This window comes from Abiotrophia sp., assembly GCF_057275535.1.
Window position 1 is genome coordinate 115,343 of sequence record NZ_DBHIRJ010000005.1, and the last position, 57,671, is coordinate 173,013.

Annotated in this window: 52 protein-coding genes, 1 tRNA gene, 1 riboswitch and 1 other annotated feature (1 of these 55 cut by a window edge); of the genes, 50 read left to right on the forward strand and 3 right to left on the reverse strand. The window is 47.0% G+C overall.

From position 1 onward, the window contains the following. Positions 1-296: 296 nt before the first annotated feature. On the reverse strand, positions 297-1,097 hold the full coding sequence (locus tag ACO53F_RS05305) for a hypothetical protein (RefSeq protein WP_485137596.1): 801 nt from the start codon (positions 1,095-1,097) through the stop codon (positions 297-299). Positions 1,098-1,159: 62 nt separating this feature from the next. Next, positions 1,160-1,248: riboswitch (SMK box riboswitch) on the forward strand. On the opposite strand from ACO53F_RS05305, the gene metK reads away from it, so the two are divergent. Beyond that, a complete protein-coding gene (gene metK, locus ACO53F_RS05310) occupies positions 1,246-2,427 on the forward strand; it encodes a methionine adenosyltransferase (RefSeq protein ID WP_485137597.1) in 1,182 nt (393 codons plus the stop codon). It overlaps the preceding riboswitch by 3 nt. Before the next feature lie 41 nt (positions 2,428-2,468). Here metK and mnmM read toward each other — a convergent pair whose 3' ends face one another. Beyond that, a complete protein-coding gene (gene mnmM, locus ACO53F_RS05315) occupies positions 2,469-3,038 on the reverse strand; it encodes a tRNA 5-(aminomethyl)-2-thiouridylate-methyltransferase MnmM (protein ID WP_485137598.1) in 570 nt (189 codons plus the stop codon). A gap of 137 nt (positions 3,039-3,175) precedes the next feature. On the opposite strand from mnmM, the gene ACO53F_RS05320 reads away from it, so the two are divergent. The 15 genes from ACO53F_RS05320 (at position 3,176) to ACO53F_RS05390 (ending at position 24,193) form a co-directional block, all read left to right on the forward strand. Then, complete coding sequence (locus ACO53F_RS05320; protein WP_485137599.1) at positions 3,176-5,170, forward strand: LysM peptidoglycan-binding domain-containing protein; 1,995 nt, start codon at positions 3,176-3,178, stop codon at positions 5,168-5,170. Between the two features lie 29 nt (positions 5,171-5,199). After that, positions 5,200-5,401: a binding site (T-box leader), on the forward strand. A 62-nt stretch (positions 5,402-5,463) separates the two neighbouring features. Beyond that, complete coding sequence (gene leuS / locus ACO53F_RS05325) at positions 5,464-7,872, forward strand: leucine--tRNA ligase (protein WP_485137600.1); 2,409 nt, start codon at positions 5,464-5,466, stop codon at positions 7,870-7,872. Positions 7,873-7,885: 13 nt separating this feature from the next. Continuing rightward, positions 7,886-11,242, forward strand: coding sequence for a putative polysaccharide biosynthesis protein (locus ACO53F_RS05330; RefSeq protein WP_485137601.1), 3,357 nt, complete (start codon positions 7,886-7,888; stop codon positions 11,240-11,242). Then, positions 11,239-11,970, forward strand: coding sequence for a pseudouridine synthase (locus ACO53F_RS05335; protein WP_485137602.1), 732 nt, complete (start codon positions 11,239-11,241; stop codon positions 11,968-11,970). Before ACO53F_RS05330 ends, ACO53F_RS05335 begins: the two co-directional genes overlap by 4 nt. Before the next feature lie 18 nt (positions 11,971-11,988). Then, positions 11,989-13,398, forward strand: coding sequence for a dipeptidase PepV (pepV, locus tag ACO53F_RS05340; RefSeq protein WP_485137603.1), 1,410 nt, complete (start codon positions 11,989-11,991; stop codon positions 13,396-13,398). Between the two features lie 8 nt (positions 13,399-13,406). Further along, a complete protein-coding gene (locus ACO53F_RS05345) occupies positions 13,407-14,174 on the forward strand; it encodes a TrmH family RNA methyltransferase (RefSeq protein WP_485137604.1) in 768 nt (255 codons plus the stop codon). Between the two features lie 183 nt (positions 14,175-14,357). Further along, on the forward strand, positions 14,358-15,095 hold the full coding sequence (locus ACO53F_RS05350) for a thermonuclease family protein (RefSeq protein WP_485137605.1): 738 nt from the start codon (positions 14,358-14,360) through the stop codon (positions 15,093-15,095). A 65-nt stretch (positions 15,096-15,160) separates the two neighbouring features. Then, on the forward strand, positions 15,161-15,637 hold the full coding sequence (locus ACO53F_RS05355; protein ID WP_298077772.1) for a thermonuclease family protein: 477 nt from the start codon (positions 15,161-15,163) through the stop codon (positions 15,635-15,637). 191 nt (positions 15,638-15,828) lie between these two features. After that, on the forward strand, positions 15,829-16,839 hold the full coding sequence (locus ACO53F_RS05360) for a LacI family DNA-binding transcriptional regulator (protein WP_485137606.1): 1,011 nt from the start codon (positions 15,829-15,831) through the stop codon (positions 16,837-16,839). A 156-nt stretch (positions 16,840-16,995) separates the two neighbouring features. Further along, positions 16,996-18,306: an ABC transporter substrate-binding protein gene (locus ACO53F_RS05365; RefSeq protein WP_314760132.1), complete on the forward strand. Its 1,311-nt coding sequence runs from the start codon at positions 16,996-16,998 to the stop codon at positions 18,304-18,306. Between the two features lie 62 nt (positions 18,307-18,368). Further along, entirely contained in the window at positions 18,369-19,247 is an 879-nt protein-coding gene (locus ACO53F_RS05370; protein WP_485137607.1) for a carbohydrate ABC transporter permease, read from the forward strand. A 1-nt stretch (position 19,248) separates the two neighbouring features. Beyond that, positions 19,249-20,094 (forward strand): carbohydrate ABC transporter permease, encoded by an 846-nt coding sequence (locus ACO53F_RS05375; protein WP_485137608.1) that lies wholly within the window; start codon positions 19,249-19,251, stop codon positions 20,092-20,094. Positions 20,095-20,109: 15 nt separating this feature from the next. After that, positions 20,110-21,591, forward strand: coding sequence for a glycoside hydrolase family 32 protein (locus ACO53F_RS05380; protein ID WP_485137609.1), 1,482 nt, complete (start codon positions 20,110-20,112; stop codon positions 21,589-21,591). A gap of 231 nt (positions 21,592-21,822) precedes the next feature. After that, entirely contained in the window at positions 21,823-22,104 is a 282-nt protein-coding gene (locus ACO53F_RS05385) for a DUF6110 family protein (protein WP_023391164.1), read from the forward strand. Between the two features lies 1 nt (position 22,105). Beyond that, positions 22,106-24,193 (forward strand): heavy metal translocating P-type ATPase, encoded by a 2,088-nt coding sequence (locus tag ACO53F_RS05390; protein ID WP_485137610.1) that lies wholly within the window; start codon positions 22,106-22,108, stop codon positions 24,191-24,193. A gap of 141 nt (positions 24,194-24,334) precedes the next feature. On the opposite strand, the gene ACO53F_RS05395 is transcribed toward ACO53F_RS05390, so the two are convergent. Next, positions 24,335-26,188: an amidase family protein gene (locus tag ACO53F_RS05395; RefSeq protein ID WP_485137611.1), complete on the reverse strand. Its 1,854-nt coding sequence runs from the start codon at positions 26,186-26,188 to the stop codon at positions 24,335-24,337. 536 nt (positions 26,189-26,724) lie between these two features. On the opposite strand from ACO53F_RS05395, the gene pheS reads away from it, so the two are divergent. From pheS to ACO53F_RS05565, 34 genes are all read left to right on the forward strand, one after another. Continuing rightward, entirely contained in the window at positions 26,725-27,786 is a 1,062-nt protein-coding gene (pheS, locus tag ACO53F_RS05400) for a phenylalanine--tRNA ligase subunit alpha (RefSeq protein WP_485137612.1), read from the forward strand. After that, on the forward strand, positions 27,786-30,212 hold the full coding sequence (gene pheT, locus ACO53F_RS05405; RefSeq protein WP_485137613.1) for a phenylalanine--tRNA ligase subunit beta: 2,427 nt from the start codon (positions 27,786-27,788) through the stop codon (positions 30,210-30,212). Before pheS ends, pheT begins: the two co-directional genes overlap by 1 nt. Before the next feature lie 117 nt (positions 30,213-30,329). Beyond that, a complete protein-coding gene (locus ACO53F_RS05410) occupies positions 30,330-30,860 on the forward strand; it encodes a hypothetical protein (protein WP_485137614.1) in 531 nt (176 codons plus the stop codon). A gap of 331 nt (positions 30,861-31,191) precedes the next feature. Continuing rightward, positions 31,192-32,526: a magnesium transporter gene (gene mgtE / locus ACO53F_RS05415; RefSeq protein ID WP_070756535.1), complete on the forward strand. Its 1,335-nt coding sequence runs from the start codon at positions 31,192-31,194 to the stop codon at positions 32,524-32,526. A gap of 207 nt (positions 32,527-32,733) precedes the next feature. After that, positions 32,734-33,618, forward strand: coding sequence for a bifunctional 5,10-methylenetetrahydrofolate dehydrogenase/5,10-methenyltetrahydrofolate cyclohydrolase (locus ACO53F_RS05420; RefSeq protein ID WP_485137615.1), 885 nt, complete (start codon positions 32,734-32,736; stop codon positions 33,616-33,618). Positions 33,619-33,621: 3 nt separating this feature from the next. Next, positions 33,622-35,001 carry an exodeoxyribonuclease VII large subunit gene (gene xseA / locus ACO53F_RS05425; protein WP_485137616.1) on the forward strand — a complete coding sequence of 460 codons (1,380 nt, stop codon included), beginning with the start codon at positions 33,622-33,624 and terminating at the stop codon, positions 34,999-35,001. Then, positions 34,976-35,209 carry an exodeoxyribonuclease VII small subunit gene (gene xseB, locus ACO53F_RS05430; protein WP_070756538.1) on the forward strand — a complete coding sequence of 78 codons (234 nt, stop codon included), beginning with the start codon at positions 34,976-34,978 and terminating at the stop codon, positions 35,207-35,209. Before xseA ends, xseB begins: the two co-directional genes overlap by 26 nt. Then, the gene (locus tag ACO53F_RS05435) at positions 35,206-36,099 is read left to right on the forward strand and encodes a polyprenyl synthetase family protein (protein ID WP_485137617.1); all 894 of its coding nucleotides are present in this window, start codon (positions 35,206-35,208) and stop codon (positions 36,097-36,099) included. Before xseB ends, ACO53F_RS05435 begins: the two co-directional genes overlap by 4 nt. 11 nt (positions 36,100-36,110) lie before the next feature. Next, a complete protein-coding gene (locus ACO53F_RS05440) occupies positions 36,111-36,926 on the forward strand; it encodes a TlyA family RNA methyltransferase (RefSeq protein ID WP_485137618.1) in 816 nt (271 codons plus the stop codon). A 30-nt stretch (positions 36,927-36,956) separates the two neighbouring features. Continuing rightward, positions 36,957-38,699 carry a DNA repair protein RecN gene (recN, locus tag ACO53F_RS05445; protein ID WP_485137619.1) on the forward strand — a complete coding sequence of 581 codons (1,743 nt, stop codon included), beginning with the start codon at positions 36,957-36,959 and terminating at the stop codon, positions 38,697-38,699. Positions 38,700-38,702: 3 nt separating this feature from the next. Then, a complete protein-coding gene (locus ACO53F_RS05450; RefSeq protein ID WP_485137620.1) occupies positions 38,703-39,455 on the forward strand; it encodes a glycerophosphodiester phosphodiesterase in 753 nt (250 codons plus the stop codon). Beyond that, positions 39,448-40,419 (forward strand): tRNA (adenosine(37)-N6)-dimethylallyltransferase MiaA, encoded by a 972-nt coding sequence (miaA, locus tag ACO53F_RS05455; protein ID WP_485137621.1) that lies wholly within the window; start codon positions 39,448-39,450, stop codon positions 40,417-40,419. Before ACO53F_RS05450 ends, miaA begins: the two co-directional genes overlap by 8 nt. Continuing rightward, the gene (gene hflX, locus ACO53F_RS05460) at positions 40,416-41,669 is read left to right on the forward strand and encodes a GTPase HflX (protein ID WP_485137622.1); all 1,254 of its coding nucleotides are present in this window, start codon (positions 40,416-40,418) and stop codon (positions 41,667-41,669) included. Before miaA ends, hflX begins: the two co-directional genes overlap by 4 nt. Continuing rightward, a complete protein-coding gene (gene def, locus ACO53F_RS05465) occupies positions 41,666-42,232 on the forward strand; it encodes a peptide deformylase (RefSeq protein WP_485137623.1) in 567 nt (188 codons plus the stop codon). Before hflX ends, def begins: the two co-directional genes overlap by 4 nt. A 173-nt stretch (positions 42,233-42,405) precedes the next feature. Further along, complete coding sequence (locus ACO53F_RS05470; protein ID WP_485137624.1) at positions 42,406-44,079, forward strand: alpha-L-fucosidase; 1,674 nt, start codon at positions 42,406-42,408, stop codon at positions 44,077-44,079. Positions 44,080-44,156: 77 nt separating this feature from the next. Then, the gene (locus tag ACO53F_RS05475; protein WP_485137625.1) at positions 44,157-45,362 is read left to right on the forward strand and encodes a glycosyltransferase family 4 protein; all 1,206 of its coding nucleotides are present in this window, start codon (positions 44,157-44,159) and stop codon (positions 45,360-45,362) included. A 4-nt stretch (positions 45,363-45,366) separates the two neighbouring features. Next, the gene (locus ACO53F_RS05480; RefSeq protein WP_485137626.1) at positions 45,367-46,236 is read left to right on the forward strand and encodes an NAD(P)-dependent oxidoreductase; all 870 of its coding nucleotides are present in this window, start codon (positions 45,367-45,369) and stop codon (positions 46,234-46,236) included. 126 nt (positions 46,237-46,362) lie between these two features. Further along, on the forward strand, positions 46,363-46,590 hold the full coding sequence (locus tag ACO53F_RS05485; protein ID WP_023391144.1) for a YkuJ family protein: 228 nt from the start codon (positions 46,363-46,365) through the stop codon (positions 46,588-46,590). Between the two features lie 162 nt (positions 46,591-46,752). Further along, on the forward strand, positions 46,753-47,277 hold the full coding sequence (locus tag ACO53F_RS05490) for a YqeG family HAD IIIA-type phosphatase (protein WP_485137627.1): 525 nt from the start codon (positions 46,753-46,755) through the stop codon (positions 47,275-47,277). Beyond that, the gene (gene yqeH / locus ACO53F_RS05495; RefSeq protein WP_485137628.1) at positions 47,270-48,382 is read left to right on the forward strand and encodes a ribosome biogenesis GTPase YqeH; all 1,113 of its coding nucleotides are present in this window, start codon (positions 47,270-47,272) and stop codon (positions 48,380-48,382) included. The genes ACO53F_RS05490 and yqeH overlap by 8 nt, the downstream gene beginning before the upstream one ends. 22 nt (positions 48,383-48,404) lie before the next feature. Then, complete coding sequence (yhbY, locus tag ACO53F_RS05500; RefSeq protein WP_485137629.1) at positions 48,405-48,722, forward strand: ribosome assembly RNA-binding protein YhbY; 318 nt, start codon at positions 48,405-48,407, stop codon at positions 48,720-48,722. Between the two features lie 53 nt (positions 48,723-48,775). Beyond that, entirely contained in the window at positions 48,776-49,432 is a 657-nt protein-coding gene (gene nadD / locus ACO53F_RS05505; protein WP_485137630.1) for a nicotinate-nucleotide adenylyltransferase, read from the forward strand. A 12-nt stretch (positions 49,433-49,444) separates the two neighbouring features. After that, entirely contained in the window at positions 49,445-50,023 is a 579-nt protein-coding gene (yqeK, locus tag ACO53F_RS05510) for a bis(5'-nucleosyl)-tetraphosphatase (symmetrical) YqeK (protein ID WP_485137631.1), read from the forward strand. A gap of 9 nt (positions 50,024-50,032) precedes the next feature. After that, complete coding sequence (gene rsfS, locus ACO53F_RS05515) at positions 50,033-50,398, forward strand: ribosome silencing factor (RefSeq protein WP_485137632.1); 366 nt, start codon at positions 50,033-50,035, stop codon at positions 50,396-50,398. Beyond that, complete coding sequence (locus ACO53F_RS05520; RefSeq protein WP_485137633.1) at positions 50,395-51,135, forward strand: class I SAM-dependent DNA methyltransferase; 741 nt, start codon at positions 50,395-50,397, stop codon at positions 51,133-51,135. The genes rsfS and ACO53F_RS05520 overlap by 4 nt, the downstream gene beginning before the upstream one ends. Positions 51,136-51,159: 24 nt before the next feature. After that, positions 51,160-52,323, forward strand: coding sequence for a nucleotidyltransferase family protein (locus tag ACO53F_RS05525; RefSeq protein ID WP_485137634.1), 1,164 nt, complete (start codon positions 51,160-51,162; stop codon positions 52,321-52,323). 99 nt (positions 52,324-52,422) lie between these two features. Continuing rightward, positions 52,423-52,974, forward strand: a complete 552-nt coding sequence (locus ACO53F_RS05530) for a YceD family protein (protein ID WP_070756555.1) — start codon at positions 52,423-52,425, stop codon at positions 52,972-52,974. Between the two features lie 38 nt (positions 52,975-53,012). Next, a complete protein-coding gene (gene rpmF, locus ACO53F_RS05535; RefSeq protein ID WP_083316332.1) occupies positions 53,013-53,192 on the forward strand; it encodes a 50S ribosomal protein L32 in 180 nt (59 codons plus the stop codon). A gap of 167 nt (positions 53,193-53,359) precedes the next feature. After that, positions 53,360-53,956: an ATP-dependent Clp endopeptidase proteolytic subunit ClpP gene (gene clpP, locus ACO53F_RS05540; RefSeq protein ID WP_023391133.1), complete on the forward strand. Its 597-nt coding sequence runs from the start codon at positions 53,360-53,362 to the stop codon at positions 53,954-53,956. A 163-nt stretch (positions 53,957-54,119) separates the two neighbouring features. Next, a tRNA-Lys gene (locus tag ACO53F_RS05545) sits at positions 54,120-54,192 on the forward strand. Between the two features lie 195 nt (positions 54,193-54,387). Then, the gene (locus ACO53F_RS05550) at positions 54,388-55,479 is read left to right on the forward strand and encodes an ABC transporter ATP-binding protein (protein WP_023391132.1); all 1,092 of its coding nucleotides are present in this window, start codon (positions 54,388-54,390) and stop codon (positions 55,477-55,479) included. Positions 55,480-55,489: 10 nt separating this feature from the next. After that, the gene (locus ACO53F_RS05555) at positions 55,490-56,308 is read left to right on the forward strand and encodes an ABC transporter permease (protein WP_023391131.1); all 819 of its coding nucleotides are present in this window, start codon (positions 55,490-55,492) and stop codon (positions 56,306-56,308) included. Next, complete coding sequence (locus ACO53F_RS05560; RefSeq protein WP_485137635.1) at positions 56,301-57,128, forward strand: ABC transporter permease; 828 nt, start codon at positions 56,301-56,303, stop codon at positions 57,126-57,128. The genes ACO53F_RS05555 and ACO53F_RS05560 overlap by 8 nt, the downstream gene beginning before the upstream one ends. Further along, a protein-coding gene (locus ACO53F_RS05565; protein WP_485137636.1) for an ABC transporter substrate-binding protein crosses the window boundary here: on the forward strand, positions 57,121-57,671 show its 5' portion. Its footprint extends 523 nt past the window's final position; only the first 551 of its 1,074 coding nucleotides appear in the window; it begins with the start codon at positions 57,121-57,123; its stop codon lies beyond the right edge, outside the window. Before ACO53F_RS05560 ends, ACO53F_RS05565 begins: the two co-directional genes overlap by 8 nt.

Below are 57,671 nucleotides of genomic sequence, written 5' to 3' on the forward strand. Positions count from 1 at the left end.
CCTCGGATTTATCTCGGCAGTATGCTGATCTTGATAATCCTAGGTATTATATTATCCCTATGGACTCTTCGTGGCCAGAAGGCCACACTGGAGAAATTGGTGGTGGGAGGTACCTTGTTCGGATATATTGCCCTATTAGGACTACCTTTGTCATGGAGCTACATTCCAATCTTGGTGATGTTAATCGTGACAGTTGTCAGCATCATGCGCAACCGTGCGACACCATGATGGCTTGTCGAGACTAACAAACAGCCGTTCCCACCTACGTGTGGGAACGGCTGTTTTTGCCATATATGTTAGAAGCAGAAGGCCAAGCCATACAGGATGCTAATCAGCAAGTAACTAGTGCTGAGATAGTTGAGTTTATTTTGGTTTTGGTTATGTTGTCGAGTTTGGACCAAGAGAGGGGCTAAGGTCAAGACGCTCCCGGCGATAAAGAGGAGTTGGAGCATGAAATAAGATTTGGATGGGAAACTTAAGTAGGTCCCAGCAGCCACAGCTACTAGGCTCAAGATGAGCACTAGACTTGTTTTTAAGCCATGTGTCATGAGGGAAGGGTGTCCTGTTAGCTGACTAACTAGACTATTGCCTTCAGCTTGAAAGGCCAGTTGTAAGGCTGCCAGAGGTAGGAGGCTGATGAGGAAGCCGGTCGTGATGGTCCCTGTCTGGCTGAAGTAGGCTAGGTTGTTGACAATGAAGGCCTGGAAGAAGACATTTAGAATCAACTGGTAGAGGCTGTTAGTCAGATTATAAGGATAGTGCTGAATGTGGGTATAGGCGATATAGAGGAGGAGTAAGAGGTTAGCCCCCCAATGATGCTGCCACATAAAGCCCACGGTTGCTGCCCAGAGCAGAATCTCCATGGCGTATAGGATTACTGGCGAGCTGGCATTGGCCTTGCGGGTATTGAAGCGGACGAAAAAGTAGTGGTCAATCAACTGACTGCTGACTAAAATCAGGTAGAGATAGCCCAAGGCTAACCAGTTGATTTCGGTAGTGTGGTACATCCCTACGATTAAACCGTATATCCCAAAGCCTAGTGGCGCTAGGAAGATTCGAATGAGGGGATGTCTTAGAAAGTGTGCAAAGTGTTTCATAGCTAATCCTCTTTTTTCGACATTTTTTACTATCTATATCTACTATACTAATGTATAATGGAGTCAGTTACAACAATAAATTCCCGATGGGATTCATTTTCTTAATGAAGTTGCCTTGTAACCAATCTACAAAATGGGGGAAATTACTATGGAAAGAAAGTTGTTTACATCTGAATCGGTGACGGAAGGACACCCAGATAAAGTTGCCGATCAAATTAGTGATGCCATCTTAGATGCCATCCTGACACAAGACCCACTAGCCCGGGTGGCCTGCGAGACCGCGGTCAACACCGGTTTGGTATTGGTCTTCGGGGAAGTCAGCACGACTGCCTATGTCGATATCCAACAAATTGTACGCGAAACGATTAAGGGAATTGGCTATGATTCAAGTGATTATGGCTTTGATGGCGATAATGTGGCCGTCTTGGTCGCGCTTGACGAACAATCGCCTGATATTGCCCAGGGGGTAGATGCGGCCATTGAAACCCGGGACGAAGCAACCGATCAATTGATTGGGGCAGGTGACCAAGGGCTCATGTTCGGTTATGCCTGTGATGAAACGGAAGAATTCATGCCATTGCCAATCGCGCTTAGCCATCGCCTAGCTAAACGTCTGAGTGAGGTGCGCAAGTCTGGTCAATTGGCTTACCTGAGACCAGATGGTAAGTCCCAAGTAACCGTTGAGTACGGAGAAGACGGTCAAGCCCTACGGGTGGATACAGTCGTCATTTCGACTCAGCATGCCCCTGAAGCAACCTTGGAAACTGTGCGTCAAGACGTGATTGAACATGTAGTGAAGCCTGTGATTCCGGCACATTTATTAGATGATCAAACCCGCTTCTTAATCAATCCAACCGGTCGTTTTGTCATCGGTGGGCCTAAAGGAGACTCCGGTTTGACAGGCCGTAAGATTATTGTCGACACCTATGGGGGCTATGCTCGCCACGGTGGCGGTGCCTTCTCTGGTAAGGATGCGACTAAAGTGGACCGGTCAGCTAGCTACATGGCTCGCTACATTGCCAAGAATATCGTGGCAGCCGGCTTAGCTAAGCGTTGTGAAGTACAATTAGCATATGCAATTGGGGTCGCGCAACCCGTTTCTATTCGGATTGAAACCTTTGAAACTGGCATCGTTTCTGAGAGTCGCTTAGTTCAAGCAGTGCGTCAACTCTTTGATTTAACACCAGATGGGATTATCCGCACCTTGGCTTTGCGTCGCCCAATCTATAAGCAGACTGCAGCCTATGGTCACTTTGGTCGTCAAGACGTGGTCTTACCATGGGAGCAAGTCAATAAAGTGGATGAACTTAAAGCCGTGATTGCTGAATAAGACAAAATGAAAAGCTGAGATTTAGGTCTCAGCTTTTTTACTTACTTGATACGTTCGATGATGAGGAGTTGTGGTGGATTATTCCGTTGGTTGATGAAGCCATAGTGAAGGACTTGGAATTCTTCTTGGGGCCAGCTGGCTAAGGCTTGGAAGAGGGCATCCTTTTCCTTGGCACCTTCAGGATGACCACTGTAAATCACCAAGATAATTTGCCCACCAACCCGAAGTTTGGCTCGAACCTGGTCTAAAGAGGCCAGGGTTGAAGTCTCTTGGGTTGTAATTTGGTGGTCGCCACCTGGAAGATAACCCAGATTATAAATGGCACCACTGAATTGGGCGACCTCAGCTAAAAGTGTATGGATTTGGTCGTGAGAAGCCAGAAAAAGCTGGGCAGACTCCCGATTTGGAATATCAGCCAGTCGTTCCTGAGTCCAAGCCAAGGCCTGATTTTGGATATCAAAGCCCATGACCTGGCCACAAAAGCCTGGTTGGCTGAGAATGAAGGCCGTGTCGTGTCCTTTGCCTAGAGTGCCATCAATATAAACACCATCTGGAAAACGTTGGATTAAGGCGGCTAAGAGGGTGTGACTGTAGTGTAGAGCGCGTTGCATAGACAAACTCCTTTGTATTACGTGAAAGTTACACAATCGTTAAAAGTAAACGAAAAGGGGGCTAGGCCCCTTTTTTTAGCGAGAGGCTTTCTATATAATGGTATTGTATCATAAAATGGCAGAATGGGGGAATATACGTGAAATTAACGCGTCAAGCGGTGATTAATCGTCGTAAACAAGCACAGCGCCACGAATCAAATAAGAAAATTGCCAAAGTGGTTAATGCAGGCTTAGTCTTATTCGCATCTGCATCTACTTTAAGCACGCTCACTGCACCAAAGGTGACCGTACAAGCTCAAACAGCTACCCAACAAAACTTCTTATCAACTATTGGAGGGTATGCACGGGATATCGCTAAGAATAATGACTTGTATGCCTCTGTAATGATCGCGCAAGCAATCTTAGAATCAGGTTGGGGCCAAAGTGGATTAGCATCAGCACCTAACTATAACTTATTCGGGATCAAGGGTGACTACAACGGTAATTCCGTTCGTATGGACACCTTAGAAGATGACGGTAGTGGTAACTACTATGCTGCTAAGGAACCTTTCCGTAAGTATAATAACTACGGTGAATCTCTGAATGACTATGCTTCGCTCTTAACTGGGGATAACAATCCTAACAGTTGGCGCTACAAATACTATTATGGGGCGCGCGTGAGTGCAACCAACTCTTATCAAGACGCAACACAACACTTAACGGGTCGTTATGCGACAGATACTCGTTATGCGTCTAAGCTCAACCAATTAATTCAAACCTATGGCTTGACTCAATATGATGCGGGTGGTTCTAGCACTGCTAGCCCAGCTCGTCCACAAGCTCAAGCGACTGGTGGCGGTTCTTATACGGTTCAAGCAGGCGATAGCTACTGGCGTATTGCTAACAAGTACGGCATTTCAATTGAAGAATTGCAACGCTTGAACGGTACCTCAAGTTACTTCCTCTATCCGGGTCAAAGCTTGGTAGTACCAGGTTCAGCTTCAACTACAAGTGGTTCTGCCTCTTCTGCTTCAAGCTCTACTAGCTCAGCAAGCACTAGTTCAGCAGGCGGCAACTATACAGTTCAAGCAGGCGATAGCTACTGGCGTATTGCCAACAAGTATGGGATTTCTATTCAAGAACTCCAACGCTTGAACGGTACATCTGACTACACGCTCCATCCAGGCCAAAGTATTAAGGTGCCAGGTTCAGGGACTAATGCGTCAGCTTCATCAAATGGCTCTTCTACTTCAACTAGCACAACAAGTGCAGCACCAGCAGCAGGCGGTTCATACACAGTCCAAGCCGGTGACAGCTACTGGCGTATTGCCAACAAGTACGGGATTTCTATCTCAGAACTCCAACGTTTGAACGGCACATCTGACTACAACCTCTACCCAGGTCAAAGCCTCAAGGTGCCAGGTTCAGGGTCATCTTCAAGCGCAAGTGCTTCATCAAACGGCACTTCTACTTCAACTAGCACAACAAGCGCAGCACCAGCAGCGGGCGGTTCATACACAGTCCAAGCCGGTGACAGCTACTGGCGTATTGCTAACAAGTACGGGATTTCGATTTCAGAACTCCAACGCTTGAATGGGACTTCAAACTACTTCTTGTACCCAGGCCAAAGCATTAAAGTGCCAGGCTCTGGTTCAGCAAATGCGACCCCTGCTCCTGCAGCAACCACTGCAAGCACAACATCAGCACCTGCTGAAACACCAGCCCCAGCGCCAAGCACAGGCGGTGGCAACTATACAGTTCAAGCCGGTGACAGCTACTGGCGTATTGCTAACAAGTATGGAATTTCAATTTCAGAACTCCAACGCTTGAACGGGACCTCAAACTACTTCTTGTACCCAGGTCAAAGTATCAAGGTACCAGGTGGTGGCGCCGCTGCTGAAACACCAGCCCCAACTCCTGCACCAGTTACCCAAACACCAGCTCCTGCAGAGAGCCCAGCACCAGCGGCTACTGAAACACCAGCTTCGGCTGCAAACAACGCTAGCCAAGCAAGTGGCGGTTCATATACAGTCCAAGCCGGTGACACCTTGTACTCAATCGCTCGTCGTAATGGGGTAGATGTTTACAAATTGATCGCTAACAATGGGGGCTCCCATTTCATCCAAGTAGGTCAAGTCATCTCATTGAACTAGTCGTTAGTATTTGATATACTAGACTCAATAGTAATTCAATATTGGAATTAGTAGGCGGTACAACTGCTATAGAGAGCTTATGGGTGGTGGAAATAAGCCGGGAGTGCTACTGAACTCATCCAATTGAAGCTAGTCTGAATTTTCAGTAAGACTAGACGTCCGCCGCGTTAAGGCTAGAGATAAGCTATTCTAGCTTAAATTAGGTGGTACCGCGAAAATTTCGCCCTATGTGAACTGTGTTTAACACGGTTTATGTAGGGCTTTTTTTATCAGAAATGCAAGGAGGTTATGTGATGACCTATAATCACAAAGCAATCGAAGAAAAATGGCAAAACTATTGGCGCCAAAACCAAACCTTTAAAACTCAGGAGCGTCCTGGGCATCCTAAGTTCTATGCGTTAGATATGTTCCCTTATCCATCAGGTCAGGGCTTGCACGTAGGACACCCAGAAGGCTATACAGCAACCGATGCCGTGGCTCGTATGAAACGGGCACAAGGCTATGATGTCTTGCATCCAATGGGTTGGGATGCTTTTGGCTTGCCTGCTGAACAATACGCTTTGGATACGGGGAATGACCCAGCTGATTTTACTGCTGCCAATATCGAAACTTTCCGCCGTCAAATCAATTCACTTGGTTTCAGCTATGACTGGGGGCGGGAAGTCAATACAACCGATCCTAACTATTATAAATGGACTCAATGGATTTTCTCCAAAATGTACGAAAAAGGCTTGGCCTATGAAGCAGAAGTAGCCGTTAACTGGTGTCCCGCCTTAGGGACCGTCTTGGCTAACGAAGAAGTCATTGATGGTAAATCCGAGCGTGGGGGCCATCCTGTTTACCGTAAGCCAATGAAACAATGGATGCTCAAGATTACAGCCTATGCAGAGCGTCTACTAGAAGATTTGGATCTTCTAGACTGGCCTGAAAGTCTTAAGGAGATGCAACGTAATTGGATTGGTAAATCTGAAGGGGCTTTGATTAACTTTGATATTGTGGGGCACCCTGATCAAGTGCAAGTCTTTACCTCACGCGCAGATACCCTTTTCGGGTCTACATATGTGGTCTTGGCGCCTGAACATGAGTTAGTGGCGAAAGTCACCAGCCCTGAACAGGAAGCCGCTGTAAAAGCCTATGTTGACGCAGTGGCAACTAAGAGCGACATGGATCGGACCTCTCTTAATAAAGACAAATCTGGCGTCTTCACCGGGGGCTATGTTAAACATCCTGTAACTGGTGAATCCTTACCAATTTGGATTGCGGACTATGTCTTGGCTTCTTATGGGACCGGGGCGGTCATGGGGGTACCAGCCCACGACGAACGGGACTTCGAATTTGCTAGCAAGTACGATTTGCCGATTGTGTCCGTAATTGAACATAATGAGTCTGGTTGCTATGAAGGCGACGGGCCACACATTCATTCTGACTTCTTAAACGGTCTCCATAATGCGGAGGCTATTACGACCATGATTGATTGGTTAGAAGCAAAGGGTAAAGGCCAACGACAAGTCAACTATCGTCTACGTGACTGGCTCTTCTCACGTCAACGTTATTGGGGCGAGCCTATCCCAGTGATTCATTGGGAAGACGGCAGCATGAGTCTAGTGCCTGAGGATCAATTACCACTTCGTCTGCCAGTAACCGATAAGATTCAACCAAGTGGTACGGGCGAATCACCATTGGCTGCTATTGAAGATTGGGTCAACGTAGTGGATCCAGAGACAGGCCGTAAAGGTCGCCGTGAGACTAACACCATGCCACAATGGGCGGGTAGTTCTTGGTACTATCTCCGTTATATCGACCCACAGAACTCAGAGCGCCTAGCAGATCCAGACAAGTTAGCCAAATGGTTGCCAGTTGACCTCTATATTGGGGGGGCGGAACACGCTGTCTTGCACTTGCTTTACGCCCGTTTCTGGCATAAATTCCTCTACGACTTAGGTGTGGTACCAACTAAGGAACCATTCATGAAGCTCTTCAACCAAGGCATGATTTTGGGGACGGACGGCAACAAAATGTCCAAGTCCAAGGGCAATGTTGTCAATCCAGACCATGTGGTAGAACAATACGGTGCAGATACCCTACGAGTCTACGAAATGTTCATGGGACCATTGGATGCCTCTATTGCTTGGAGTGAGAATGGTTTGGAATCAACTCGTCGCTTCCTTGATCGAATCTGGCGTCTCTATGTGGCAGAGGACGGTAGCCTCAGTGAGCGAATCCAAGATGCTGAAAACCCTGCCCTAGAACGTGTCTACCATCAAACAGTCAAGAAGGTAACGGAAGACTATGAAATCCTCCACTTCAATACCGCAATTTCACAAATGATGATTTTCCTCAATGCTACGAAAGACCAGGCCATCATTCCAAAAGCTTATGCTAAAGGCCTGATTCAATTGTTGGCGCCATTGGCTCCACATATTAGTGAGGAAATCTGGCAAAAGCTAGGTCACCAAGACAGCATTTCGCATGTCGCTTGGCCAAGCTATGAGGAAGCTTTGACCATTGAAGATCAGGTAGAAGTTGTAGTTCAAATTAATGGTAAGATTAAGGCTAAGGTCATGGTAGAAGCCAATATGGCAGCAGATGCTTTAGGTGATTTAGCTCTTAACTTGCCAGAGATTCAAGCACAACTTAAAGGCAAGACCCTACGCAAAGTGGTAGCAATTCCTAACCGATTAGTCAATATCGTAGCAAATTAAGGAGACGATGCAGATGACAGAAAGAGACAAGCGCGATTTAGAGCGCGGCACACCAAGCCCGGATTTACAGGCTTTGTTGGCCGAAGAACAAAACTTGCATGAGACCGTCATCTTTTCCAAAGAAGACATGAAGAAACTACGTCGGCCTAATGTGCAACCAGAAGATGGCGATTACTTTAACCTTAATCTGCCGGCAGACTTGGACCTAGAATTAGACGATGATCAATTTGATGTAGACCCCATCTTCCAAGCAGATGCCGAGCCAACTCCTAGTAAACCAGCAAAGGATAAGGCAGACTGGGTAGTCAATGACTTACTAGCCTGGGAGGAAGAGGCTGAGTCAACGGAGCAAGCTGAAGTTGAGGAAGAACAAGGCCAGCTAGATGCTGATCTTCCAGAGTTAGAGCTAGAGAGAGCTGAAAGCAGCTCAGTAAGCAATCTTGATTTAGAAGGACAAGACGATCCAAACTACAATCCTTTTATCTATCGTCCAAAACATCCGAAACCTCAGCCGACAGAAGCCAAAGCATCAAAATCGCTTAAGCTACCTCGCTTAGATTTAGACGCTGTCTATGAAGCTCACTATAGCTTAGATCACTTAGACGATTTGGACGCTTATGACCAATTTGGGGCACCAGAATTGACCCCAACCAAGATTGAGCGGCTGATGCAAAACTGGTGGCAAGGCATCACGCAAAGAGTCAATAGCCTCAAACCTAAGGAAGAGGCAGCTGCTCCAGAAGATAAATTAGCTGAAGAGTCTGTAGTGGCGGAAGTTAATGACGAGTTTGCTCCGACTGAAAGTCAAGCAGAGCCAGAACTTGAGCTGACTGATGCAAAAGTTGAATTAGCTGAGGCAGAAGTTGAACTTACTGAGCAAGTTGAAGCAAACTTGGATAGTGTTGAGACTTCTGAAGGAACTGAAAGTTCAGCGCCAAGTCAAGAAGACAAAATAGAGCAAGTCCAAGAGGAGCTGGAAGAAGGTGCAGAGCCTGATTTGCTAGCGCCTGTTGAATTGGAAGAAGAAGCTGAGTCAGTTTTACAAGAGGACAAGAGTGACGATGACAATCAATGGACGCCAGTATCTGTCTTAGATATAGAGGAGCAAGATGCTGAGGCAGAAGTTAACTCCGAGCCAGTAGCTGATGAAAGCTTAGTCTCAGATCAAGTGATTGAGCAAGAGCCTCAAGAAGAGGAAGCAGCTGAGCCAAAACTTAACCTTTGGCAACGTCTAGTACGTTGGATTCAAGAAGGCGAACCTAAGGAAGAAGATGAGTCCGAGCCAGAAGCAACTACTCAGGAGGATTCCCAAACAAGTCAAGCTTCTGATGAGTCAGATTCTGACCATGATGAAGATGATAGTCAAGGTGGTGCCAGTCTAACAGCTCGGGAGCAAGAAGTAGAGCCAGAGGCTGAACATGATGCCTCAGAACTTGAAACTGACTCTGATACCTCCCTTAGTTCAGATTTTGATTTGGAGCTAGAAGATGAGGCGGTGGCCGGCCACCCGGAGCCTCAAGCGGCGCGTCCGACGGAAAGACCTCAGACCGCCAGTCCTGAAAGTTCATCTCTAGGCCAACAACTAGCCTTTGACTTAACGGACACCCAGGCGATTACGCCAGAGGCCATTCAGGCCTACAGTGACCAGGTTAGCCAGGCTACTCAGGTCTTTACGGAGCCTATTCTGACGGACCAGGTCCTAGAAGAATACCTGAATGAAGATGACGTCACCATTGAGGCGGAACTTAATGAGAAGCAAACTATCGTTAAAGGGGCGACTTGGCTGACTTTCGGGAATATCTTCTCCCGGATTTTGGGTGCCATCTATGTCATTCCTTGGGCGGCTTGGCTAGGGGCTGACTACCTCAATGCCAATACCCTCTATAGCGCGGGTTATCAGCCTTATGCGCTTTTCCTAGCTATTGGGACGGCAGGTTTCCCAAGTGCCATTGCCAAACAGATGGCCTACTATCACTCCAAAAAGCAATACCGTTTTGCAGACCAACTCTTTAAGGCAAGTATGATTGTCATGAGTTTGATGGGCTTGGTTACGGCTACAGCGCTCTTCTTCGTAGCGCCAGCCTTAGCGGCAGCGACTCCAACCATTGACCATGCTGCAGCCACTTTGGTTATTCGTTCCTTAGTACCACCGCTAGTTATCTTGCCAGTCATGAGTCTCTTGCGGGGCTATTTCCAAGGCTACAATAACATGGTGCCAACGGCAGTATCCCAAATTCTGGAACAAATTGCTCGCGTCTTCTATATGTTGGCAGCGACTTATGCTGTCATGAAGCTCTTCAATGGGGCAGCGACAACAGCGGTTATCCATTCGACTTTTGCAGCCTTTATCGGGGCGGCGGTGTCACTGGTCTACTTGATTTTCGTCTATCTTCGTCGCCTTCCGATGATTAAGGCTTTAATCGCGACGGATCAATCCCGTGATGAATTCGATTTAATGAAGACCCTGCGGATTATGCTTATAGACTCTGTTCCTTTCATCCTGGTGGGATCTGGTATTATTATCGCACAAAACATCGATACCTATACCTTCGGCCAGATTATGGGCTACACTTCTAGTCTCTTGCGTAGCGAAATCGCGGAACTCTATGGGGTGCTAAGTCTAGACGTTAACAAGCTGATTATGATTATCATCTCCTTGGCCATTGGGATTTCCCTGTCTTCTCTGCCGGCTATCACCAAACGTTTTGCCGAGCAGGACAAGGAAGGAACGGGTGACTTAATTCAGCACGTTATCTTGCTCTTCAGCTTTGTGATGTTGCCAGCCGCAGTTGGTATGGCAAGCATTCCTACTGAAGTTTACCAACTCTTCTATGCTAATGGGAGTCATTCAGGGCCAGGCCTCCTGGTGACGGCCTCCTACATGTCGATTATCTTGGGGCTCTACACCATTCTATCGACTATTCTGCAGGCCATGAACTTCCGCCGTCTCTCCATCTGGCATCTCTTGATTGGTTTAGTCGTCAAAGTTGTTCTGCAATTCCCACTTGTGGCTCTCTTCCAAGCACAAGGGACTTTCCTATCGACAGGCCTTGCCTTCTTGGTATCTTCCTTGCTCATGTGGCGGACCATTCACAAGTCGGTACCTTTACGCTATAGCGAGATGACACCAAAACTTGTTAAGATGCTAGTCGGGACAGCGCTGATGGGCGTTAGCACCAGCATCTGGGCCCAAGTCTTGAACGGCCTCATGGGGCCAGTTGGACGAGGCATGACTTTCGTCAAGGTAATCTTGGTTGTCTTGGTAGGTGTCTTCGTCTACATGACAGTAATGGCCTTATTTGGTCTCTTACCAATCCTCTTCGGTTCGCGTAAAAAAGACCTGCAAGATAAGATGAGGTTCTTCTCATGAGAATTGAGAAATATTTGGCGGATACGGGCTGGGGCAGTCGGAAAGACATTAAGCAACTGCTAGCCCAAAAAATCGTCACCATAAATGATCTGGTTTGCAGCAAGGGTGGCACGCAAGTGTCGCCCGGCAGCGACCGCGTTGCTGTAGGGGGCCAAGTGGTCCCCTATCAGCGATATCACTATTATTTACTTAACAAACCGGCGGGTATTTTGTCTGCCACAGAAGATGCGCGCCATCAGACCGTGATTGACTGGCTAGGGGAGGGCTACCAGCATCTGGACCTCTTCCCTGTGGGACGTTTGGATATTGATACAACGGGGCTTTTGTTGCTTACCAATAATGGACAGCTAGCTCACCAACTCCTATCGCCTAAGAAGAAAGTTAATAAAACTTACACCGCCACCATCCGAGGTTTGGTGGGCGAGACGGACATTGCGGCCTTCGCAGAGGGCTTGGACTTGGGCGATTTTATCAGTTTGCCTGCAGACTTGACCGTTTTAAGTCAAGATGTGGATCAATCGACTAGCCAAATTCAAGTCATTATCCAGGAAGGTAAATTCCATCAAGTGAAGCGCATGTTCCAAGCCGTCGGCAAGGAGGTTCTGAGCCTCCACCGTTTGGCTATGGGGCCCTTGCGCTTAGATTCAGATTTAGCCATTGGCCAGTGGCGCTCTTTGACTGAGCAAGAGGCGCAAGCTCTTGAGCCGTATGGCTATGTGGCAGAATAAGTAATTAGGAGGTAGACTATGACAAAGATTAATTGGTTACAAGAAGTCGAAGCGCGTAAAGAGGCGCTCTTCGCAGATTTATTCCGTTTATTGAAGGTGCCATCTGTTCGTGAAGACGATAAGGCAACGCCAGAGGCGCCAGTAGGTCCTGGACCTAAGGCGGCCTTAGAAGAGTTTTTGAACATGGCACAAGAAGATGGCTTTGAGACTAAGCAATTCGGCCCTTGGGCTGGCCGTGTGGAAGTCGGATCTGGTGATCAACTGGTTGGTATTCTGGGCCACGTCGATGTGGTGCCAGTAGGAACTGGCTGGGATACCGATCCTTTTGAACCAGTAGTAAAAGATGGCCGTATCTATGCCCGTGGCTCTAGCGATGACAAGGGGCCAACAGTGGCAGCTTACTTCGCACTCAAACTCTTACGTGAATTAGGGTTAGAACTTAACCAACGTCTCCACTTAATTGTCGGGACCGACGAAGAGAGTGGCTGGCAATGTATGGATTACTACTTCAAGCATGCTGAAATGCCGGACTATGGTTTCTCACCAGATGCCATTTTCCCAATCATTAACGGGGAGAAAGGTAACGTGTCAGCGACTTTTAACTTCCAAGCTGGGGCTAAGGCGGCTGGAGCTAACCACTTAGTTAGCTTTGAAGCAGGCTTGCGTGAAAACATGGTGCCTCAAGATGCGACGGCTGTAGTTGAAAGTGCTAATTTAGCCGAGCTAGTGGTGGACTTTGAGTCCTTCCTTATAGAACATCAATTAGGTGGCCAAGTGCAATTGCAAGGCAATCAAGCGACCTTCTCCTTGATAGGGAAGGCAGCCCACGGTTCGACACCAAGCAAAGGGGTCAATGCGGCAACCTTCTTGGCTAAGTACCTACACCGTTTTGAATTTGATCAAGCAGGTGCAGAGAGCTTCCTTCATCTTTTAGCGGACCATCTGCACCAAGACTTTGAAGGGGTTAACTTAGGTGTGGCTCACCGTGATCCCGTCATGCAAGAATTGACCATGAACGTGGGCTTGATTAACTACCGAGATGACAAAGGTGGTAACATTGTAGCCAACTTCCGTTATCCAAAAGGCACTGATCCAGAAAAAATGGCCGCTCAAACTGCTCAACGTTTGGCTGGCCATGACTTAAGTATTGAGTGGGGCGAGTTCAAGGAGCCACACTATGTGTCAGTTGATGACCCAATGGTTAAGGAATTGCTAGCAGTCTATGAAGAGCAAACCGGCCTTGAAGGACACGAAATGACCATCGGTGGCGGGACCTATGGCCGTCTGATGCCACGTGGGGTAGCCTACGGTGCTTTGTTCCCAGATTCGATTGACACGATGCACCAAGCCAACGAATTTATCGCGATTGATGATTTACTTAAGGCAACAGCGATTTATGCTGAAGCTATCTACCGTATTACACGCTAGGTCTTGCCATGGAAATTATTCAATCCAAGCAAAATCCTAAGATTAAGGCCTGGAAGAAACTAGCTACTGCCAAGGGGCGCCAGAAGGCGGGGCAGTACCTGATTGAGGGGACTCATCTGGTAGAAGAGGCCCTTAAGTCAGGTCAAAATGTCCGTCATTTGGTGGCTACACCGGATTATGATTTGAGCCAGTTACCCAATCAGGCCCTTAGTCTGCCACTTCTTTTGGTTAGTCCTGAGCTCTTGAAGGACCTGAGCGAGACGCCTACGCCTCAAGGAATTATGGCGATTATCGACTTACCGTCATCGCCCCTTGGTTGGCAACCTTCTGGCCAACGTTATCTAATTTTGGATGCGGTACAAGATCCAGGTAACTTGGGAACTCTGATTCGAACAGCAGATGCAGCAGCTTATGATGGGGTCATTCTAGGCAAAGGCACAGTAGATGTCTACAATGACAAAGTCCTAAGAGCGAGCCAAGGTTCACTTTGGCACCTGGAGGTCGTCAGTTTGGACCTCTTACAGGAAGCCCGTCCAGCCTTTGAAGCCGCTGGCATTCCTTGGTTGGTTACGGCCCTGCACCAAGAGGCCAAAGCCTATACTCATGTGCCGACTGATCAGGCGCTAGCCTTAGTGCTGGGCAATGAGGGTCAAGGGGTCTCGGAAGAGGTTATTCAAGTAGCTGACCAGACCATCTACATTCCTATGCCAGGACAGGCTGAGTCACTCAATGTGGCAGTTGCTGGTGGCATTCTAATGTTTTATTTTCAAGCGTAAAAGCAGGCCTAGGCCTGCTTTTTTTGAGTAAAAACTAGGGTAAAACTTATCTGTTTTGTTGTTTTTAATGATGCCTATTGCAGATAAAGTGGAGAGTGTTAGAATAATGTTTGTGGATGATTATACTATTTAATAGTAGAAATTATTCTGTGTTGCGTGAAAAAAAAGAGGGAAGTGTGTGCAATGAAAAAGTCAGTCTATATTAGCGCATCGTTTCTATTGTTATGCGCCGGTAGCACTCTAAGTGCAGATATATCCGCTAAGGTTAGTCAAGATAGTTTGGGCTATAAAGTTTTGGCTCAGCAAACGGGAGACAGAAAAGTCACCAAAGTAAAGTCTATTGAGGCCTTAGAAGGTGACTTAATCAAGGTAACTCTACCAGATGATTCAAGCTATGAAGCACATTTAGCTATGGTCAATGCGCCCGAAATGAAAGGCAATAAACCTTTCGCCAAAGAAGCAAAAGAACGCCTAAACAGTTTGCTTGAGGAGGCTGACACACTCAATGTAGAAGAGTCGGGAGGAGCAGAACAAAAAATTGACGGTAAAGCCACACTCTTTCTATGGGCGGATGATGTTTTGCTTCAGGAAGCTCTAGTTACGGAAGGATTAGCGCGAGTGGACTATATTCAGTCAGCGGATGAACCTTACCTTAAAGTCATGCGGGAATCTGAAGACTATGCCAAGCAATCCAGTAGCAAAATCTGGTCTCAGAGCGGGGTGTTTTCCGATGATCCAGTTCGCAAGGACTTGAGTGCTAGTCAGGCTCAAGCGCCGGCTTCTGCTCCTACTCAGCCTTCAGTTTTCTATAAGAACTGTAAGGAAGTCAAGGCTGCTGGTGCTGCACCTATCCGGCCAGGTGATCCAGGATGGGATCCGAAGTTTGATCGTGATGGAGACGGTATCGGTTGTGAACGATGAGACGGGCACTGTTTATACTTCTATTAGCATTAGTGACTATCTGTTTAGGTGGCCGACCAGTAGGAGTGATAGCTCAAGCTGCACCTAACCTACAGGCTAAGCCAATAAATCCCAAATTACTTGAAGTAGTAAATGCATACCAGGTAGTCGACGGAGATACTGCCTATTTTGACCTAGGCTCCGGTAAGTCGATTAAAGCGCGCTTGTTACTGATAGATACTCCCGAGCTACATCATCCTCGATTGGGGCAACAGCCATATGGACTTGAGGCCAAACAGAGATTTCAGCACTTGCTTCAACAGGCTCACAAAATTGAAGTTGAATATGATATTGGAATGCACAAAGATAAGTATCAACGTGATTTAATTTATGTTTGGATTGATGGGCAACTTGTCCAAGAAATCTTAGTGAGTGAGGGTCTAGCTCAAGTTGCTTATGTTTACCCACCTAATACGCGTTATTTGAATTATTTAGAGGCATCGCAAAAAGAAGCCAAAGAAGCTAAAGTTGGTCTATGGTCATTGTATGGGTCTGAAAGGTGATGGGCGTAGTGCGTGTGAGTTTAAGTTAAAAACTAATTGGTAATTAATTTATAGGAAAAGACTGGAGCTTGTTTCCAGTCTTTTCGTCTTGCATAGGAATTTGGGCAAGTTAACGAAAATTCAAAGACAAATTGAATGATACTTGAAAACGCTACATTTCATGGTAAGATTAAGAAGTAAGAGGTGATACTATGAAAGATGCTAATCAATTCTCAGCCAAAGCGACCATGAAAGATGTGGCGGAGCGGGCTGGCGTTGGTCTAGGGACGGTTTCTCGTGTGGTCAATGGCTTTCGAGTTAAGGATTCAACCTATGAGAAGGTCCAGACGGCAATACGCGAATTAAACTATCAGCCCGATGAATATGCCCGTGGGCTCAAAACCAATCGCAGCAATATTGTGGCACTGATTGTGCCAACCATTTGGCATCCATTTTTCTCGCAGTTCGCCTATCATGTAGAGAAGGAGTTGCAGCAGCATCACTATAAGCTCCTGATTTGTAATGCAGATGGTGATGCGAGTAATGAGATCGAGTACATTGAAATGCTAAAGAAGAACAAGGTGGATGGCATTATTGGCATTACTTACTCTGATATCGATAAGTATATTTTGTCTTCTCTTCCTTTTGTTAGCATCGACCGGCACTTCTCCGAGAATGTCTATTATGTCACCGCAGAAAACTATGAGGGTGGGCAACTGGCGGCCAAGGAGCTTCTAGAACGAGGCGCTAAGCAGCTTGCTTATATTGGCGGTACCAATATCCATGAGAATGAGACAGTATTGCGCAAGGCGGGTTTCTATGATTACGCTGCTAAGCAAGGTTACTGCGTTGCTAAGCTAGATATGCCAGAACCTATTGAAGATGTGGAAAGACTTATCCGGGCTTTTGTCGAAGAAAATACCGAATTAGATGGTTTCTTTACCGTTAATGATTTTATGGCCCTTCATGTGATGAAGGTCATGCAGGCATTTGGTAAGTCTTGTCCAGAGGATTATCAGCTGATTGGTTTTGATGGACTGAAGACGGCAGAAGGTCAAGACTATCTCCTCTCAACCATTGCCCAGCCTATTGATCAGATGGCCATTGCTGCGGTGGAACTCTTGATGACCCTGATTAAAGGTCAAGTTCAACCTAGTAGTCATCGCGTTATCTTGCCAGTACATTTTCGTGAAGGAGGCACCACGCGAAAAAAATTGGATTGAATTTCTAAAAATCTCTTGACAAGCCGTGAAAGCGGTATTATTATTAAGGTATAAATTGAAACGTTTCAAATCCCGAGCCCCAGCTAGACCCATTATCCTACCGTGGGCTTGACTTTAAAAAAAAGAATTGAAACGTTTCAAAAAGGAGGAAACAACATGAAAAAAGGATTCATCTTATCGGCTCTGACCACTTTATCGATGAGCTTCTTAGCAGGAGCAATGGCGCCAACCCCCGTAGCCCATGCTGCCGGCCAAGACATCAAGGTTTGGGTACAATTTTCAGATGAGACCGCAGAAGGGAAGGCTTGGGCAAAAGTCGTAGAAAACTTCAACAAGAAGTACGATGGAAAGTACCAAGTAACAACAGAATACATTCCACGTAGTGGTTCTGGTGGTGGTTATGAAGACAAGGTCAACGCGGGTATTACCACCAACACCTTGCCAGATGTCATTACTTTAGACGGACCAAACACAGCAGCCTATGCTAAAGCTAAGGTAATTGCGCCATTGGATGACTATCTAGCTGACGCTAATATGGATGATGTACTTGATTCCATCAAGCAACAAGGGACCTATGATGGCAAATTCTATGCCTTTGGCTTCTCTGAATCCAACGTTGGGATTTATTACAACAAGAAAATGTTCAAGGAAGCAGGCATTGAAGATTCAGAACTTCCAACCCTTCAAAAACCTTGGACCTGGGACGAATTTAAGGCGATTAGCAAGAAGTTGACAGACCACTTCAAACAACCAGCAATTGACTTCCGCCTCAATTCTATGGACGAAATGCTGCCATATGCATATATGCCATTACTCTGGTCAAATGGTGGGACTGTTGTGAATGAAGACGGGACTAAGGCACAAGGTTACTTCAACAGTAAGGAAAGTGTTGAGGCCGTTCAATTCATTCAAGATTTAGTCAAAGAAGGTTACACCACGATTAGCCCAGTTGAAAAAGGCTTTGAAACAGGCGTTTACCCAATGGTCTTAAGCGGATCTTGGACCATTAATGACTTAAATGAAAACTATAAAGACATTGAATATGGTATCTTGCCTTACCCAGTATCTAATACGACTAAGAAATTAGTTTCCCCATCTGGTAGCTGGCAATTAGCTGTGACGGAAAAGTCAGAACAAAAAGAAGGGGCAGCTGAATTCATTAAGTTTGCAACCAACACCGAGTCTAGTGAAATCATTAGCCTAGGCAACAGCGTTCTACCAATCCGTAAGACCACCATTGCGAATATCAAAGACAAGGTATCTGAGCCAATGCGCTTCTTGATGGAACAAAATGCTGCGACCGCCCACGCTCGTCCAGTAGTGGTCGCTTACCCACAAGTATCTCGTGCTTTCCAACAAGCTATGCAAGATATTAGTTACTATGAAGAAAATCCGGACGTGCAACAAGTCTTGGATCAACGTGCAGAAGAAATGCAAATTGCGATTGACGAAGCGCTCAATCAATAAGACCTTGGGCAGGTAGTTCCGCTAGGGGCTATCTGCCTTCTTTGAAGAAAGAGGAGTCTGACATGAACAAGAAAAAGAAATTCAAAGAAAACCTTCTAGGCTACGGGTTTCTGTCACCGGCCTTAATACTGCTATTTATCTTTCTAATTATCCCAGTGGGAATGGTGATATATTACGCTTTTACGGATTACTATATGTTAGCACCGGATGAACGTAAATTTATTGGGCTAGATAATTTCTTCCGTTTGGCTAAGGATAAAACCTTTATCAAGAGTTTCTGGAATACAGTGCAATTCGTAGTCTGGATTATTCCAGTTCAATTAGGTGCAGCGTTAGGAATGGCCCTCATTGTAAATAAGAAACGCAAGGGGAATATGTTCTTTAAGGTTGCCTTCTTCGCGCCAGTGGTCATGTCACTTGTAGTTATTTCCATCTTATGGCTCTACCTCCTGAATCCCAACAATGGTCTTTTGAATGCTATCTTGGAAAAAGTAGGGATTGCCAAGCAACCTTTCCTTACTAGCCCAAAACAGGCCATGCTAGCTATTGTCTTTGTCTCCGCTTGGCAAGGAGCAGGCTACCAAATGCTCCTATTCTTGGGAGGGTTACAAAATATTCCACAAGATGTCTATGAAGCAGCTGATATCGATGGCATTAGCAAATGGAATCAATTCCGTTACATTACCTTGCCACTTCTCAAGCCTACAGCCTTGTTCGTGCTCTTGACGACCTTAATTTCTGCATTTAAGTTACTCGTTCAACCAATGGTTATGACTCAAGGTGGGCCAGCCAACTCAACGATTACTATGGTTTATTATATTTACCGTAAGGGTTTCACCGATCGTTTGGTAGGCTATTCTAGCTCTATTGCCCTCGTCTTTACAACCTTAATTGGGGTTATTTCTCTGGTGCAACGCCGGGTCTTGAAGGAGGATGAATAGGATGAAACGCTTCAAACCAAGTAGCTTGTTAGAGTATATTCTACTGATTTTGTTGGCCTGTCTTTTCCTCTTCCCGATGATTTGGATGGTCGTGTCTTCGATGAAGCCAGAGGCCGATGTCTACAAGAATCTGAGAGGGTGGGAAGCCTTTTTACCAAGTCTTAATCCAGCCAACTGGTTTAAGACTTATGAAGAAGTTCTTCAACGCTTCAGTATTGTCACTTATATGGCTAACAGTGTTTTCTATGCTGTGACCTTTGCGGCTGGCTCTATCTTAATCAATTCCTTGGCTGGCTTTGCCTTTGCCCGTATTAATTTCACAGGTAAGAAGTGGCTTTTCGGATTTCTTCTGGCCTTACTCATTATTCCTGGCGAAATGATGTTGATTCCGCAGTTCACCATTATTAATGCCCTAGGACTCGTGAATAGCCGTTTGGCGGTCATCATTCCAGGTCTAGCGAGCGTCTTCAATATCTATCTCTTCCGCAACTTTTTCATCGCCATTCCGGAGGAAATTATTGAGTCTGCGCGGATAGACGGGGCAGGGATTGTTCGGATTTTCTTCCGCATCATGTTGCCAATGTCTAAGCCAGCGATCGCAACAGTCGGCGTGCTGTCCTTTATCTCTAGCTGGAACGACTATATCTGGCCTCTGATGGTCTTAACAGATTCTTCCAAGTTTTCAATGCAGGTGGCGATTACGACCATTAATACCACGCAACCTGTTTATATTAACCAAGTGATGGCCGTACTGACCATCTCAACGATTCCTCTGATTCTCGTCTATATTGTAGCTCAAAAATATATTCTTCAAGGCCTGGGTGGTTCCGGGACTGGGATTAAATAGTAAGTAGGTGACCACATGCAAGAACAAATCTCACGGGCAAATTCCTACATTGCCCAGCAAGCACCCCAGGTAAATCCGCGCTTTCGTCACGGCTATCATCTTATGCCTCCTGTAGGCTGGATGAATGACCCCAATGGTTTTATCTATTACGAAGGTTACTATCATCTCTTCTATCAGTTTTATCCCTATGATAGTGTCTGGGGACCTATGCATTGGGGGCACGCACGCAGTAAAGATTTGATTCATTGGGAAGAGCTGCCCGTTGCCTTGGCACCGAGTGAGCTATATGATCAATCAGGATGTTTCTCTGGCAGTGCCTTAGTTATTGAGGATCAGCTAGTCTTAATGTATACCGGCCATGTCGATATAGCTGGCCAGGTGACTCAAACTCAGTGCTTGGCGGTGTCGAATGATGGGATTACTTTCCGCAAATACGAGGCTAATCCAGTCATTGCTCATGCCCATATTAAAGGGATTGCGGATATTGCAGATTGCCGGGACCCTAAAATCTTAAAGCACGATGGCCGATATTATTCAGTCGTCGCTTCGAAGACGGTGGATAATCGTGGCCAGATCCTACTCTTCCAATCTGCAAATGGATTTGATTGGGACTTTAAGTCTGTTTTACTTGAAGGGCAGGCCGGACATGGCGTCATGTGGGAATGTCCAGATCTTTTCCCGCTAGACGGAAAATGGGTACTCATTATGTCACCTATTGAGCGCGAGCGAGAAGGCAATGCCTATTGGAATCTGAATTCCACTGTGGCCTATATCGGTCAAATGGACTGGAATACTGGCCGCTTCCAGGTAGAAAATCAGCATGAAATCGATGGCGGCTTAGACTTCTATGCACCTCAAACTTGTCTGAACTCAGAAAATGAGCGCATCATGGTAGCCTGGATGCAGATGTGGCAACGCAATATTCCTTCTCATGAACTTGGTGATGGTTGGGCTGGAGCGATGAGCTTGCCAAGACAAGTGCGAGTTATGGATAATCGATTGTGTCAGTCAATTCCAAGCTCTGTACTAGCGCAATTTAGCGAGGATAAGACCTGGCAAGGACAATTAGAGCCTGGCCAAGAGTTCTACCTATCCGATTGGGTTAAGTCCCAACAAGTCTTAAAATTGAATTTAGAAGCCGTTCCTGGTGCCGTCTTCCAACTGCATTATGGTGGTAAACCCGATCATCCGGAAGGCCTCAGCTTAACTTGGCAAGCAGATCAAGCTCTCTTGACTGTCAAACGAGATGGGGTAGGCCATCAAATTATCGGTAAAGAAGAGCCTTATCCAGATAGTCGTCTGCTTGATATTTGGAGCGATACCCCTTATCGCCTGGAACTGGAAATTGTTCGCGACACTTCGTCCATTGAGGTTTTTGTTAACAAAAAACAAGTCATGTCTTTCACTTTTTATGCTGAGGGGCTTGGAACAGGCATAGGCTTAGTGTCAAGTCAGCTAGTAAAAGTTGAGAATTTGACCAACTATAGTCTCATATAAAACTATAAGAAAAGGCTGGAAATGTGTAAGTTCCAGCCTTTTGCATGTCTTGAGGGAAGGCCCCCAAAAAAATAGGGAAATCTTCATAGGTAGAGTGAATCAAATTCCGTCTGTTTTTTACGACGCTAGCAGGCAATTTAGGCCCCCCTTATTCTTGTAATCAAAATGTAACCAGACCTAAGAGTAGGTGTGATATAATAATTCCATAGCAAAATTATAGGGGGTTATTTTATGTCATTAAATGCATTAAAAGTCTTAAAAGGCATTTCTAAAGTACCGAGTGTTTTTCTAAGTGGCGTCGCTTTTGGGACGCTTGGACTCAAATTGTTGACAAGCAAAGAAGCTAAAAAAGGTTATGCGACTGTCTTAGCCAAAACCTACAAGGCTAAAGACGGTATCGACAGCATGGTTTCTGCCGTCAAGCAACATGCGGACGACATAGTAGCTGACGCTAAGGATCTCTATCAAGCAGAGAAAACAGCAGATCAACTCGCATCATTAGAGGGTGAATAACGTGCAATTTCAAGTGTTGCATCAGTCAAGTGGCCGGGTTCGACTTCGCGCCACTTTTCCTTTTACTGAAGATGTAAAATACTATCTTGATGGCCTAGCTTCGGGCTTCCCCGATATTCTAAGACTGAACTTTTATGAAGATCCTTATGTGGTAGCTATCCATGTGATGCCTGGTCGTCAAGCCGTTGTAGCTCAATTATGGAACTTAATTCAGAAGGATAAATTAGAAGAACTTTATCGTCATCCCCAGCATCACGCAGCTTCAAGCCCTTATGCCTTAGTATCCTCAGCTGTGGGGCGTCACTACCTCTTCAAGTGGTTCATGCCAGTGCCTGTACGTTTGGCTAGAACCCTGTGGAGAGCTCTGGGCTACTTCCGTGATGCTTGGCGTGTTCTGCGACAAGGTAAGTTAACCATGGAAATTTTGGACTGCTCCGCCATTCTAGTGTCGCTCGCGATGAAACAGACCGATACGGCTAGCGCCATCATGTTTATCTTAGAATTAGGGGAGACACTCAACTATTGGACCCAAAAACGTTCCTTAGAAGATCTTGAAGCCAGCATCGCTGGCCAAGGACGCCAAGTATGGTTACTCAAGGGAGACCACTTGCTACAAATCGATAGCCAAGAAGTCCAAGTAGGTGATGTACTTATCTTCTATGAAGGCAGTGAACTGCTCTTTGATGGGATTGTCTTGAATGGTCGAGCTAGTGTCAATGAGAGCTCCTTGACTGGTGAATCCTTCCCAGTAATCAAGTCTGTGGGGGATGAAGTCTACTCTAACACGGTCTTAACCAGTGGAGAACTACACGTTCGTGTAGAAAATCCAACCGCTAACTACCGTATACAAGAACTAGTTAAGCTCATGCAAGAAGCGGCACAGCAGGACGGAACCTACCAGTATAAGTACACCTCCATTGCTGACCGCATCGTCAAGTATAATTTCTTGGGAGCAGCGCTGACCTATATCCTAACAGGATCCTTTACCAAGGCGATTTCCTTCCTGTTGGTCGATTACTCCTGTGCCCTTAAATTATCGACTCCTATGGTGTACCTCTCCGCTATCAAGCAATTGATGCATCAGCAAGTTGTTGTGAAGAATTCGACAGTTCTGGACCAATTTGATGAAGTTGATATCTTAGTCTTTGATAAGACGGGAACCATTACCACTTCTCGTCCAGTTATTGAAGAAGTCATTCCTTTCCATGGCTATAGTGCAGAAGATGTCATAATGATTGGCGCCTGTTTAGAAGAGCATATTTACCATCCAATCGCTCATGCCTTGGTGGATAAGGCGGCTCGAGAAGGCATCATTCATGAAGAAATGCATACCGAGCTCAACCATATAGCTTCCAAGGGCATTCGCTCTGAAATCGATGGTAATGTCGTAGTGATAGGGAGCTTAGCTTTAATGGAAGAATCAGGGATTGAGATTGAAGCCAATCAGAGTCACTTGATTCGTCAGAAAGAAACACACTATAATTTACTCTACCTAGGTTATCGCCAGAAACTGATTGCCATGTTCTGCGTGGCGATTCCAGTTCGCCATGAGACGCAAAGTGTTCTACACGCTCTAAAAGGCTTGGGCAAGCATTTAGTTCTCTTAACAGGCGATACAGCGGCCAGAACCAATCGCTTAGTAGCAGACTTGCCTTTTGATGAAGTTCATACCAGTATGACGCCAGTGACTAAATTTGATTATGTCCAAAGGATGCAAGCGCAAGGCCACCGCGTCCTGATGATAGGGGATGGTCTCAATGATTCGGCTGCCCTATCTGCCAGTGATGTGGGCGTGGTGATGGGCGAAGGGGCGGAGGTTTCTAAGCAGATTAGTGACATTATGCTGCCATCCAATAATTTAGCCTCGCTCTTAACCTTGCATCAAGTCTCTGTCAATCTCAAGCAAGAAATTCAGGGAAATGTGCGGGATACTATTGCCATTAATTCAGGCCTTATCGGCTTGGGGGTACTGAATTGGCTTAAACCAAGTAGTTTGGCAATCTTGCATAACATGACGACCTTTGGGATTCTTTGCCGTAGCTATCTGAAGGGCAATATAAGGCTAGAGAGTGCGGCAGAGGAGAAGTAATGACTTTGTTTAAGATACTTATCGAGTGTGGAATCATGCGGTGGAAACAACAACGATCAACATAGTAAAAGCAAAATGCCCCCATGACTTAGAATATTAAGTCATGGGGGTCTCTTCTACATTTTCTAAGGGGTGTGGAAGCTAATTCGGATTGGAGCCATCTATTTTTGTTTGGGACAGCGCAATTAGCCCTAGTAAGGTGAAGAGTATGGAGAGGACCTGAGAGCTAACACTTGATAGATCACCAGTCTCAGGGAGTTTAGCTGAAATCTGCTTACTTCCTTCTGCTCCACCAATGAGCTGTTGGTTTTCAGAGGAGCTAAACAATTCGTTCGAGCTGGTCTCTGTTGCCAAAGTACTGAGTTCATTCTGGCTTGATTCTAGTTCTGGACGGTTAAATTGTTGATTTGCCGCCATCAAATCGCCTAATTGGAGGAGGTAACGGTCATTTCCTATGGCAGCATTAAACTGAATGCCTAAAGGAAGGCCAGATTTGGTGACTAAAGCAGGGAGGCTCAGGGCAGGCTCACCTGTCAAATTGGCGAATTGTGTGTAAGGCGTAAGGGCCAGAGATGGTAGCCAATGATCATAAATCAGTTGCATCTTGGCCTCATGGCTCAAATTTTCCGAATTCTTAATCAGTTCAAGGTCTTGGTCAGACACTAGAGCTTGATCAATGCGAGGAGCGGTGTAGGCTGTTGTAGGTGTTAAGAAAAGAGGATAGCGTTGGTGGAAATCAGCCATGGTTTGACGGACTTGCTGGATGCGAGCCCAGGCCTGATTTACTTCTTCCTTGGTCATGGTCTTGCTTGCCTGGTAGAGTAGCCAGCTAGTAGGGTCTACATCATCATAGCGTAGCTCTCGTTTAAGCTTGGTCTTGGCTAGATAACCTACTACACCCATTTGGCTAGCACTGATTGTATAGTAATCCTTCATTAATTGGACACCATCAAAGGGCCAGTTTACTTCTTCTAAACGGAAACCTTTGCCTCGCAAAAAGGCTACGGTTCGCTCAACTGCCAGTTGAGCTTCGGGGCTGACTTGAGTTCCAACGGGAGACAAGCTGGTATAGCCAATCGCTAGTCGTTTTAACTCTGCTTCGGTCAAGGCTTGAGCCAAGGAAGCATCCGGTTTCTTCATCGCTTCAAATAAGCTCTTGGTATCTTCCATGGTTTTGGTCATCATAAAATGGGCCACTGTATTTTTGTCGATGGAGGCATTGCCCACTATGATGCCACGACTAGGCTTAAGGCCAATAAGGCCATTCCAGGAAGCCGGAATACGAATGGAGCCACCCGCATCACTACCGGTTGCAGTTGGGGTCATGCCAGCGGCTGTAGCTGCACCAGAGCCACCGCTGGAACCGCCTGCCTGATAGTCAGGGTTCCAGGGGCTGCCAGTAGGACCATAGAGCTTAGAATCTGTGATGTTCTTTAGTCCCATTTCAGGATAATTAGTCTGCCCAATGAGGATAAAGCCTAAGTCTTGCAAGGACTTAACGAAGGGACTTGTCGAGCCAGCTTTTTGATTGGCTAAGAAGGTCAGGCCATTGGAGTTGGGCATGCCCTTAATGGTGTGACCTAATCCTTTTACCAATAATGGAACGCCTAAGAAGGGTTGGCCTTGATCTTTAATTTGCCTAGCTTCAGTCAAGGCCTCTTCAGCTCTAAGGCTAATAACTGCATGCAGGGCAGGGTCTTTTTCCTTGATAGTGGTTAGAGCAAAATTTACCAATTCTTCACTTGTGACTTTACCAGAGCGGACCCATTCAGCTTGTTGACTGGCATCAGCCGCTTGATAGGCAGCAAGGTCTATCTTAGATTCCGCTTGATCGTTAGCCTGACTGGCTGATTCATCGTCTCTTGAGGATACTTGACTGCTTTCGATGTCTGAACTAGAAACGTCTTGTGCCCAGGCAATCGGATGGCCAGCGCTTGTTAGCAACCATAGGGATAATAGTGCCAGTAAGCGCATCTTAATTTTCTGTTTTAGCATTTTCTACACATCCTTTCATAACTTGCCAGTTTATTATACGCCTCATCTTAAGCGTTTCCTATACCCTTGGTCATTTAAGCCACTAAAAAAACATCATCATTCGCCATTTGACTCCAGGAGGGGAGAGCAAAGGAAAGAAAAGTGAACATTTGCGAATCATATGACTTGAATCCCCATCTAACTATCTATCCTCTGTTGACTATGCATTTGCTTTAAGCTATACTAGTAGCTATCATAGATGAAACATAAAGCAATGAGGAAATCCGTTAAGTTCGCACAAGTCAGGGAGGCACTTCACCGACTGCAAGGGTGCCAAAGGTAAGTCGAACTTAGCCTTCAATTTCTTAGCTTGACCGTTAAGTTTTTAGTCAATAGAAATGAACAGGTCACCGCCCGCCACGGTTAAGGGCGTCAAGTGCTCGAAGGGCCAGTCCCTTCGAGAACGAGGGTGGTACCACGGTAGCTCGTCCCTTATAGGGGCGGGCTATTTTTATTACCTCGTTTCATCTGAAATAATGATAAAGGAGTCTTGCACCATGTCAGATATCAATACGCACATTGAGGCTTTAGAAGCCTTGCGTCAACAAGCGATTCCGCAATTAGAAGCAACTGAATCCATCAAGGATTTAGAGAAAGTTCGTCTAGATTACCTAGGTAAGAAAGGCCGTTTTGCGGCTGTTGCGCAAGCTATGCGCAACCTGTCAGCAGAAGACCGGCCTAAATTAGGTCAGGTAATGAACCAAGTGAAGTCAGCTTTCGAAGAAATGTTGGAAAGTCGTCGCCACAAACTAGAAGAAATGGCCTTGGAAGCTAAATTAGCTCTGGAGACAGTGGATGTGACCTTGCCAGGTCGCAAGCCAGCTGGGGGCGCCCGCCATATCATTACCCAAACCATGGAGGAGATTGAAGACCTCTTTATCGGCATGGGTTATCAGGTCGTGGAAGGTCCAGAAGTGGAGTTGGACCACTATAACTTCGAAATGATGAACCTGCCTAAGACCCACCCAGCGCGTGATATGCAGGATACTTTCTATATCGACAGTGAAGTCTTGTTGCGGACCCACACTTCGCCAGTTCAAGCCCGGACCATGGAAAAACACGATTTCAGTCAAGGGCCATTGAAGATGATTTCACCAGGTAAGGTCTTCCGTCGCGATAGTGATGATGCGACCCACTCCCACCAATTCCACCAAATTGAAGGGTTAGTGGTAGACAAACATGTGACCATGGCCGACCTCAAGGGGACGCTTCAAGCCTTTGCCCGTACACTTTTTGGGGCAGAACGTGAAATTCGCCTACGTCCATCTTACTTCCCATTCACCGAGCCATCGGTAGAAGTAGACGTGAGCTGCTTCAAGTGTGGCGGGGATGGCTGTAATGTCTGCAAACATACTGGCTGGATTGAAATCCTAGGAGCAGGTATGGTTCATCCAAATGTCTTGGAAATGGCCGGCATTGATTCAACCGTTTATTCCGGCTTTGCCTTCGGTTTAGGCCCTGACCGGGTAGCGATGTTGAAGTATAACATTGACGATATTCGTCACTTCTATCAAAATGACTTGCGCTTCTTAAGCCAGTTCAAAGGAGGTCAGAACTAATGTATTTATCATTCGAATGGCTCAATGATTATTTAGACTTAACAGGTTTAACAGGAGAAGCCCTAGCTGATCGTATGTCCCGGACCGGGATTGAAATCGAAGCAGTTGAAAACTATGGGGCTCAATTATCTGGTTTAGTGGTCGGGCAAGTTTTGTCGGTTGAAGACCATACTGATAGTGACCATCTCCATGTCTGCCAAGTGACGGTAGGCGATCAGGAGCCCCTGCAAATTGTCTGTGGGGCACCCAATGTGGTGGCTGGCGCTAAAGTGATTGTAGCCACTATTGGGGCTCGTTTAGCTGGTGGATTGAAGATTAAGAAGGGCAAATTACGTGGGGTCGAATCTCATGGGATGTTGTGTGCCCTCCAGGAACTAGGCTTCCCTGACAGCGTGGTGCCAAAAGTCTATGCAGAGGGTCTCTTCCTCTTGCCAGCAGATGCGCCGATTGGAGCAGATGTGGTGGACTATCTCAAGTTAGATGATCCAATCTTAGAACTCTCGATTACGCCTAATCGGGCAGATGCGCTCTCTATGCGTGGGGCAGCCTATGAAGTAGGAGCTATTATCGATCAGGTACCTAACTTCGATAATATTCATCGCCAAGCGACTCAGGCTGCTGATACAGCCCTCCTATCAGATTTGACAGTGAAGATTGCTGATAGCGATTTGTCTGCTTGCTATCAAGCTCGAGTGATTGACCAAGTGGAGATTAAGGAAAGCCCGCTTTGGTTGCAAATGCGTCTGATGAAAGCAGGGGTTCGGCCACATAACAATATCGTGGACATCACCAACTACTTCCTCATGCTATACGGCCAACCACTTCATGCCTTTGACTATGATACCTTAGAGCACAAGGACTTAGGCGTCCGCCCAGCTCGTGAGGGCGAGGTGCTGGTGACCCTAGACGGTAGCGAGCGCCACTTGTCAGCAAGCGACATAGTCATCACCGACCAAGACCGGGCGGTTGCGCTAGCCGGGGTAATGGGGGGGCTAGATACAGAAGTGACCGACAAGACCCGTCGTGTCCTCTTAGAATCAGCCGTCTTCAATCCGATTGCTATTCGTCAAACTTCTAAGAAATTCAACCTTCGTTCTGAATCTAGCATGCGTTTTGAAAAAGGCATTAACCATGCGACCATTAGCGAAGCGGGCCAGGAAGCCGCTAACTGGATGGCCTACTATAGTGGGGGGCAAGTGGTGCCAGGTCTAGTCGAAGAGAATCATTTAGACCTGAGCCCAATTGAGGTCACTCTACCTTATCGCGCTATTCAAGATAAGATTGGGATTGACTTGAGCCATGAAGAGTTGAGTCATATCTTCCGTCGTCTTGGCTTTGACTTAGCCTTAGGGGAAAATAGCTTCACCGTGACCGTCCCTAAACGTCGTTGGGATATCAGCATTGAAGCCGATATTTTAGAAGAAGTGGCTCGGATTTATGGCTATGATAACCTGCCAACGACCTTGCCGGTAGTACCAAGTACGCCAGGTCGTCTCAATGCCAAACAAAAACTGGTGCGTCAGACTCGCAATATCTTGGAGGGTCTGGGCCTCAACCAAGTCATCAGCTATGTACTGACTTCACCTAAGCAAGCCGACTTGATGAAGTCGAAAGACTACCCAGTAGTCGCTTTGGACTTCCCGATGAGTGAAGACCGTTCTGTCTTGCGTCAGAGCCTCTTCCCAGCTCTCTTAGAAATCGCCAAGTACAATGCTGCGCGTCAAAATCCAAGTTTAGCCTTCTATGAGACAGGTAAAGTCTTCTATGGTCAAGGAAGCAATGTTCAACCACTCGAACAAGAGCGTCTAGCCATTCTCTTATCAGGGGTTAAGGAAAGTAAATCCTGGTATGGGCCAGCTCAATCCTATGATTTCTTTGATCTCAAAGGTGCTCTTGAAGGCTACTTGGCAGCCATTCGCTTGGATAAGCAAGTCAGCTTCCAGGCTGTATCCAGCTATCCTGAGCTCCATCCTGGTCGGACTGCCCAAGTCCTTCTAGGTGATCAAGTGATTGGTGTTATGGGACAAATCCATCCAGTTTTAGCTAAGTCTTACGACTTGGATGAAGCTAGCTTCTTCGCTGAATTAGACTTTGATGCTATTTTAGCGGTTCAACGTCCAGCCTTAGTTCAACGTCCAATTCCTAAGTATCCTTCTACCTCACGAGACTTAGCCCTCTTAGTAGATTTAGAGCAAGACCAAGCAAGCCTAGCTCAGCTCATGAAGGAACATGGTGGTGACAACTTAGTATCTGTTGAGCTCTTCGACTTGTTTATTAACCTTGACCTCTTCCGAGGTAAGAAGTCGCTAGCCTACCGACTGATCTTCCAAAACCCAGACAAGACCTTAACAGACGAGGATGTTCAATCCGCTATGGATCGGATTAGAGCTGCACTCGAAACAGTGTCAGGTTTAGAAATTCGCTAAGCCCATGAGAGACTAGAAGCTGCTTCTAGTCTCTTTATTTTGGCCTAGGCTTTTCATTTAGCAAGTGAGAAGGTATACTGTAGCTATGAACAAATGAGGGTTAGGAGGCCGTGTGGCATGAGACGAGAGCGGGTATTAAGAGCGTTTGGGGTAGGTTTGTTGCCACTGGTAGGACTAGCCGTCTTACTGGAAAAGCCACTTTGGTGGGGCAGTGTGGCCTTGTTTGTCGCGCTTCTAGCCTTGGCCGTCTTTCTCTTCCGTCAAACGGACCAGGTGGCAACTTCAAGTCAAGAAATTATAGCGGCTTCCATCAGCAACTGGTTTCTGATTTTAGCGGCCTTCTATCTGAGCCCAGACAACTGGCTACTAGCGGGGCATAGTATTAGTCGTATTTGGGGTTTGGTCCTCGTGGCCTTAGTCCATCTTGGCGTCTTGGTCCTACACGTGACCAGTCGTCAAGTTAGTCGCCAAACCGCTGGTCAAGTCATGGTAATTAGCTTAGGTTATGTAATCATCATGGGATTACTTGTGGCGGGACTCCTGGCTATGGGGATGGCGCCTGTCATAGGTGTCTGCCTCTTGTTAGCTTCCATGATTTACTTCCTACTTACTTTGTCTTATTTAAGTAAGAGAGCTGAAGGTAAATAAAGGAGAAACCGCTCGTGATTACGGGCGGTTTTGATTTTTCTTTCCCTATTTATCTATTACATAGATAAATAGGGTATGAGTTAGCTAAATTACGTTCTTAAAAGTGAACAAATTTTGATTTCAAGACTAAAAATTCTAATAGAGCTCTCTTTATGTAAATCAGACAGTTGGAAGTCAATTCCAACTGTTTTTTCTTTGGCTTTTGGGCTGACTCGAGGGGCTTCTTATGGTATGATAGAGGGTGGAAAAAACGAAGCAAAGGGGTTGGTCGATGTGAGTCCCGACTTAAGGAGTGACAATATAAACTAAGACTCAAAGGAGGAAATCCCCTATGCTCGTAGAAGAAATTCAAACAGCCCTATTAAACGAACATTCTGAAGCCATTTACCGTATGATTCGGGAACACCACCCGGCTGATATTGCCTTGGCTCTAGAAGAACTTGAAGATGAAGAAGTTTTCAAGTTTGTCAGCTTTATCTCGGACAAGGCCCTAGCCTTGATTCTGGAGACTCAGATTTCTGAAGAACTCCAGGTTAAGATTGTTGAAGCCGTGCCATTTGCCCGCATGCTCAATGTCTTTACCTACATGTCCCAGGATGACATCGTGGATATCTTGGGCAACCTATCCATTTGGCAACGTAAGCAATTCCTGAACATGATGAAGAATCGTGATTCGGATGACCTAGAGAAACTCTTGGCCTACGATCCGGATACCGCTGGTGGGCTCATGACCACAGAGTTCATCGCCTTGAATGAGAACTTAACGGTTTATGAAGCCTTCGAGACCATTCGTAAGATTGCGCCGGAGAAGGAAGTTATCGAGACCCTCTTCGTGGTCGATGCTAAGACCCTGCTCAAGGGGACAGTCGATATCCGCGATATCTTCACCAAATCCGATCAACAAAAACTCAGTGAAATTCTTAACCCTAACGTCATTTCGGTGACGCCGACGACTGACCAGGAAGAAGTTTCCCTGATTGTTACCAAGTATAACTTGTCAGTTGTACCGGTCGTTAATAACAAGAACCGTATTCTGGGGATTATCACCAACGACGATATCATCCACGTCATCAATGAAGAGTACACAGAAGATATGTACTTGATGGGTGGGGTGGACTCGGAAGAAACGCTAGATAGCCCAGTCTTCGAGTCCGTCAAACGCCGTCTGCCTTGGTTGGTTATCAACCTCTTCACAGCCTTTCTGGCCTCATCCGTTATCAACCTTTTCTCCGATACCATCAGCCAAATGGTAGCCCTAGCGGCTGCCATGCCGATTGTAGCCGGAATGGGAGGGAATGCTGGCACCCAGACTGTGACCATTGTGGTCCGTGCCCTAGCCTTGGGCGAGGTGGACTGGGGTGACTGGCGCGGTATGCTTAAGGAAATCGGGGCTGGTTTCGCCAACGGTCTCATTACCGGGGGCGTGGCCGCTATTGCCCTTATGCTGATGTATGGCAATGTCTACCTAGGGGTGGTTATCATCCTAGCCATGATTGTAGATATGGTCATTGCCGGTATATTTGGCTACTTCATCCCCTTGGCGGTTAAGAAATTCCGTGGGGACCCTGCCTTGGTATCTACCGTTTTCCTGACCACGGCCACTGACGTGTGTGGTTTCTTCAGCTTCTTAGGCTTGGCCACTCTCTTCATGCCTTTACTTGTATAATAATTACATTGCCTACTCCCTTGGGGGTAGGCTTTTTGCTTACTTAAGTGCTCTAAAACGCCAATCTCGTAGGCTAATGATCAGATAAGCTGAGTGTCATTTTTTGCTTTTTAAGTCTTCGGACAAAATGGCATTACAGCGCCCTTAAATTATGGTAGAATAAGAAAGAAAAGTCTGTGACCCTAGGGTCCGAAAGGTGTGGTATTCATGCAACGTTTAGATGGGAAAATTCTCTCACAATCAATTTTCGCCCGGCTATCCCAGGCGACAGCGGCCTTCCGTTCCCAAACTGGGACTCAGCCCAAATTGACCGTTATCTCAGTAGGGGAAGATCCTGCCAGCAAGGTTTATGTTGGCCAGAAGCAAAAACGTGCCTTGGAAATTGGCTATACCTTTGAATGGGTACTTTTGCCAGCAGATATTAGCCAAGAAGAATTGGAGTGGACCATTAAGGTTCACAACCAGGATCCTCAAACTCATGGGCTCTTATTGCAATTGCCTCTGCCTGAGCATTTAGATCCATTGTCAGCTATGCACTTAATTAATCCTGAGAAAGATGTAGATGGCTTCCACCCCTTGACCATGGGACGGGTCGTTGAAGACAATACAGACCTCTATCCTTGTACGCCAAAAGGCATTGTGCGGCTCTTAGAAAATGCCCAAATTCCTTTGCAAGGCCAGAATGTGGTTGTCGTAGGTCGTAGCCAAATTGTGGGCTTGCCTATTTCTATCATGTTGATTAACCGTGGCGCAACGGTGACAGTCTGCAATTCAAAGACCCAGGACCTAGGACACTATACCCGTTATGCCGATATCTTGATTGTAGCGACTGGCCAAGCGCATTTAATTGGGCCAGACCATCTCAAAGAAGGTGCAGTAGTAGTCGACGTCGGGATTAACCGGCTCATGTCTGGTAAGCTAGTAGGGGATGTGGATTTTGAGGCAGTAGCCCACAAGGTTAGCTACATCACGCCAGTTCCGGGGGGCGTAGGCCCTATGACGGTAGCTATGTTAATGGAACAGACCTTTACTTGTGCCTGCCAGCAACATGCTTTGGATCCCTTGACCTTCTTGAGCCAGGAGGAGGCCTAGTCAGTGACCGATACACAAAAGGACTATCTCAGTGTCAAGGCCCTGACCCGCTATCTCAAGCGCAAGTTCGACGTGGACCCTTACCTGCAGAAAGTCTATGTAGTAGGAGAGGTTTCTAACTTCCGCTTGCGGACAGGCCATCAGTACTTCAGCCTCAAGGAAGACAATGTTAAAATCAACGTCACCATGTTTAAACAGGCCTTTAGTAAGCTGCCTTTTAAGTTAGAAGAAGGCATGAAGGTCTTAGCAGTGGGTCGGGTTTCCATCTATGAGCCCAGTGGTTCCTACCAATTGACGCTTGAGTCGCTGCAACCGGACGGCGTGGGCTCACTCTATCTGGCCCTAGAACAACTTAAGGCCAAGCTTAAGCAAGCGGGTCTCTTGGATTTGCCTAAGAAGCAACCGCGCCGTTTTCCACGGCGGATTGCAGTCATTACCAGTCCGAGTGGGGCCGTCATCCGGGATATTGTGACCACCCTCAAGCGACGCTATCCTATTGCCCAGGTGGTGGTTTTCCCTACCCGCGTTCAGGGTAAGGAAGCCAGTGGCGAAATTGTGGCAGCCTTTGAACGGCTCAAGGCCAAGCAAGCGGCTTTTGATACCGTGATTCTAGCGCGTGGGGGCGGGGCCATTGAAGACCTCTGGCCCTTCAACGAGGAAATCGTGGCTCAGGCCATTCTAGCCTGCCCCTTGCCGGTCATCACAGCTATCGGCCACGAGACAGATACCACCATTGCTGACTTAGTGGGGGACCTACGTGCTCCGACACCAACCGCAGCAGCTGAAATGGCAGCTGAGGAATTAAGTCAAGTCTATCTCAAGTTGGAAGAAAGTCGAACCCGTTTGGCGCAAGCCATGCTAAGCCGGATTCAACATAAGCAAACTCAACTCCGTCGTTATCAGGAAGTCTATGTTTTCCGGGAACCCGAGCGGCTTTACCAAGCCTATATGCAGCAAGTGGACCTCATCAAGGAGCGTTTGTTACGTGCTCAGTCGTCTTATCTGCAGGGGCAGGCTCAAGGCCTGGCTCTCCTATCCACTCGTCTTAAAGCCCAGGGGCCAAGCGGTCGTTTACATCTGGAAGGGGAGCGGCTAGCCCGCCTACGTCATCAGTTGCAACGGGCTATGGCTCAGACTAGTCAACATTATCAAGGAGAGTTGGCTCGTTATAGCCAGCTCCTAGAGGCCTATAGCCCCCTCAAGATTCTGGCGCGGGGTTATGCCATTATCGAAGATAAGCAAGAAGCGGTGAAGTCAGTCCAGCAACTTCAAGTTGGTCAGGTCATCGATTTAACTTTACAAGATGGCCAAGCCACCGCTCAAGTTCAAACCATTAGCGCTCAGAAAGGAAAAAAACATGGCAACAAAAAAGAAAAAGCCTGAGAGTTTTGAAGCAGCTCTAGCTGAATTAGACACCATTGTACAACAACTTGAACGAGGCGAATTGCCTCTAACTCAAGCTCTGGATGCTTTTAAGCAGGGGGTGGAATTAACCCAATACTGCCAAAAGACTCTCCATGATGCTCAAGAAACGGTCGCCAACATGATGGCAGAAGAGGGCGATTTTGTCCTAGATGAGGATGTCCAATGAACTTCTTAGAACTCGATACCTTGCGTCAGCTCTTCGAGCGGAGCTTGGACCAACAGACGCGTTATCACTTAACACCTCCTCGTCTTATTGAAGCCATGCGCTACTCCCTCAAAAATGGAGGCAAGCGCCTGCGTCCAGTCATGCTCTTGGCGGTTTTGGCTATTCAATCAGAAGACCTAGTCAAATGTGGCCTTAAGACAGCCATCGCCCTGGAGTATATTCACACCTATTCTCTGATTCACGACGATTTACCGGCCATGGATAACGATGACCTACGTCGAGGGCAAGCCACCAACCATAAGCGCTTTGGCGAGGGCCTGGCTATTTTGGCTGGGGATGCCCTCTTAACAGATGCCTTTCAAGTTCTGGTTTCAGATGACCTCTTGGATGACCGGACCAAGCTAGCCCTGCTTGACCAACTCAGTCAAGCAGCGGGTTCTTGGGGCATGGTGGCTGGCCAAGTAGGGGATATTGAAGCTGAACAGACGCCGGTTGACTACCAGGGCTTGAAACAGATTCATGACCAGAAGACGGGTGCCCTATTCCGTTTTGCTTTAGAGGCTGGTGCTATTATTGGTGGGGCGGATGAGAGCACTTGCCAAGCCCTGCGTCAGTTTGGTCGTCACTTTGGCTTAGCCTATCAGATTCACAATGACTTAATGGATGTTTTAGGAAGTCAAGAAGTGACAGGTAAAGTCACTCAGGCGGATCAAGCCCTAACCAAATCTACCTATCCAAGTCTTTTGGGTCTCCAAGGAGCCAAGGATGCCTTGGCAGTAGAGGTTAGCGCAGCTAGCCAAATTTTAGAGGATTTAGCTAAAGAGAGTGGTCGCCCTTATCAGATTCTGGGAGGAATCTTGGATTATTTAACCCTACCCTCTGCTAAGTAAAAGGAGCAGCTATGAAAAAGGAACGCATTGATAAACTGGTTGTTCAGAGTGGCCTGACCGAATCGCGCGAACAAGCACGTCGCTTGATTATGGCAGGGCAAATCTATGACAGCCAGAACCAACGTTATGACAAGCCTGGTGAAAAAGTGGATGTCTCCAAGGTCTTCCACATTAAGGGCAAGACGCTACCTTATGTCAGTCGTGGTGGTCTTAAGTTAGAAAAAGCCATTAAGGTCTTTGACATTGATATGACTGACCAAATCCTCCTAGATATTGGAGCTTCGACAGGTGGCTTCACGGACGCGGCTCTCCAATTTGGTGCAGCCAAGTCCTATGCCTTAGATGTCGGCTACAACCAACTAGCCTATTCCCTACGCCAAGATCCCCGGGTTATTGTCATGGAGCGGGAGAACTTCCGCTATGCTCAACCTGACCAATTCCAAGAAGGTCAACCAAGCGTGGCCTCAATCGACGTCTCCTTTATCTCCCTACGTTTAATTCTGCCACCTCTGGTGCCTATTCTAGCGCCAGGAGGCACTGTCCTCATGCTAATTAAGCCGCAATTTGAGGCCGGTAAGGAGCGCGTGGGTAAGAAGGGAATCGTGAAGGATCCTGCGGTACACTTAGATGTCCTCAAGGAAATCCTGTCTTATGCCTGTGGCTTAGGCTATCGTCTACGTGATTTGACCTTCTCGCCTATTACCGGTGGCGAAGGCAATATCGAATTTTTGGCCTATCTGACTAACGACCAAGACCTAGCCAATGACTCTTGGAAGCAGGTGGATTTAGCCGGTGTGGTGGAAGCCGCACATACAACCTTTGGATAAAAGAGTTTAGACAAGAAAGGAGGCCCGATTATGTTACGGAGTCTCAACATTGAAAATTTTGCCATTATCGACCATGTGACCCTGGATTTAGAGATGGGAATGACCGTTCTAGCAGGGGAGACTGGGGCTGGGAAATCAATTATAATTGATGCCCTTAGCTTGCTTATGGGCAGTCGTGGGACCAACGATTTAATCCGGCAAGGTGCCGATAAACTGGTAGTGGAGGGTCTCTTTTCTATGTCGCCAGCTCCTGAACCACTGTTAGCACAATTAGCAGATTTTGGTTTGGAGCTTGAGGACCAGGAAGACCTGATTATACGTCGTGAGCTTAACCGCCAAGGCAAGAATACCGTTCGGGTTAATGGTCAGTTGGCCAACGTGTCTTTGCTTAAGCAAATTGGCTATTACCTAGTCGATATTCATGGGCAGAATGAGCACCAGGCCTTGCTTAATAAGCAATTCCATCTCAGTCAGTTGGACCAATTTGCGGGCGAGCGCCTAAATCAGCTAAAACAAGCTTATCAAGCTGCCTTCGAGCGCTATGACCAGCTACGTAAGGACTGGCTGGCCAGTCAGCAGGAAGGAAGTGACAAACGCCAACGCTTAAGCTTCTTAGAATTTCAGTTGCAAGAATTAGAAGCCGCTAACTTAGTCACTGGGGAAATGGCCCAGTTAGAACAGGAAAGTCGGCGTCTACAAAACAGTCAGAAGATTGGCCAAGCATTGGCGACGGTTAATCATTTGCTATCGGAAGCTGACACCAGCGCCTTGACGCAACTGAGCCAAGCCCAAGCAGCCTTAGAGGAAGTAGCCAGCTACGATTTTAGCTATCCGGCCTTGGCGGCCCAACTGCAAGATCTCTACTACCAACTGGAAGAAGTGGCCCACCAACTAGCGGTCAGCAACCAGGAAGTAGAAAATGATCAAGCCATTGATGAATTGGAAGCGCGTCTCAGCCAATTAGGTCAATTGACCCGTAAATATGGCATGGATGAAGCTCAGCTATTGGCCTATTATGATGCCATTAGCGAAGAAATTTACCAGCTCACACACCAGGAACAGTATACAGAGCGTCTAGTTAAGGACTTGACGGTCGCTTATCATGACTGTCTGGCGGCTGGTCAGGCCCTAGATCAAGGCCGACGCCAGGAAGCTAAGGACTTAGTAGCAGCGATTGAAGCAGAACTGGCCGATTTATATATGGCCAATGCGCGATTCCAAGTTAACTTTACGAGCTTGGGTAGTGATTCTAGCCTGGCTAGCCTGTTCCCAGATGCACAGCGCTTAAGTGCCGAAGGTTTAAGCCAGGTAGAATTTTATGCGACCACCAACCTTGGTGAAGCCATGAAGCCTCTGGTTAAGATTGCTTCAGGTGGTGAGCTGTCTCGTTTTATGTTGGCCCTCAAACGGGTCTTCAGCCAAGGTATGACGGATATGACCTTGGTCTTTGACGAGATTGATACAGGGGTGTCAGGTCGGGTAGCCCAGGCTATTGCGGAGAAGATGCAAGGCATTGCCCAGCATCATCAACTGCTCTGTATTACCCATTTAGCCCAAGTAGCTGCAAGTGCCGACCAACATCTTTACATTGAGAAAGTTGTTGAGAATGATCGTACGCGTACCCGTGTGCAGGCATTGAATGAGGAAGGCCGTATAGAAGCCATAGCCAGCATGATGTCTGGTAAGGTCTTAACGCCGGCATCCCTGCAAATGGCCCAAGATTTACGTCGTCACTTGCAGGCCCATCATGCCAAAATAGGCGAGGAGGACTAAGGAATGTTGAAGATTTATGCCCATCGTGGCAATCAAGCTCAGGCTGTCGAAAACAGTTTGACGGCCTTCCAAGATGCAGTGACAGCGGGTGCAGATGGTATCGAATGCGACTTGCACTTGACGGCAGATGGGGCCCTCCTTGTAATCCATGATGAGCAATTAGACCGAACCACGGATAGCCAGGGTGAGGTCAGTGATTTAACCTTGGCCCAGATTCAAGCCGCACGTCTGCGCTTTCCCGATGGTCGTGTGACCTCAGACCGAGTGCCAAGTCTACCGGAATTACTGAACTTATTGCGAGACTTGGATTTTAAAAGGACATTGAATCTAGAACTCAAAACTGACCAAAAGGACTATCCTGGCATCGAAGCAGCTGTTTTAGCCGCAGTGGAGGAACTGGCACCAGATTTTGACATTGTCTATTCTAGCTTTAATTGGTATACGCTCCAACGCCTTAAGGCGCTAGCCCCAGGGGCAAAGCTTGCTGCCTTAGTAGAGGAAGCTCACTTGCCTTATTTGTCGCATTTGCCAGCTTTAGAGCTGACGGCTATTCACTTGGATCGACAACTTTACCAAGATGAGGATCTGCGAGCTCAGTTCAAGCAGTGGCCTATCCGTCTCTGGACAGTCAATGATCCGGCTGATTGGGCACACTATATTAGCTTAGCCCAGGACGGCCAGCTAGAAGCTATTATGACCGACACGCCAGCTGCTGCACTTGCAGTACGAGACCAAGGGGAGGCTTGCCATGACTAGATTAGCGGCTCCCTTAATCGTCATTGGAGGGCCCACCGCGGTGGGCAAAACCCAACTAAGTATCGACCTAGCCAAGCGCTTTGGGGGTGAAGTTATTAATGGCGACCGTCTGCAATTTTATCGAGGCTTGGATATTGGAACGGGGAAGGTGACGCTAGAAGAGATGCAGGGTGTGCCCCATCATGCCTTGGACTTTCTGGATGTTGACCAGGATTATGATGCCAGCCAGTTTCAGGCTTTAGCCCAGCACTTGATTAGGGATTGTCACGCGCGAGGTGTTCTGCCAATTTTGGTTGGTGGCTCAGGTCTTTATCTAGAAGGTTTACTTTATGATTTAGAGTTCGGTGGAAAGGCTAGCCATGACCCGCTCATCCGCCAAGCCCTCGAACAACGTTTAGAGGCGGAAGGGGTAGAGGTCCTCTATGCCAAATTGTCAGCACAAGACCCAGTCGCAGCGTCTAAGATTCCAATTCAAAATCATCGTCGTCTCTTGCGAGCCCTAGAAGTTATGCAGGTGACGGGGCAAAAATTCTCCGACCAGAGTCAGCATGAGAACGCCCAAGCGCGTTATGAGACCTGTATTCTAGCCTTAGACCGGCCCCGTGACCAACTCTACGAGCGAATTAACGCTCGAGTCCAAGCCATGGTAGCGCAGGGACTGGAAGCAGAAGTTCGTCATCTCTACCAACTAGCGCGGGGCCAGTTGTTGCCAAGCGTACAAGGTATTGGTTACAAGGAATGGTGGCCATATTTGGCAGGGGACATGACCGACCGTGAGGCAGTTATAGCCACTATTCAGCAAAATTCTAGGCGCTATGCCAAGCGTCAACTGACCTGGTTCCGCAATCGTATCCAGGGCACCCACTGGCTAGATGCTAGTGATTATGAGATGGCTTTGGCCCAGGCGACTAGCCTCGTACAAGACTTATTAGATAGCCAAGCAAAGAAAGGAGGGACCCTATGATTGACTTACAAGTTGGCCCTGAACGTGTCCTAGTAATGGCTGTTCAGACAGAACAATATAGTCCGGAGCAATTCCAAGTGATTTTAGATGAAATGACCTCGTTAACGGAGACCGCAGGTGGTCAGGTCATTGAAGTAGTCACCCAGAAGTTGCCTAAGTTAGATGGCCGGACGGCTGTCGGGAGCGGGAAACTAGAAGAGATTGCCGCCCTAGTAGAAGCCCGTGAGATAGATTTAGTCATTAGTCTTAATGCCCTGACACCTAGCATGAACCGCCAACTGGAAGCCAGCCTCAAGGTTCAGGTCATCGATCGAGTTCAGCTAATTTTAGATATCTTTGCTATGCGGGCACGAAGTCGTGAAGGCAAACTCCAGGTGGCTCTGGCCCAGTATAACTATCTCTTGCCAAGGCTCTATGGCCAAGGTAAGCATCTATCCCGTCAAGGCGGGGGGATTGGGACCCGAGGGCCTGGTGAAACCAAGTTGGAAAGTGATCGTCGCCATATTCGCAGCGTCATTCACCACGTTAAGGAAGAGTTGGCTGATATTGCCGCCCATCGTGAGCGAACCCGTTCTCGGCGTGCTCAGGGCGGTCACTGGCAAGTCGGTTTGGTAGGCTATACCAATGCCGGCAAGTCTACCTTGCTAACCCAGTTGACACAGTCAGAAACCTACGTCCAAGACCAACTTTTTGCAACCTTAGACCCCTTGACTCGGCGTATGCCCCTTAAGGGTGAGGATCGCTTTACCTTGACGGATACGGTTGGCTTCATCGAAGAATTGCCGACAGAACTCATTCATGCTTTTAAGTCAACCTTGGAAGAAATTGGGGGCATGGACTTGCTACTGCACGTAGTAGATGCCTCAGACCCCGCTCAGACACTGCATGAACAGACTGTTCTACGGATTATTAAGGAGTTGGGATATGGGCACTTGCCAGTCCTAACAGTCTACAATAAGATTGATTGTTTGGCTCCAGGTCAGTCAGTTCAAGCAACGGCCTTTCCAAGTGTCGCCATCTCTGCCTATGAACCTAGTCATATTGATCGTTTGAAGCAGGAAATCTGGAAGCTGTTGATGGCAGATGCTGACTGGGTTGACCAACGCATTCCTGCCCATGAAGCCTATAAGGTGGCGGGCATGCGTCAAGAACTCCTAGTGACTAAATTCGACTATGATGAAAATACTGGCGATTATCACCTGCAGGGTTATCGTCGTCGCCAGCAAGACCGAGAGGAGGAGACGCATTGATTACAATGCAAGATATTATTGAAGAAGGACATCCTACCCTCCGCCAAGCTGCGGAAGCCGTGGAATTTCCTTTGACCGACGAGCTCAAGGCGACTGCCTTAGCTATGCATGAATTTTTGGTTAATAGCCAAAATCCTGAGATTGCCGAGAAATACGGCCTTCGTGCTGGTGTGGGTTTGGCCGCTCCGCAGATTAACCTAGCTAAGCAAATTTTTGCAGTTCATATTATGAGCTATGATGAAGAAGGCAATGAGGCGGAACCGCTCTTGAGTGAGATTCTCTTCAACCCTAAGATTATCAGCCATTCTGTTCAGGAAGTGGCCCTGCGTGATGGGGAAGGTTGCCTATCTGTTAATCGTGAAGTGCCAGGTCTGGTGCCACGGCCTCGTCGTATTCGCCTGCGCTACCAAGATATGGAGGGCAAGGAACATGAGCTCCGTCTACGTGACTATGAAGCCATTGTGGTCCAACACGAACTAGACCATCTCAAAGGCATTATGTTCTATGACCATATTAACCAACAACAGCCTTGGTATGAAAAACCAGGTTTAGAACTATTGTAAGACCGAGTGACTGGGTAATAATCTCAGTCCTCTTTTTTATGGGGTGGCAATCTATTTTTACTTATCTGATTTAGATTGCTTGGCTCTATCTTGTCATGGGAAAGAAATGCGGTTAAAATAAGAAAGAAAGAGTTTGCAAATGCTGGGTGAGTTCCGGCTAAAAGGAGATATTTATGTCAGTAACACACAAGCCAATTATCCCTCATGGTCCAGTCCCAAGTCCCGCTCAATGGGCCTATCATCAAGATGAATTAGCAGCCTTTATTCACTTCGGTCCCAATACTTTTAATGACCGGGAGTGGGGAACCGGGACAGAGTCACCAGAAGACTTTAATCCTAGTGACTTTGATGCTGACCAATGGGTTCGCGTGCTTAAGGAAACAGGCTTCAAACGTCTTATTCTAGTGCTCAAACATCACGATGGCTTTGTCCTCTATCCTTCAGCCTATACGGACCACAATGTCAAAGCTAGTCCTTGGCGACTCGGACAAGGGGATGTCTTGGCTGAGGTATCGGCTGCAGCCAATCGCTATGATCTGCCCCTTGGCTTCTATCTATCGCCTTGGGATGCCCACCATCCTGATTATCATGTTGATCGCCAGGAGGCCTATAACGACTATTACTTTAAGCAATTGCAAGAGTTGTTCGAGAATCCAGCTTATGGCCACCAAGGGCGCTTTGTCGAAGTCTGGTTAGATGGCGCGCGTGGCGAAGGGGCCCAAGCTGTGACTTATGATTTTAAACGTTGGTTCGACTATATTGAATCGCAAGGTTATCCTATCGCAATCTTCTCAACAGAACCGACCGCCTTGCGCTGGGTAGGCAACGAACGTGGCTACGGAGGCGACCCACTTTGGCAGAAGGTCAAGGCTGACCGTCTGCGGCAGGGGGATGTTGATTATCTCAACCATGGGGACCCTGAAGGGGACCTCTACTCCTTAGCTGAGGTGGATGTTTCCATCCGCCCAGGCTGGTTCTATCATGATAATCAGCAGCCAAAGTCAGTGGCTGAACTGATGGATATTTACCTTCATTCGGTTGGCAAGGGTAGTCCGCTACTTCTCAACATCCCGCCTAATCGCCGAGGTCAGTTTGTTGAGGCAGATATTGAGGTTCTACGAGACTTCCAGCTTGCTCGGCAAGCCCTCTATGAAACCAACTATTTAGCAGGTGGCCAAGTCCTAGATAGCAATGGACAGTCGCAGAATCAATTACTAGATCAATCGGGTCTTTGGCAGGCTTCTGTTTGCCATGATAACGTGCTAGAGTTAGTCCTACCTCAAGTTGCTAGCTTCGACCTAGTCCAAATTCAAGAAGCCATTCAGTATGGTCAACGGGTGTCTGCCTTTCACATCGACTACTTAGATCAAACGGGCCAGTGGCAACCATTTGCACAAGGTCAGACCCTAGGCTATCGTCGACTAGTTAAAGGGCCGCTAGTTCAGACTCAGCGTCTACGACTGGTACTTGATCAGGCGCAAGCGGCACCAATCCTGAGTGGGCTAGCAGTCTACCGTTGGCCAAATCAAGCCAAGGCTCAGCAAACGTCAAATGAAGTGACTTTTGGGCAAGCTTGCTATAAGGGAACTAAAGGTCAACCTTTGACCGTCACTTTGCTTCGACAGGGGGATTTGAGTCAGGTACTTAAGATTAAACTTGCTACTGAACCGGGGACTGGCGTACATGGACGCGTTTATGAGGACGCCCAATACCAGGTAAGCTTTGAAGCGGGTCAGGAAGTGGCTCAAATCCAAGTGCCTAGTCTCTATTATGCTCAAGATCAAGCACATGATTTCTATCTAAAAATCCTGCCGGATGGGCCTAAAACCAGACTACTAGTTCAGTAACAAGGGATTAGGGTTTAATTCTAGTTCAAAATTCTTTATAATAAGAGTAGACATTAGCAAAGTAGGTGAAACATCGAATGAATATTGGCTTTTTTACGGATACCTATTTTCCGCAAGTGAGTGGGGTATCGACTTCAGTCAAACTCCTAAGGGATGAGTTGGTTCGCCAAGGACATGAAGTCATTATCTTCACTACAACTGATCCCAATGCGAGGCCAGAACCAGGCGTTGTGCGTCTGCCTAGCGTGCCTTTTGTAAGTTTTGAGGATCGGCGGGTGGCCTATTCAGGTTTTGAGCGCTGCCTTAAGATTGCCCGTAATTATCAATTGGACTTGGTCCATACCCATACGGAATTTAGTCTGGGTTTAGCGGGCCGTTATGTGGCAAGTCGTCTCAAGATTCCGACTATCCATACCTACCACACCATGTATGAAAACTATACCCACTATATTCTCAACGGCAAGTTAATTCGCCCTGGCACAGTGAAGGTCTTATCCAAGGTCTTCTGTGACCAAGGAAATGGGGTTATTGCCCCTAGCCTCATGACCAAGGACACCTTGACGTCTTATGGCATTAAGGCGCCTATCCGAGTCATTCCAACAGGGGTTGAGATTCCAGATTACAATCCGGAAGGCCGTGATAGCTTGCGCCAGAAATTAGGTTTGAGCCAAGATGATATCGTGCTTCTCTCTCTCTCGCGTTTGTCCAAGGAAAAAAATATCGCGGCAGTCTTGGAGGTCTATCCAAGAGTCCTAGATAAGTTGCCACAAGCCAAATTAGTCATTGTAGGTGAGGGGCCAGAGCGTCCAGTCTTGGAGCAACAGGCAAAGGATTTAGGCATTAAGCCGATCTTTGTCGGTGAGGTAGAACACAGCCAAGTCTCTGCTTATTACCAAATGGCGGACCTCTATATTAATGCCAGCATGTCAGAGTCACAAGGTTTGACCTATTTAGAGGCTTTTGCCAACCGTCTACCGATTATAGCCAAGCGCAATGATTACTTGGCTGGCATTATGACCAATGATAATTTTGGTGCCTTGTTCGATGATTTTGAAGATTTTGATCGAGCTATCCTAGATTATTTGGCTAAGATAGAGGCCGGTTTCCGGCCAAATATTGACCGCCAATTGCTTTATCCGCTGTCGCTCGAGCATTTTGAGCAGCAAGTGGCGGATTTCTATCAAGAAGTGATTAAGCAAAACAAACGTCGTAAGCGGAATAGTGGCCTAAACAAAGTTGTGGCCGGCGTTAAGTATCGTTACAAGCAACTGATGGGAGGTTAAGCACATGGCAAGCGTTGGATTTATTGGCCTAGGTGTTATGGGAGCCGCGATGGCGCGTCACCTGATGGGCGCGGGTTATCAGCTAGTCCTGTATACACGGACAAAAGCTAAGGCGGAGCCCTTGTTGCAGGCGGGTGCCCGATGGGCAGATACGCCCAAAGAGCTAGCCCAGGCTTGTGACCTAGTTTTTACGATTGTAGGCTATCCTCAGGATGTTGAGAGCACCTATTTTGGTCCAGAGGGCCTCTTTGCCGGTGCCCATCCGGGTAGTTGTTTCGTGGATATGACCACATCTACCCCTCAATTAGCAGTTAAAATTGCTGAGAAAGCCCTAGAATTGGGTGTTGAAGCCTTAGATGCGCCAGTATCAGGTGGCGATTTGGGCGCTAGAGAGGCGCGCTTGACCATTATGGTAGGCGGAGCCAAGACAAGCTATGAGCGTGTTTTGCCTTACTTGGAAGTGATGGGTAAGACAATTAAACGTCAAGGTGGCCCAGGTGCAGGTCAACACACCAAGATGGCTAATCAGATTATGATTGCTGGGACCATGACGGGGTTGACTGAGATGTTGGTCTATGCTAAGGCGGCGGGCTTAAGCCTTGATTCTGTCTTAGAGACGGTTGGGGCCGGCAGTGCATCCAACTGGTCCATGGCCAACTATGCACCTCGTATCTTGCGACAAGACTATTCACCAGGCTTCTTCGCTAAGCATTTCAAGAAAGATTTAGGAATAGCCTTAGCTGAAGCAGAAGCTATGGGCTTGGATTTACCAGCTACCAGTCTGGCTTGGCAACTCTACGATAAACTCTGTGCAGCTGGCCATGAAGATGATGGGACCCAGGCGCTTATCAAATTATGGTGGCAGTCAGAGTGAGAAACTTGCGTCTAGCTTGAAAGTAAGATATGATAACATTGTAGTTTGAGGAATGTTGTCCAGACTTTGCCTCATGGCGAGAAATCGTAGCGCAATGGGCAGCAGAGTTAAGAATGGAGTGAAACTATGAAAAGTTCAGTATTAAATGGGATTATCCAACGTTTAGAAGCTATGACCCATACCGAAAGTGATGTAGAAGTACGCCGCTTCGAGATTGAAGGCGTGGAAAAATGCCAAGTTGCTTATGTAAAAGAAAGTGACACCTTTGAACTGACTGACCACCAATCTGGGTCTGTCTTCCAATACGATGACATCGACCTAGTAGCAATCGAAATTTTCGAGATGTTAGGTTAATAAATGAGACAAAGAGGTTAGGGCCATGGCTCCTAGCCTCTTTTAATTTGCTGGTGGGCTTAAGTAGAAGCTTAAGGTTTGATTAAAGCCGACGAAATCAAGGACGAGCGGGCTTTCTTATGCTATAATGGAGGTGATAGACTTTAAAGGAGCAATGTGTGAATGAAACGCTACATAACGCCAAGTTGGACTATTAACTCGGTCTATGATATCCAGCCCCAAGACCTGCTCAAGCGGGGCTATGAGGCGGCTATTATTGACCTAGATAATACCGTCATTGCTTGGAATAATATGAACTATACAGAAGAAATGGCAGATTGGATTAGCCGTATGACGCAAGCCGGTGTTAAGATTTATATCTTATCCAACAATAAGGTGGAGCGAGTTGCCAAGGTAGCTGAACCACTAGGGATTCCCTACAAGGCAGGCGCACTCAAGCCACGTCGCAAGAATTTCCAGGTGGCTTTGGATGCTTTGGGAACTAGTCAGGCTAATACTATTATGATTGGCGACCAAATCATGACCGATATTATCGGGGCTAACCGAGCTAAAATGGCTAGCATCTTGGTCAAACCAATCGCTCGCAACGATAACTTCTATACTTGGGCCAACCGGGCTATTGAACGACTTGCGCTTAAGTTAGTTGGCATTAAACGCAAAGGGGACTGGGGGGATCAACTTGACTGAGGAACACTACCAATGTATTGGCTGTGGGGCAACCATTCAAAGTCAGGATCCTGAGCAAGCTGGTTATTTACCAGCGTCTGCCTTAGCTAAGGGCTTAGAAAAAGGGCAGTTTTACTGCCAACGTTGCTTTAAGTTACGCCACTACAATGAATTACAAGACCTGCAAATTCCTGACCAAGTCTTCCTAGACAAGCTCAGCGAAATTGCCCATGATAATGCCTTGATTATCAATGTCTTAGATATCTTCGATGTCGAAGGCAGTCTTATCCATGGCTTGGCCCGTTTTATTGGCAACCAACCTTTTGTGGTTTTCGGGAATAAATTCGACTTACTACCTAAGGTGACCCGTCAGAATCGCGTCAAGCATTGGCTCAAAGGCATTCTGGCTGACAATGGCCTCTTTCCACAAGATATTATCCTTGGGAGCGCCCATAAGGGCCATACCCTAACCGAACTGCTGGAATTGATTGAAGCCAATATCCATGACCGTAATATTTATATCGTAGGGGTTACCAATGTGGGTAAGTCTACGCTGATCAATCAGCTTCTAGCCCATTATGGTGGAGAGGGGCAGATTATAACGACCTCCAATCATCCAGGTACGACTTTGGATATGATTCATATCCCCTTGACGCCTGACCACGCTATTATTGATACACCAGGGATTATCCACCGGACCCAACTAGCCCATTATCTGTCTCGGGAGGCCATGCGCAAGCTTTTGCCAAGCAAGCCTTTCAAGCCTATGACTTTCCAGCTTAATGCGGGGCAGACCATTTTCTTAGCGGGTGTTGGCCGGGTTGATTTTGAAAAAGGGGAGCGGACCTCCTTTACCTATTATGTCTCCAAGGATTGCTACCTACACCGCACCAAGTTGGACAAGGCGGATGCCTTCTATGCCCAACACAAAGGTGGCTTACTAAGCCCACCTAGTGAGGATGAAGCTGCTGATTTTCCTGACCTAGTGGCTAAAGAATTAACCCTCAGTCAGGACCAAGATGTGGCCATCTCAGGTCTAGGTTGGTTCAGCGTGAATCGGCCTGTCCGTGTGACGGTTTGGGTACCCAAAGGGGTAGCAGTGACCGTTCGAGACGCTATTATTTAAGAAAGACAAGAGGAACAAGCAAGTGACATCACTTAACAAGAAACAAGTTAACCATCTTAAAAAGATTGCTCATCACGAAAAACCAATTTTTCAGATGGGCAAGGAAGGTCTAGGCCAAACTTTCCTTGATCAGGTGGATCAGGCCTTGACAAAGCGGGAACTAATTAAGTTTAAGGTCCTGCAGAATAGCGAAGAAGAAATTCGGGAAGTAACGGCAGAGATTGCCTATGCCCTTGATGCCCAGGTGGTTCAGGTTATCGGCCACACAGGCGTGCTCTACCGATCTTCTCATATTGCCAAATATCAGAAATTATCTGCTGATCTTAAGAAAATCAAGTAAGACCATGCCCATACTTGGGCTGACTTAAGCCAATCATTCAAAGAGGTGATCGCATGATGACACAAACGGAAACCCTAGGCAAGACCTTGACTAGCCTAGCTCAAGAAGTACAGGTTCAGGGGCCTAAACGCATTGGCATACTGGGTGGGGCCTTTAACCCACCGCATTTAGGCCATTTGCTACTAGCTGAGCAGGTGGGGAAGGAATTGGAATTAGACGAAGTCTGGTTTATGCCGGTAGCCAAGCGTCACTACGAGCAAGAGGGGACAGATGTGCCCGTCATTCATCGGCTTAAGATGGTGCAACTGGCCATTCAGGATAATCCCTTCTTCAAGATTCAACCTTATGAGCTTTTGCATGGAGACAAACTTTTTACAGTCGATACCATGCGTTATTTCCGTCGCCTCTTCCCAGACGCTCAGTTCTATTACCTGATGGGAGCAGACCGAGCTCAGAAATTACATAAATGGCATCAGATTGAGCAATTGGCTGAGCTAGTCCAATTTGTAGCGCAAAAGCCAGTTGGGACGCCTATGCCCGAGACCGAGTGGCCGGTTGAATGGGTGGAAGCCCCAACCTTGCCTGTCAGTTCAACCGATATTCGTTTGCGGGTCTTCTGTGATCAAAGCATTCGCTATCAGGTGCCTGAGGCAGTGGCTGCTTACATTGATGCGCAAGGGCTCTACAAAACGGCCTTTGGTCGAGCATAGGGGGAGGCAGACATGACTTATTGGAATACCAATCGTCAGGCCTTCTTGGATGATTTGGCTCAACGTATCAAACCCAAACGTTATCAGCACGTTCTGAGGGTGGAGCAGACGGCTATTGAATTGGCTGAACGCTATGGAGCGGATGCCGAAGCGGTCAGCATTGCAGCTTTAGCTCATGACTATGCCAAAGATTTGGATGTGGAGCAGGCGCGTGTTCTGGCTCAGACTTTTTGGCCACAAGTGGATTTAAGTCAAGAAGGCAGCGACATTCTACATGGCCCTGCCGCAGCTCAAATCCTCATGGACCGCTATGGTGTGACTGACCGTCGCATCCTAGAAGCGGTGGCTGGCCACACTGTGGGCTGGTATCAATTTGATTTAATCGGTAAGATTCTATATCTAGCCGACTATATGGAACCAGGACGCGATTTTCCAGGCGTGGACGTAGCGCGGGAGCTTGCTGCAACTGATTTGGACGCGGCATGCTGGTACAAAATCAAGCGCACTTTAACTTATTTAATTGACAAGGAAAAACCTCTCTTTGATGGGGCGGTAGAAATTTACAACCGCTGGTGCCAAGAGGGGATTTAGGAGGAACCTATGACAAAAACAGCTTTAGAAATTTTAGAATTAGCCGTTCGGGCAGCCGATGACCGTTTGGCTCAAGACATCGTGGCCTTAGATGTACGTAATGTGACCCCTATTGCTGACTACTTTGTAGTTACGCATGCGCGCAACGATAAACAATTGGATGCCATTGTGGACTCTATCGTAGAGGCGGCCCACAAGGAAGGCCTAGAAGTCAAGAACGTCGAAGGTAAAGACGGTGGTAAGTGGGTTCTGATTGACTTAGTGGAAGTCATTATCCATGTCTTCCATTACACTGAACGCGACCACTACAATTTAGAGAAATTATGGCGAGATGCACCCTTAGTGGATGTTAGCGACTGGGTTAGTGCCCAATGACCACCGGTAACTTCAGTCAAATAGCCCATGTCTACGACCACTTCAATGATTTAGAAATATATGAACGCTGGTTGGACTTTACCTTGACTAGCCGGGATCAAGCTCCAGGCAAGGTTTTAGATGCTGCCTGTGGGACGGGCTGGTTCACTCAGCTTTTGGCGCCTTTCTGTGGCCAAATTTTAGGCTTTGACTACGACCCGGCCATGATTAAGGTTGCCCAGGAAGAGCCAGGCAACAGTGAGAATTCTGCCTATCTGGTAGCAGATCTTTTGGACCTGAGTGCCTTAGACCAAGATTATGATCTCATCACCTGTTATGCGGACTCTCTTTGTTTCTTGGCCGGTCCTGACCAGGTGGCCAAAGCCTTGAAAGAGTTATTTGGGCGATTGGCTCCAGGAGGGCAACTTTTGTTTGACGTTTGGACACCGCAACAAATTGAGAATTTTGATGGTTTTTCATACTTTGATAGTGACGACCGCTATGCCTTATTGTGGGATAGTGAGTCGGACTTGGATCAACTAAGTGTCCAACACTATCTGACAGTCTTTGAACAAGTCGGGAGCCATTATCAAAGGACAGACGTCAACTTAGAAGAAAGAACCTATCCTTTAGCTTGGTACCAGTCAGCGCTGAGAGAAGCTGGCTTTAGCCAGGTAGAAGTACTAGTGGACTTCGGCCAGGCCTATTATCAGGAAGGGCAGACGGCTGACCGTTGGTTCTTCCGCGCTAGTAAGTAAAGAGTCAGGAAAGGAGGCTAGACCATGGCCCTGATAGGAATTTTGGCGGAGTATAATCCCCTACATCGGGGGCATGCCTACCAACTGGACTGGGTCAAGCAACACTTTCCCCAAGACCAGATTCTGGTTTTAATGAGTGGCAATGTGGTCCAACGCGGCGAGTTTGCCATCATAGACAAATGGCATCGGGCTCAAGCTGCGGTAGCCGCAGGGGCCGATTTAGTGATTGAATTACCGACCCTGGCAAGTTTGCAGTCAGCGGATTACTTTGGTCGACATGGGATGGCTATCTTAGCCAAGTTAGGTGTGGAGCGGATTGTCTTTGGAACAGAAAGTGCCCATATTGCCCAACTTAAGGACTTCCTGGCTTGGGAAGCTCAGCATCAGGCTCATATCGACAAGGAAATTCAAGATGCGCTCAAGACTGGGTTAGCCTACCCAGCAGCCTATCAAGTGGCTATTCAGTCTCTGGCTAATTGGTCGGATCTAGCGCCTTGGCAGGCCAATCACCAGCTGGGGCTTCAATATCTTAAGACACTCGCTCAGCTAGCCCCTGATTGTCAGGTGCTGAGCCTGCCTCGCTTGCAGGAAACTGAGGATGGCCAGCCAATTCTGAGTGGGTCTGCTATTCGCCAAGCCTTTCGCCGGGGCCAGGAAGTGACGGCAGATTTAGCACCTGGCCTCCAGGGGCAGCTTAGACCTGAACTGGATGCACCTTGGTCAGCCTACTGGCCTTACCTGCGCTATCAGTTACTGACCCAACCTCTGGCTTCTCTAGAGCAAATAGCCGGTGTCAAAGAAGGCTTAGCCAATCGCTTTAAGTCTCAAGCTGAGATTAAGGAGAAATGGGAGGACTGGCGTCAGGCCATGATTTCCAAACGTTGGACTCAAGCTGCCATTCAGCGAGTGGCCATGGCCATTCTCTTGCAAATTCCTCAGACGGCAGTGACTGCCTTTAACCGGGAAACGACACCCCAAGCCTTCAGATTGTTAGATGCCTCTCAAGCGGGGCGATCTTGGCTGGGGGCCTGGCGTAAGCAAGAGGATTTAAGAGTCTTTAGCCAATATAAACCTGCTTATGAGAAGGATTATGGCTGGAATTTAGTTGCGGACACCATCTACCAGTTACGCCCGGGAGGGCAGATTCAGTCACAAGTCCAACCTAAACAAGTTCTCAGCTTTCTTTGACAAAAAAATTAGAAAGCTAGGCTGAAAAGGGGCCAGAAACGATTGACAGGACCCTAAAATTTAAGTATAATACAAGAGTCGTTTTAGAGGTGATATTAGATGAAATGGACCTTACGTAAAATTCGCGACCACAAGGAAGAGCTACTCCACTTCGATGTCGAATTGGATGTGGCGGCCAAGGTGCAAGCGATGGAACCGTCAATTCTCCATTTAACTCCCGTTCAAGTAACAGGTTATTTCGTTGCTCATGGACAGGAAATATTCTTGCATTGTACCGCAAGTACAGTGATGACATTGCCATCAACTCGCAGCTTAGAACCTGTACCGGTTCATTTACAAGTTCCGATTGACGAACGCTATGTGATGCCGGAATATGATGCGAATGCCGATGAGTACGAGGAGACGACAATTGTGCTCGAACACGATTATATCGACCTCGAGTTAGCAGTCATCGATGCCTTACTGTTGAATCTCCCAATGCGTGTCGTTGGTGAAGAGGAAGAGACGGCTGCATTACCAAGTGGCAAGGATTGGGCTGTGTTGACGGAGACGGATTATCTAGCAAGTCTAGAACGTCAGTCATCGGAAGCAGGGGACCCACGCTTTGCTAATCTAAGAGCTCTATTAAACGAAGCCAATGCGGATGAGTAATCTTATTCATTCCACAAATTTTTCAGGAGGTGTAAACCATGGCAGTACCAAAGAGAAGAACTTCAAAAGCACGTAAAAACAGACGTCGTACCCATTTCAAATTAGTTGTTCCAGGAATGAACCCTTGTCCTGAGTGTGGTGAATTACGTTTAAGTCACCGTGTATGCTCAAACTGTGGTTACTACGACGGCAAACAAGTCGTAGCCAAGGAAGCTTAATTATAGTAATGTTGAGGAAGTCATCCAATCGGATGGCTTTTTCTTTTGCCCTTGGCGTTTGCCTAGCAGAGCTGATGCAGGAGCATCCTGCTTGACCTTTATTGACCAAAAGGGTATACTGAGACAGTAGTAATCGGCTCAGAGCCGAATCCGAAGGAGGAAAGGGAATGAACTTAATTCCTACAGTCATTGAACAATCGTCACGTGGCGAACGCGCCTACGATATTTATTCACGACTCTTAAAAGACCGTATTGTCATGTTATCCGGTCCTATTGATGATGCGGTGGCTAACAGTGTAATTGCCCAACTCTTGTTCTTGGATGCCCAAGATCCTGACAAGGATATTTATCTCTATATTAATTCACCAGGTGGGAGTGTCTCTGCCGGTTTGGCTATCTTCGATACCATGAACTTTATCAATGCCGATGTACAAACCATCGTAATTGGGATGGCGGCTTCTATGGGGGCTTTCCTTCTAGCCGCAGGGGAAAAGGGCAAACGCTATGCCTTACCTAACGCTGAGGTTATGATTCATCAACCTTTAGGTGGAGCCCAAGGTCAAGCGACCGAAATTGAAATTGCCGCAAAGCATATTTTGAAGACTCGCGATACGCTTAACAAGATTTTGGCCGAACGTACTGGTCAAACCCTTAAGGTTATTGCCCGCGATACAGATCGCGACAACTACATGTCAGCTGAAGAGGCGGTTAAATATGGCTTGGTTGATGCCATCATGACCAATTCTAAGAATCTCAAAAAATAATTTCATTTAGCGCTTGCCCATTAGGGCAGGCGCTATTTTGTATCTTGGTAGCTACTTATAGGCTAGGAAAGAGCGAGAGAATTTTTCGCTTTTTCTTGACTTTAGGGCTTGAAATTTGATGAAAACAGGTGTAAGATAATGAAGTAAGCTACTTAAGCTTTATGGGGGTATAGCTCAGTTGGTAGAGCAAATGACTCTTAATCATTGGGTCTAGGGTTCGAGTCCCTATACCCCCATTTCACTCGCCTTTTGCTAGGCGAGTTTTTTCTTTTTTCAAGCTGAGTTTAGTCTCAGTTTTTTACATTGTAATTCCCTACCATAACTGCTATAATCAAACTCAGTGAGGGGTCCCCTCATGGCAAAAAAACTACCCAAAAGGAGTCAATAATTGTCGAAAAAATAACCCCTATGGGGGCAACAGGAGCAATGTAATGAATAAAACGCAACACAGCGTGGTTCTCAAAGGCGTTACTAAGTCTTATGATGACCAGCAAGTCTTAAAGTCGATTGATATGGAGCTTGAAAAAGGCAAGTTCTATACCTTATTAGGTCCCTCTGGCTGCGGTAAGACCACTATCTTACGAATTATCGCAGGCTTTTCTTCGGCCACTAGTGGTCAGGTTTATTTGGATGGCGAGCCAGTCACAGACGTGCCCGCCAATCAACGGAAGGTCAATACAGTCTTTCAAGACTATGCCCTCTTCCCTCATATGAATGTTTACGACAATATTGCTTTCGGTCTATCTGTTAAAAAGGTAGATAAGGCAACCATCAAGGAGAAGGTAACGGAAGCCCTCAAGATGGTTCGACTCTCAGGTTATGAGAATCGTGCTATCTCAGAAATGTCTGGGGGGCAGCGCCAACGTGTGGCCATCGCCCGTGCCTTGGTAAATGAGCCAGAAGTGCTCTTGTTAGATGAGCCTTTATCAGCCTTGGACTTGAAGTTACGGACAGACATGCAGTACGAATTACGTGAACTGCAACGTCGACTAGGCATTACCTTCGTCTTCGTCACTCATGACCAGGAAGAAGCGCTTGCCATGTCAGACTGGATTTTTGTCATGAATAACGGGGAAATTATCCAATCAGGGACCCCAGTAGACATTTACGATGAGCCAATTAACCACTATGTTGCCGACTTTATCGGTGAATCTAACATTGTGGATGCTCGTATGATTGAAGATTACCGCGTAGAATTTGTTGGTAAGGTCTTTGACTGTGAGGATGCTGGTATTCCAGCTGGTGAAATGGTTGAGATTGTCATCCGACCAGAAGATATTGATGTAACCACGCCTGAAAAGGGCAAGTTGATTGCGACCGTCGACACCATGCTTTTCCGTGGCGTCTTCAACGAAGTCATCGCCTATGACGAAGATGGCAATGAGTGGATGATTCATACAACTAAGAAGGTAAGCGCTGGGTCCAAAGTAGGTCTCTTCTTTGAACCAGATGCCATCCACGTAATGCGCTTCAATGAGTCGGAAGAAGATTTCGATGCCCGCCTAGAACAGTACGAAGACTAGGAGGGGGCCTATGAACCGCAAATATAACCATCTCTATGCCATTCCTTATTATCTCTGGCTAGGTCTCTTCGTTATTTTACCCTTAGTCTTAGTTTTAGGTTCATCTTTCTTTGATATTCATGGGAACTTTACCTTGGCCAACTATGCTGAGTACTTTTCTTCTATTAACTATATCAAGATGACCATGAACTCCTTTATCTATGCTGGGCTCTTGACTATCATTACGCTAGCTCTTAGCTATCCAATGGCTTATCTGCTTAGCAAAACCAAGCACCGTCAGCTCTGGATGCTTTTGGTGCTACTGCCTACTTGGATTAACCTTTTGCTCAAGGCCTATGCCTTCATCGGTCTCCTGAGTCAGACTGGCTCAGTCAACCAATTCCTGACTTTTATGGGGATTGGGCCCAAGCAGTTGCTCTTTACCGATGCGGCCTTTCTCTTGGTAGCTGGTTATATCGAATTGCCATTTATGATTATGCCAATTTATAACTCTATTACGGAGATTCCACATTCCTTGATGGAAGCTTCTTCAGACTTAGGGGCCTCAAAATGGGCGACCCTTCGTCGCGTTGTCTTCCCACTGTCTATGCCTGGCGTGCGTTCAGGGATTCAGGCGGTCTTTATTCCGTCCTTGTCTCTCTTCATGTTGACCCGTCTCATCGGTGGGAACCGGGTCATTACCTTGGGGACAGCCGTTGAACAACACTTCATGGTCACTCAGAACCGAGGCATGGGTTCTACCATTGGGGTCGTCCTCATGGTGCTTATGGTTCTAGTCATGTACTTAACCCGCGACCGTAAGGATAAGGGGGCCATGACTCATGAATAAGATTTTTAAGTTTTCTAACCTATATCTCTGGTTTATGTTCGCCGTTCTCTACTTGCCAATTTTCTATTTGATTTTCTACTCCTTTAATGCAGGAGGGGATATGAATAGTTTTACTGGCTTTACTTTAGACCACTATACCAAGGTCTTTGGCGATACCCGTCTTATGATTTTCATTCTCAACACCTTTATTTTAGCCCTCTTATCAGCCTTGTTGGCAACAGCCATTGGGACCTTAGGGGCCATTATGATTTATTATTTGAGACAGAAATCTAAGCGCCAGTTAGTACTGAACCTTAACAATATCTTGATGGTAACGCCTGACGTTATGATTGGGGCAAGTTTCCTCATTCTCTTCAGTCTCTTGGCCATTCAATTAGGTTTCTTTAGTGTTCTCTTGGCCCACGTTGCCTTTAACGTCCCAATTGTGGTCCTTATGGTACTGCCGCGTCTCTATGAAATGAATGATACCATGGTGACGGCTGCCCAAGACTTAGGGGCCAACTACTTCCAAGTCTTGACCCGAGTAGTCTTGCCAAGCATTGCCTCAGGGATTATGGCCGGTTTCTTCATGGCCTTTACCTATTCTCTGGATGACTTTGCAGTCACCTTCTTCTTGGCAGGGAATGGTTTCTCAACCTTATCAGTGGAAATCTACTCGCGTGCACGGCGCGGAATTAGCCTTGAAATCAACGCCATCTCAACTTTGATGTTTATCATGAGTTTGATTTTGGTAATCGGTTATTACTTCATCCAAACAGGGGAACAACGCCGACTCAACCGTATGGCTAAGGCCCAGAAGGGAGGCCGCCGTCGTGCGTAAGATTGTTCAAGGGATTCTGGCTATTCTGGCAATTAGTGCCGTCCTCTTCGGTATTCGCTATCAGTTGGAACATGCAGAAGGCTATACCGGTGACAAGGTCATTAACTTCTATAACTGGGGCGATTATATCGACCCAGAACTACTCAAGGAATTTGAGGCTGAGACAGGTTACAAGGTCATCTATGAGACCTTTGATTCTAACGAGGCCATGATGGCTAAAATCCGTCAAGGTGGGACTCCTTATGATATCACGGTTCCTAGTGAGTACATGATTCAGGAAATGATGAAGGACGGCATGGTCTTGCCTTTGGAACACAGTAAGCTTAGCAACTTACAGCACTTGGATCAACGTTTCTTGAACTTGGACTTTGATCCGGACAACAAGTATTCAGTTCCTTACTTCTGGGGCACCCTTGGGATTGTGTATGACACCAGCAAATACAGCGAAGAAGACTTCCAGTCATGGAATGATCTCTGGCGACCAGAATTGCGTAATGACATTCTGATTTATGATGGCGCGCGTGAGGTAATGGGGATTGGGCT

What these genes read in the sequence shown, in the direction of transcription:
- ACO53F_RS05305 (WP_485137596.1), bottom strand. Translation starts at nt 1,097, where the DNA reads ATGAAACACTTTGCACACTTTCTAAGACATCCCCTCATTCGAATCTTC.
- ACO53F_RS05490 (WP_485137627.1), top strand. Translation starts at nt 46,753, where the DNA reads ATGAAACGCTACATAACGCCAAGTTGGACTATTAACTCGGTCTATGAT.
- rpmF (WP_083316332.1), top strand. Translation starts at nt 53,013, where the DNA reads ATGGCAGTACCAAAGAGAAGAACTTCAAAAGCACGTAAAAACAGACGT.
- ACO53F_RS05475 (WP_485137625.1), top strand. Translation starts at nt 44,157, where the DNA reads ATGAATATTGGCTTTTTTACGGATACCTATTTTCCGCAAGTGAGTGGG.
- ACO53F_RS05520 (WP_485137633.1), top strand. Translation starts at nt 50,395, where the DNA reads ATGACCACCGGTAACTTCAGTCAAATAGCCCATGTCTACGACCACTTC.
- ACO53F_RS05440 (WP_485137618.1), top strand. Translation starts at nt 36,111, where the DNA reads ATGAAAAAGGAACGCATTGATAAACTGGTTGTTCAGAGTGGCCTGACC.
- metK (WP_485137597.1), top strand. Translation starts at nt 1,246, where the DNA reads ATGGAAAGAAAGTTGTTTACATCTGAATCGGTGACGGAAGGACACCCA.
- mgtE (WP_070756535.1), top strand. Translation starts at nt 31,192, where the DNA reads ATGCTCGTAGAAGAAATTCAAACAGCCCTATTAAACGAACATTCTGAA.
- ACO53F_RS05470 (WP_485137624.1), top strand. Translation starts at nt 42,406, where the DNA reads ATGTCAGTAACACACAAGCCAATTATCCCTCATGGTCCAGTCCCAAGT.
- ACO53F_RS05330 (WP_485137601.1), top strand. Translation starts at nt 7,886, where the DNA reads ATGACAGAAAGAGACAAGCGCGATTTAGAGCGCGGCACACCAAGCCCG.
- ACO53F_RS05365 (WP_314760132.1), top strand. Translation starts at nt 16,996, where the DNA reads ATGAAAAAAGGATTCATCTTATCGGCTCTGACCACTTTATCGATGAGC.
- xseB (WP_070756538.1), top strand. Translation starts at nt 34,976, where the DNA reads ATGGCAACAAAAAAGAAAAAGCCTGAGAGTTTTGAAGCAGCTCTAGCT.
- ACO53F_RS05435 (WP_485137617.1), top strand. Translation starts at nt 35,206, where the DNA reads ATGAACTTCTTAGAACTCGATACCTTGCGTCAGCTCTTCGAGCGGAGC.
- pheT (WP_485137613.1), top strand. Translation starts at nt 27,786, where the DNA reads ATGTATTTATCATTCGAATGGCTCAATGATTATTTAGACTTAACAGGT.
- ACO53F_RS05360 (WP_485137606.1), top strand. Translation starts at nt 15,829, where the DNA reads ATGAAAGATGCTAATCAATTCTCAGCCAAAGCGACCATGAAAGATGTG.
- mnmM (WP_485137598.1), bottom strand. Translation starts at nt 3,038, where the DNA reads ATGCAACGCGCTCTACACTACAGTCACACCCTCTTAGCCGCCTTAATC.
- ACO53F_RS05335 (WP_485137602.1), top strand. Translation starts at nt 11,239, where the DNA reads ATGAGAATTGAGAAATATTTGGCGGATACGGGCTGGGGCAGTCGGAAA.
- hflX (WP_485137622.1), top strand. Translation starts at nt 40,416, where the DNA reads ATGATTGACTTACAAGTTGGCCCTGAACGTGTCCTAGTAATGGCTGTT.
- recN (WP_485137619.1), top strand. Translation starts at nt 36,957, where the DNA reads ATGTTACGGAGTCTCAACATTGAAAATTTTGCCATTATCGACCATGTG.
- ACO53F_RS05410 (WP_485137614.1), top strand. Translation starts at nt 30,330, where the DNA reads ATGAGACGAGAGCGGGTATTAAGAGCGTTTGGGGTAGGTTTGTTGCCA.
- ACO53F_RS05375 (WP_485137608.1), top strand. Translation starts at nt 19,249, where the DNA reads ATGAAACGCTTCAAACCAAGTAGCTTGTTAGAGTATATTCTACTGATT.
- ACO53F_RS05395 (WP_485137611.1), bottom strand. Translation starts at nt 26,188, where the DNA reads ATGCTAAAACAGAAAATTAAGATGCGCTTACTGGCACTATTATCCCTA.
- pepV (WP_485137603.1), top strand. Translation starts at nt 11,989, where the DNA reads ATGACAAAGATTAATTGGTTACAAGAAGTCGAAGCGCGTAAAGAGGCG.
- ACO53F_RS05345 (WP_485137604.1), top strand. Translation starts at nt 13,407, where the DNA reads ATGGAAATTATTCAATCCAAGCAAAATCCTAAGATTAAGGCCTGGAAG.
- nadD (WP_485137630.1), top strand. Translation starts at nt 48,776, where the DNA reads ATGATGACACAAACGGAAACCCTAGGCAAGACCTTGACTAGCCTAGCT.
- ACO53F_RS05385 (WP_023391164.1), top strand. Translation starts at nt 21,823, where the DNA reads ATGTCATTAAATGCATTAAAAGTCTTAAAAGGCATTTCTAAAGTACCG.
- ACO53F_RS05525 (WP_485137634.1), top strand. Translation starts at nt 51,160, where the DNA reads ATGGCCCTGATAGGAATTTTGGCGGAGTATAATCCCCTACATCGGGGG.
- ACO53F_RS05450 (WP_485137620.1), top strand. Translation starts at nt 38,703, where the DNA reads ATGTTGAAGATTTATGCCCATCGTGGCAATCAAGCTCAGGCTGTCGAA.
- ACO53F_RS05420 (WP_485137615.1), top strand. Translation starts at nt 32,734, where the DNA reads ATGCAACGTTTAGATGGGAAAATTCTCTCACAATCAATTTTCGCCCGG.
- ACO53F_RS05350 (WP_485137605.1), top strand. Translation starts at nt 14,358, where the DNA reads ATGAAAAAGTCAGTCTATATTAGCGCATCGTTTCTATTGTTATGCGCC.
- yqeK (WP_485137631.1), top strand. Translation starts at nt 49,445, where the DNA reads ATGACTTATTGGAATACCAATCGTCAGGCCTTCTTGGATGATTTGGCT.
- ACO53F_RS05370 (WP_485137607.1), top strand. Translation starts at nt 18,369, where the DNA reads ATGAACAAGAAAAAGAAATTCAAAGAAAACCTTCTAGGCTACGGGTTT.
- pheS (WP_485137612.1), top strand. Translation starts at nt 26,725, where the DNA reads ATGTCAGATATCAATACGCACATTGAGGCTTTAGAAGCCTTGCGTCAA.
- miaA (WP_485137621.1), top strand. Translation starts at nt 39,448, where the DNA reads ATGACTAGATTAGCGGCTCCCTTAATCGTCATTGGAGGGCCCACCGCG.
- ACO53F_RS05555 (WP_023391131.1), top strand. Translation starts at nt 55,490, where the DNA reads ATGAACCGCAAATATAACCATCTCTATGCCATTCCTTATTATCTCTGG.
- ACO53F_RS05380 (WP_485137609.1), top strand. Translation starts at nt 20,110, where the DNA reads ATGCAAGAACAAATCTCACGGGCAAATTCCTACATTGCCCAGCAAGCA.
- clpP (WP_023391133.1), top strand. Translation starts at nt 53,360, where the DNA reads ATGAACTTAATTCCTACAGTCATTGAACAATCGTCACGTGGCGAACGC.
- ACO53F_RS05560 (WP_485137635.1), top strand. Translation starts at nt 56,301, where the DNA reads ATGAATAAGATTTTTAAGTTTTCTAACCTATATCTCTGGTTTATGTTC.
- ACO53F_RS05485 (WP_023391144.1), top strand. Translation starts at nt 46,363, where the DNA reads ATGAAAAGTTCAGTATTAAATGGGATTATCCAACGTTTAGAAGCTATG.
- ACO53F_RS05480 (WP_485137626.1), top strand. Translation starts at nt 45,367, where the DNA reads ATGGCAAGCGTTGGATTTATTGGCCTAGGTGTTATGGGAGCCGCGATG.
- ACO53F_RS05530 (WP_070756555.1), top strand. Translation starts at nt 52,423, where the DNA reads ATGAAATGGACCTTACGTAAAATTCGCGACCACAAGGAAGAGCTACTC.
- ACO53F_RS05550 (WP_023391132.1), top strand. Translation starts at nt 54,388, where the DNA reads ATGAATAAAACGCAACACAGCGTGGTTCTCAAAGGCGTTACTAAGTCT.
- rsfS (WP_485137632.1), top strand. Translation starts at nt 50,033, where the DNA reads ATGACAAAAACAGCTTTAGAAATTTTAGAATTAGCCGTTCGGGCAGCC.
- leuS (WP_485137600.1), top strand. Translation starts at nt 5,464, where the DNA reads ATGACCTATAATCACAAAGCAATCGAAGAAAAATGGCAAAACTATTGG.